Below are 44,189 nucleotides of genomic sequence, written 5' to 3' on the forward strand. Positions count from 1 at the left end.
GCGATTGGAAAGGCTCGCCCACTCCTGGGGCGTGAACAGGGTCTTGGGATCGATGCGGGTCGCCACGGCCATGGCTCATCATGCCATGAAATCCGGCGCCGGGGTAGGATGACGCCGCGTCAGGTTTGCGGGCGCCGGCTAGCCAGGGCGCGCAACGCGGTCTCGCTGGCCGCATCGGCCGGATAGAAGAACTCGATCCGCAAGTCGTCGGCGGCGGTGTCGTGCGGCGCGCCGAACTGGGCGATGGTGGAGACCAGGTCCACGGACAGGGCCGGCGTCCGCACCTGCAGGATCAGGGCTGCGCCCATGGGCTGGACGGCGTGGAGCTGCGCTCCCTCCGGAGTCAGGGCTGACAGGGCCGCGAGGGTGGCGTCCAGCTCGGCGCGCATGGGTCCCGGCGGCGCCCGCCAGGCCTCGGCCTCGGCCAGGGCGACAAAGTGCAGCGCTAGCTGCGGCCAGTTGGCCACGGACGTGCGGAAGGCCTCGCTCGTCGCTGCGGCGCGCATCAGGCTGACGGCCGGGTCCAGCGCCCCATCGCCAATCAGGGCGCCGAACAGGGCGAGCGCCGGCGCATTGCCCGCCAGCGGCCGCCAGGCCCGGTCCACCGCAAAGGCCGGAAAGGGCTCGTGGGCGGCCAGCGCCAGCTCCGTCACCCGCCGGATCATGGCCGCGGCCTCGTCGCCGAAGGCGTGCTCCCCGTGGGCCGGGGCGAAGCCGGCCGCTAGTAACAGGGCGTTCTCGTCCTTCAGGGCCAGGTCGAGGGCGGCGGCCAGCCGCCCGACCATGTCCCGGGAGGGGCGCGTGCGGTTGGTCTCAAGAAAGGAGACGTGCCGCTGAGAGACGTCGGCGGCCAGGGCGAGGCCGAGCTGGGAAAACCCGCGCGCCCGGCGCAGGCGCCCCAGCATGGCCGGGAAGTCGGCCAGCGTCCGGACGGCCGGCGAGGGGGCGGCTGAAGGGGCCATGCTGGGCTCTCCGGCTTTTCAGGTCAGGCCAGCGCTGTGGCGCGGCGCAGGGCGTTGGCCTCGAAGACGGCGAAGACAGCCACAGCCACGCCGACGACAATCACGGCGGCCAGGCCCATGCCTGTCAAGGCGGCCGCGAACATCGGCGCCAGCACCAGGGTCGCGGCGACCCAGGCCATGTCGGCCCAGAGGATGACGCGCAGGGCCGTGCGGGGCGTTTCGCGTCGGGCCGCCACCAGGCCCACCGCGATGGCGAAGACCGTCAGTCCGACGCCCAGGATGCGCAGGGCGAGCACGGCGGCGGGGGTGGACGCCTCCAGGAGGACGGGGGCCAGAAGCTGGGCGTCAAGGACGCAGGCCAGGCCGATCAGGCCTGAGGCGATGGCGTTGATGGTGAGGACCTTGGCGGCGCGCATGGCGGGCTCCCTGGGGCTTTGGATCGCAGCCGGTCGCTGCGAGACAAAGCTTCGGCCGGCCCAGGGTCGCCCTCAACGACCCGGCAGGTAATCATCGCCTCAGAACAGGCCCTGCGGCCCCAACCACGCGCCGGCTGCCAGCGCCAGGAACAGCAGGAGGCCCGCCACGGGGTTCGACTTGAACAGCGCCAGGGCGCCTTCGGGATCTTCCACCCGCACCTTGGCCGCCTGGTTGGAGAGGTGCAGGCCAAAGAGCGCGGCCGGCGGCAGGAAAAGCGGGCCGAGCCCTGCGGCCCAGGCGGTGACCAGGGCCAGGACGAAGGCCGCCACATAGAAGACCAGCACGCCCTTGGGCGTGGACGCGCCCAGCCGGCGGACGGAGGACTTCACGCCCGCCAGGGCGTCGTCCTCCAGGTCCTGGATGGCGTAGATGGTGTCATAGCCCAGCGTCCAGAAGATGCCGACGGCGTAGAGCAGCAGCGCCGGCCACTGCAGGCCCCCGGTCGCTGCGGCGAAGCCCAGGAGGGCGCCCCAGTTGAAGGTCAGGCCAAGCCAGGCCTGCGGCCACCAGGTGATCCGCTTCATGAACGGATAGGCCGCCACCAGGACCAGCGAGCCTCCGCCCAGGGCGATGGCGAAGGGCGGCATGACCAGCAGGATGGCCAGGGAGACGAGGCAGCAGCCGATGACGAAGGCCCAGGCCTGGCGCACCGTGATCTGGCCCGAGGGGATCGGCCGACCCGCGGTGCGCGAAACCTTGGCGTCGAAGTCCCGGTCGACAATGTCGTTATAGGCGCAGCCGGCCGCCCGCATCAGGGCTGCGCCCACGAAGAAGGCGATCAGCCAGCGCCAGTCGGGAAGCTCGCCCTTCATGGCGGCCGCCAGGGTGAGTCCTTGCCAGCCCGGCAGCATCAGCAGCCAGATTCCAGTCGGGCGATCGAAACGGCCGAGCTTGAGCCAGGGCCTCAGGGCGGCGGGCGCGCGGCGGTCGACCCAGTTGGCGGGGGCCGCGTCAGGCAGGGGGGCGATCATGCCCCCGGTCCTACCAGATCGTGTCTTCGGCGCCTCAGTGAAAGCGGTTGGTAAAACGATGTTCAACGCGCGGTTGACTGCGATTCCCGCCCCGCCTAGCTTCCGGCCGTCCACCACCCGCGACCAGACAGGAGGGTTCGCATGACAATGCATCTTGCACCGAACCCCCACCGCTGCGTCGCCGCGACCCGAACCTAGCTCAACCTTCGAGCGGAACTTCCCGGGCCGGCGCCTTTCTTGGCTCCCGCCCTCAGGAAATTCCCCGTGTTCGTCCGCATCCGCCGGGACGTCTGCTTCCGGCTCTCTCCGCATTCCGCCCTGATCCGCGCCCCATTGGCGCGCCTGCGGCCTTGCGCCCTTTCCGCCGGTCCCCGGACCTGCGGTCCAGATTTTTGGCCTCTCCGATGACCAGCGAATTCTTCGACGAAGACGAAGGCGTCACCCGCCCCCGCCCCCTGGGCAATATGCAGGTGATCGGCTTCATGTGGCGCCACTGGATGGTGGACAAGCCGCGGTTCTTCACCGCCGCCTCCCTGTTCCTTGTGGGCACGGCCTGTGACCTGTCCATCCCCTGGGCGGCCGGGGCCCTGGTGGACGCGGTGTCCTCGCCCGACCGGCTGACGCAGGCCGCGTGGACCGCCTGGGCGGTGCTGACCGGGCTCTATGTGGTCTATTACGGCGTCCGCACCACGGGCTTCCGCATCCTGAACGGCTTCTACGCCCGGATCATGGAGCGGATCGTGACCCAGGGCTTCGAGCGGGTGCAGTCCTTCTCGTCGGACTGGCACGGCTCCAACTATGCCGGCGCCACGGTGCGCAAGGTCTCGCGGGCCATGTGGGGCTATGACAGCGCGTCCGACGCCCTGCTGTTGATGCTGATGCCGACCCTGATCGTGCTGGCGGGCCTGGCGGTCTCCATGACCGTGCGCTGGCCCCTGGCAGGCCTGTTCACGGCCACGGTGGTGATCATCTTCGCGGTCTATAACGTCGTGACCGCCACCTACTATGTGCGGCCGGTCAACCTGGTCTCCAACGCCCTGGACTCCCAGATCGGCGCCTCGCTGGCCGACGCCATCGGCGCCAACCCTACGGTCAAGGCCTTCGGCGCCGAGGCCCGCGAGGGCCAGCGGTTCGCCGGCACGGTGGCGGAGTGGCGAGTGGCGGTGATCCGCACCTGGAACCGGTTCAACCTGGTGGGCCTGGGGCAGAACGTCCTGCTGGTCATCCTGCAGGGCGGGCTGACCGGGCTGATTCTGTGGGCCTGGACGCAGGGCCAGGCCACGGCCGGGGACGTGGCCTTCGCCATCACCTCCTTCATGCTGATGGCTGGCTATATGCGGAACTTCAGCGAGATCACCCGCATGCTGCAGAAGGGTCTCGACGATCTGCTGGACGTGGCGGTCTATATGCGCACCGACCCGCAGCTGGCCGACAAGCCCGAGGCTCCGCCCTTCCAGGGTCTGGAGGGCGCGGTCACCTTCGACCGGGTGAGCTTCGGCTACGCCAACCAGGGGGAGCGGCTCTATCAGGACTTCAGCCTGGCCATTGCGCCCGGCGAGCGGATCGCGCTCGTCGGCCCCACGGGTTCGGGCAAGTCGACCTTCGTCAAGCTGCTCCAGCGGCTGCACGACCTGGACGGCGGCCGCATCCTGATCGACGGGCAGGACGTGGCCCACGTGACGCAAGGGTCACTTCGCCGGGCCATCGCCGTGGTGCCGCAGGATCCGTCGCTGTTCCACCGCAGCATCGGCGAGAACATCGCCTATGCGCGGCCGGACGCGACGCCGGACGAGGTGGCCCTGGCCGCCCGCCGCGCCCGGGCGCACGACTTCATCGCCCGCCTGCCCCAGGGCTACGAGACCCTGGTGGGCGAGCGGGGGGTCAAGCTGTCGGGCGGCGAGCGGCAGCGGGTGGCCATCGCCCGGGCCTTCCTGGCCGACGCGCCGATCCTCGTTCTGGACGAGGCCACCTCGTCACTGGACGTGGAGACCGAGCGCGAGGTCCAGGCGGCCACCGAGGAATTGATGGCCGGCCGCACCACCATCGTCATCGCCCACCGGCTGTCGACGATCCGCAGCGCCGACCGGATCCTGGTCTTCGACCGGGGCCGCATCATCGAGGAGGGCCGCCACGGGGAGCTGCTCGCCCGCGGCGGCGCCTATGCCCGCCTGCACGCCGTCTCCGAAGCCGCCGAATGACCGCCAGATCGAGAAGACCATGACCGAACACTATGACGACACCGACGATGTGGCCGAACGGACCCTCTCCAACCGCCAGGTGCTGGGCTTCATCGGCGCCTTCTGGCTGCGGCGGCCGGTCCTGTTCTGGACCTCGGTCGCCCTGACCCTGGTGGCCATCGGCTTCGACCTCGCCCTGCCCTGGGCGGCGGGCCGGCTGATGGACATCGTGGCCGCAGGTCCGGATCAGGCCGACCTCGCCTGGCGGGCCTGGGGGATTTTCATCGGGGTCTTCCTGGCCTTCACCGTGGTGCGCAACATCGCCTTCCGGTTCTGGAATCCGATGGCCGCGGCCAATATGAAGGACATGACCGACGAGGGCTTCCAGCGGGTCCAGTCCTATTCGTCGGACTGGCACGCTAACACCTTCGCCGGCTCCACCGTGCGGCGGCTCAGCCGCGGCATGTGGGGCTATGACATGGTGTCGGACGCCGTGATCCTGTGGCTGGGACCGGCCCTGATCGTGCTGATCGGCCTGTCGGTGATGATGATCGCCCGCTGGCCGATGGTGGGCTTCTTCTCCCTGGCGGTGGTGATCCTCTATCTGGTCTCCAACCTCTGGCTGACCACGGTCTATGTGCGCCCGGCCAACCTGAAGTCGGTGGCCCTGGATTCGCGGATCGGCGGGGCCCTGTCGGACTCCATCGGCTCCAACCCGACGGTGAAGGCCTTTGGCGCCGAAGCGCGGGAAGATGCGCGGATCGGTGGCGTCACAGCCCTATGGCGGCGGGCCACGCTCACCACCTGGACCCGGTTCATCAATGTCTGGCTGTGGCACAACCTGATGCTGGTGGGCTTGCAGGCCGGCCTGACGGGCCTGCTTCTGCGACTATGGTCGCAAGGGCAGGCCAGCGCCGGCGACGTGGTGTTCGCCATCACCGCCTTCATGCTGATGAGCGGCTATCTGCGCAATCTGGGGGAAAACATCCGCATGATGCAGAAGGGCCTCGACGACGTGGAGGACATCGCCCGCTACGCCGTCACCGAGCCCGAGGTGGCTGACGCCCCTGACGCCACGGTCTTCCGCGGCGAGCGAGGGGAGATCGCCTTCGACCGGGTGACCTTCGGCTACAAGGCCGCAGCCGGTCCCCTCTATGAGAACTTCACCCTCATCGTGGCGCCGGGGGAAAAGGTCGCCCTGGTGGGCGCGACGGGGGCGGGCAAGTCCACCTTCGTCAAGCTGCTGCAGCGGCTCTACGACGTGCAGTCGGGGCGGATCCTCATCGATGGGCAGGACATCTCCAAGGTGAGCCAAGCCTCCCTGCGCCGGTCCATCGCGCTCGTGCCCCAGGACCCGGCCCTGTTCCACCGCACCATCGCCGAGAACATCGCCTATGCGCGCCCCGACGCCCGTCCGGAGGAGGTGGCCGCCGCGGCCCGTCGCGCCCGGGCGCATGACTTCATCATGCGTCTGCCCAAGGGCTACGAGACCCTGGTGGGCGAGCGCGGGGTAAAGCTTTCGGGCGGCGAGCGCCAGCGGGTGGCCCTGGCCAGGGCCTTCCTGGCCGACGCCCCCATCCTGGTGCTGGACGAGGCCACATCGTCCCTGGACGTGGAGACCGAGCGGGACGTGCAGGGCGCCATGGAGGAGCTGATGGCCGGGCGGACGACGATCGTCATCGCCCACCGCCTGTCCACCATCCGCGGGGCCGACCGCATCCTGGTCTTCGAAGGCGGCCGTGTGGTGGAGGAGGGTCGGCACGCCGAGCTGGTGGCCAAGGGGGGCGCCTACGCCCGGCTGCATGCCGTCACCGAAGGGGTCGGCTAGGTTGTGCGTGACGGGGCGGGCTGAATAGGCCACCGTCTGTCCGCTCGGGGTGGGGCTCTGGATGATCGGAGCGCCCCTTGAGCTATGCCGACAACGTCGTGCGCTGGTTGCGTGAACGGCTCGACCGGGACCCGCCGCTAGCCCAGCCTCGCGAACTGACCCTGGCCCTGCGCGTCCTGGCCCTGTGGCGCGCCTCGGTGATTGTCGACGCTTTCGTGGCGCATCACGGGCGGGTCGTGCTGCAGGGCCCCTTCGCCGGCATGGCCTATGTGGAGGGCGCGACAGAGGGCGCCCTGGCCCCGCGTCTGCTCGGGACGTACGAGGCCGAACTTCACCCCTACCTGCTCGGCCTGGCCGCCGAGGGCCTCGACCGCGTCATCGATGTGGGCAGCGCCGAGGGCTACTACGCCGTCGGCATGGCGTTGTTGGCCGAGGACGCCCAGGTCTACGCCTTCGACACCGCGCCCAAGGCCCGCGCCGCCTGCGCCCAGATGGCCGCTCTCAACGGGGTCGCCGACCGAGTGGTCATTGGCGAGACCCTCAAGCCTGAGGACCTCGAGGCCTATGGGGGCCCACGAAGCCTGGTCCTGATGGATGTGGAGGGCACCGAGGAGGAGCTGCTGCGCCCCGATCTCTCGCCGGTCCTGGCTCACACCCATATCATCGTCGAGGCGCATGAGGTCTATCGCCCCGGCGTGGCCGCCCGCCTGACCGAGCGCTTCGCCCCGACCCACCATGTGAGACGCTTGGCGCTCGTGGGGCGCACCCTGCCGTTGCCCGACTGGCTGACGGCGTCGAACCATCTCGATCAGCTGCTGGCGGTCTGGGAGTGGCGGGTTGGCCCCACCCCCTGGCTGGTCATGCGCCCGAAGTCGCTCAATCCCTGAACGCGGATTCCAGGGCCGGCGCGAAATCCCCGCGCGGCTCGACCTTCACCTCGGCCAGGCCCAGCCAACCCGCCATCAACCGCAGCTCGGCGGCCAGGCGCCCAGGGGTGTCGAGCGTGGCGTCCGGCTCTGCGTGGGTCGCCATCACCCGCAAGACGCCAGCCTTGCGGTCGGCCTTCAGATCCACCCGGGCGGTGATCGCCTCATCCTCCAGGAAGGGCAGGATATAATAGCCGTGGGTGCGCTTCTCGGCCGGGGTGTAGATTTCCAGCCGGACCCGCACCCCGAACAGCCGCTCCGTCCGTTCACGGAACCAGATCAGGTTATCGAAAGGCGACAGCAGGGCTGCGCCGCCGATCCGCCGGGGCTTGCGGGCGCCCGGATCGAGATAGGCGCCCTGGCCCCAGCCGCGGACGGTGACGGGAACCAGGTCGCCGGCCTCCACCAGTTCGGCGATCCGCGCCCGGGTCTCGGCCGGCGCCATGCGGAAATAGTCGCGCAGGTCCCGTTCGGTGGCCACGCCCTGCGCCCTGGCGGCGATGCGCACCAGCTCCCGCTGGGCGTCCTCGCGGGCGGGGGGCGGCGCCCCATGGAGATCGGCCGGCAAAATCTCATGCGGCAACCCGTAGACCCGCTCGAAAGTCACCCGCCTCGTGGCGGTGGTCAGGCGGCCGGTCCAGAACAGGCATTCGGCCGCCCGCTTGGCCTCGCTCCAGCCCCACCAGCCGCCGGCGCCCTTGACCCCCAACTCCAGCTCAGAGGCCGAAAGCGGGCCGCGCTCGGCCACCGCCGCCAGGGCGCGCTCCATCAGGGCGGGGTGTTCGCGCAGGAACCTGGCGACGCCTTTCCACACCCCCACCCCCTCGCGGGCGTCCTCCATCCGCCATCGCAGCAGGGGCTGGGCGGCCAGGGGCAGGAGCGAGGCCTCATGCGCCCAGTACTCGAAGAAGGCCGGCCGCTTGCCCCAGGCGAGGTTTTCCAGAGCCTCCCGTGGGTAGGGGCCGAGCCGAGAGAAGAAGGGCAGGTAGTGGGTGCGCGACACCACATTGACCGAGTCGATCTGCACCACACCGAGGCGCGCCATGACATCGACCAGATGGCGCCGCCCTGCCGCCTGGGGCCGCGCCCGGCCAAAACCCTGCGCAGCCAGGGCGATGCGGCGGGCCTGGGCGGCGCTCAGCTGTTTTAGGGGCGCAGGGGCTGGGGGCAAGTTCGGTCGGTCAGGTCAGCGCTCGGGCCATTCGGCCCTGAGGTCGCCCTCAGGCCGAGGCGGCGACGCCCCTGTCTCGCAGATCAGGGCCGGGGGTGGGAAGCGCATCCACGCAGTCCAGGCGCCGGTTGCGCCGCCGGCCTGAACAAAGGCGACAGGGTCGCCCGCGTGGCGCACGCGCTCAGTCTCACTGGATAGGGACACGAAGGCGAGGCTCCACGCCAATGGTTTCAGGCGGCAGTCTAGCCGCCTCCCGAAATCCTAATCCAACGAAATCGGCTAGTTGCAGAGCCGGCCGTCGGTGAGCGCAGCGATCTCGAACCGGAAAAGCACCTCCGGATCGGGCGCCTCCACCGTCCTGGCCACCGCGGCCGGCGCGAGCGTATTCACCAGGTGGCGGATGACGTTGAGCCGCGCAGTCTTCTTGTGATCGGCCTTCACGCAGACCCAAGGCGCCAGGGCGGTGTCGGTGCGCCGCAGCATCTCGTCGCGGGCGGTTGTGTAGTCGTCCCAGCGGGGCTGGGCGAAGTCGTCCAGCGGGCTCGACTTCAGCACCTTCAGCGGATCGTCCTTGCGCTCGGCCAGGCGCTGCGCCTGTTCGGCCTTGGTGACATCCATCCAGATCTTCACCAGCCGGATGCCGGACCCGACCAGCATCTCCTCGAACAGGGGAACCTCGCGCAGGAAGTCCTCCTGCTCGGCCGGGGTGGAAAAGCCCATCACCCGCTCGACGCCAGCACGGTTGTACCAGGAGCGGTTGAAGATCACGAACTGGCCGCCGGCCGGCAGGTGGCTGACGAATCGCTGGAAGTACCACTGGCTGTTTTCCACGTCGGAAGGCTTGGACAGGGCGACGACCCGCGTGGCGCGGACCGACATGTGCTCGGTGATCCGCTGGATGGTCCCGTCCTTGCCCGCCGCGTCACGGCCCTCGAAGATGACCAGCACCTTCTCGCCGTTCGCCAGGGCCTGCTGCTGCATCTTGACCAGGGCGAGTTGCAGGCGAGGCAGGGCCGCGTCGTAGGACTCGTTCGATTTGGCGGTCTTGTCGGACTTGCTCATGGCCAACCCTACGCCGGCCGCCCGCGATTGCGCCATGGCCTATGCGGCCCCGGCGATCGCCCGCTAGAAAGCGCATCATGATCCGTCTGTTCGTCACCCACGATCTCGCGCCGGGCGCCAGGCTTGGCCTCAACCCCGACCAGAGCCGCTATGTGGTCGCCGTCATGCGCCGGGCCGCCGGCGATCCCCTGCTGGTATTCAACGGCCGCCACGGGGAATGGCGCGCCGTCGTCGCCGAGAGCGGCAAGCGCGGCGCGGTGCTGGAGGTCCAGGATCAGACAAGGCCGCAGGCCGTTGGTCCCGACCTCGATCTCATCGTCGCCACCGTGAAGCGTGCGCGGCTCGAGACGATCGTCGAAAAGGCCTGCGAACTAGGCGTGCGGCGGGTGCGGCTGGTGATCACCGAGCGGACCAATCCCGATCCCATCCGCTTGCCGCGGCTGAACGCCATCGCCGTCGAGGCCGCCGAACAGACCGGCCGCATCGACCTGCCGGAGATCGACGCGCCCGTGCGGCTGGCCGATCTCCTGGACGCCTGGGAGCCGTCGCGGCGACTGCTTTTCTGCGATGAGGCGGGCGACGCGCCGCCGGCGCTGCAGGCCCTGAAGGACCAGCCCCAAGGCCCCTGGGCGGTGTTGATCGGCCCCGAAGGCGGTTTTTCGCCGGCCGAGCGCGCCCGGCTGCGGGGGCTGGATCAGGCCGTCGCGGCCACGCTTGGCCCCAGAATCCTGAGGGCTGACACCGCGGCGATCAGCGCGTTGACCCTGTGGCAGAGCGTCTGCGGCGACTGGGGTGATTGCGTCACGCCGCGATAGGGGCCATTGCGGATCGCCATCGTTGCGCCCACTTCAGCGAACGGCGTAAAGATCGCCGCCGCTTGGGGCCTGGCCCGTGGCGAGAATATGGTCGGGCTGGGGAGAGAGACATGGCCGACGTCATTTGCGACGAGCGTCCCTTGGTGTTCGAGGATCTGGTCGCCTGGTTCGCCGACGGCTCCAAGGCCAAGGCCGACTGGCGCATAGGCGCCGAGCACGAGAAGTTCCCCTTTTATCTCAAGGACCATTCGCCGGTTCCCTATGAGGGGCCAAACGGCATCCACGCCCTTTTGACCGGCCTGATGCGGTTCGGCTGGCAAGGGGTGTTCGAGGGCGACACCCTGATCGGGCTGGAGCGCAACGGCGCCAATGTCAGCCTGGAGCCCGGCGGGCAGTTCGAACTGTCGGGCGCGCCGCTGCGCGACCTTCACGAGATCTGCGACGAGACCGGCGGCCACCTGTCGGAGGTCAAGACGGTCGCCGATGAGCTTGGCCTGGGCTTCCTGGGTCTCGGCTTCACCCCCACCTGGACGCGGGACCAGATCCCCGTGATGCCCAAGGGCCGCTACAAGATCATGCGCGCCTATATGCCGAAGGTCGGCGGCATGGGCCTGGACATGATGTTCCGCACCTGCACCGTGCAGGTGAACCTGGATTTCGGGTCCGAGGCCGACATGGTCAAGAAGTTCCGGACCAGCCTGGCCCTGCAGCCCGTCGCCACGGCCCTGTTCGCCAATTCGCCCTTCACCGAGGGCAAGCCCAATGGCTTCCTGTCGGCCCGGGCCAATGTGTGGACCGATGTGGACCCCGACCGGACCGGCATGCTGGACTTCGTCTTCAAGGACGGGTTCGGCTTCGAGACCTATGCCAACTATGCGCTGGACGTGCCGATGTACTTCGTGAAGCGCGAGGGCCGTTACATCGACGTGGCCGGGCGCTCCTTCCGCGAGTTCATGGAGGGCCGGCTGCCAGAGCTGCCCGGCGAGCGGCCGACCATCAAGGACTGGGCCGACCACGTCACCACCATCTTCCCCGAGGTGCGGCTCAAATATTATCTGGAGATGCGCGGCGCCGACGCTGGCCCCTGGAGCCGTCTCTGCGCCCTGCCGGCCCTGTGGACCGGCCTCCTCTATGACCAGGCGGCCCTCGATGCGGCCTGGGATGTCTGCAAGGACTGGTCGGTGGCCGACCATGAAGGCCTGCGCAGCCAGTCGGCGAAACTGGGTCTCAAGGCGCAGATCGACGGCCGCATCCTGCAGGACGTGGCCAAGGACGTTCTGGCCATCGCCCGCCAGGGTCTCAAGGCCCGCAATCGCCTGAGCGGCGGCTTGGTCGATGAGACGGGCTATCTGGCCGAGCTCGATGAAATCGCCGACAGCGGCAAGACCCCGGCCGAGCGGATGCTCGACCTCTATCACGGCGCCTGGAAGGGCGACGTCTCGAAGGCCTACGAAACCCTGGCCTTCTGAGGGGAGGCTCCGACCTGGCGGCCATGAACAGCCGCCACCGTCAGACAAGTGACGCATCCGTTCGCTAGAGGTCACCGCCATGACCCAGCCTCGCCGATTCGCCCGATTCGCCCTCCTCGCCGCCTTCGCCGCGGGTTCGGCCCTGGCCCATGAGAGCCCCGACCACCAAGCAACCAGGCTGGTGGCCATGGGCGCGGTCGCCGATGAAGCCGCCGCCGTTGATCCGGCGGCCCGCCACTGGCTGGCCGGCGACCACCATGTTCACAGCCGCTACAGCGTCGGCTGGACGCCCGATCCGGCCGGCGGTCCGCCCCAGCCGGAAATCGCCGGCGACGCCATCTATCCGATCCCGACCAATGCGGCCATGGCCGCCCGCTATGGCCTGTCCTGGATGGTCTCCACGGATCACGGGGGGCCCAACCACTCCAAGGTCAACCGCGACCTCGCCTATCCGGAGCTGGAGCGCGCCCGCGCCGAGGTCCCGGGCCTCATCCAGTTCTACGGCATGGAGTTCGACACCCCCGGGGCCGATCATTCCAGCCTGATCATTCCTCACACCCCTGATGAGCGCGATGTGCTGGAAGGGATCGAAAGCCGCTTCGCCAAGCGGGAGCCCTGGCCGGCCGACCTGTCCTGGGACACCGAGCCGCGGATGCTCGAGGCCCTGCGTCACATGCGCCAGATCGAAGCGCCGCCGGTGGTCATCGCCAACCATCCGTCGCGGTCGGCCACGGGCGTCGGCGAATGGGGACAGGACCGGCCCGGCGAACTGCGTGACTGGAACGACGCCGCGCCCCAGGTGGCCATCGGCATGGAGGGGGCGCCCGGCCACCAGGCCGCCGCCCTGCAGCCGGACGGCGCCATCGATCCGGAGGGCGCGCGCGGCGGCTATCGCAACAGCCCGACCCTGGGCGGCTTCGACCAGATGACCGCGCGTCTGGGCGGGTTCTGGGACTCCATGCTGGGCGAGGGGCGTCGCTGGTGGGTGACCTCAACCTCGGACTCCCACCGTCACTACACTGATGGCGGCAGTGATTTCTGGCCGGGCGAATATTCCAAGACCTATGTGAAAGCCGTCCGCAGCCACGCCGACATCCTGGACGGCCTGCGCCATGGGCGGGTCTTCGTCACCACCGGCGATTTGATCTCGGAACTGGACGTGACGGCCCAGGCGGGTGGCCAGACGGCTGAGATCGGCGAGGCGCTCAGGCTCGCTCCGGGAACCGATGTGGTGGTGACCATCCGGGCGCGCGATCCCGCCGCCGCTAATGCGGCCGGGCGGACGCCGCAGGTGGCGCGCATCGACCTGATCGTCGGGGACGTCACCGGGCCGGTCGCCGATCGTGCGGCGGCGGCCAATCCGACCACCCGCGTCGGGCGACGCTTCACCGCCGCCGACTGGCGCAGGGACGGCGAGGATATCATCGTCACCCACACCCTGAGCGGCCTGACGGGCGACGCCTATATCCGTGTGCGAGGGACCAGCGGGACCGAACTCGAACCGCAGCCGGACCCGGCGGGCGAGGACCCGTGGTCGGACCTCTGGTTCTACGCCAATCCCATCTTCCTGGAGATCGCGCCCGCTACGCCCTGAGACGCCGCGGCGCTCTCAGGAAGAGCGCTCAACTCTTGGGCGTCTCCACGTTCGGCGTCCAATGGTCCTTCTGACTTTGACCGCCGCCGGAGTCGGTATGTTGCACGACGGCGTCCACGTCCCGGTGATGGTCGTGCGGCGCGACCTCGTCGCCCACCGCATAGATCTTCACCCGATCGGCATAGAAGGCCACGCGGCCGTCGATCCGGGTCGCGCCGGGCAGGGGGTCCTCATAGGTCCAGGCGACGTTCTCCAGCACCTCGCCGCCCACCGTCACCGTATAGTAGCCGGCGTCACCCTTGAAAGGGCAGTGGGTGGAGCGGTCGGTCCGGGCGAAATAGCCCATCTCGATGTCGTCTCTGGGGAAATAGGCCACGGGCGCCAACCGGCCTTCGTGCAGGATCAGAACGTCATCGCTGTCGGCGATGATGTGGTCCTCGAACGCCACGCGCATGCGCCCGGCGGCGGGGACAATGTCGATGGTGTGGTTTGATCCGGGATCGCTCATGGGGCCTTCTCCTTTGAACACAGGGGGAACGCATGACCCTGGCGGTTGGCTCCGCCGCGCCGATACGTGGTGATGTTGGACGAGGCTTGCTTGTCTTGGCGCAGGCTGCGTGATCTTCTCCCCGTTTTCCGGGCTCCCCCGGGTCAAATGAACCTCGGCGCAGGCCTGCGGGCCGGCTCAACGCAGAATTAAGCGGAAGTCGATTCATGAACATCGTCGTCGTGCTCGGCGTGCTGATCACGCTGCTCACCGGTGTCCCGGTCTTGCTGCAGTTGATGCGCAACCATCCGCGGGGCCTGATCGTCCTGTTCTTCGCCGAGATGTGGGAGCGGTTCTCCTACTACGGCATGCGGGCCATCCTGATCTTCTACCTGACTCAGCACCTGTTGTTCGACGATGACGTCGCCAACGCCCAGTACGGCTCCTACACCTCGCTGGTCTATCTGCTGCCTCTGATCGGCGGCATCCTGGCCGACCGCTATCTGGGCACTCGCAAGGCTGTGGCCTTCGGCGCCCTGCTGCTGGTCGCCGGCCACCTGGCCATGGCTGTGGAGGGCGAACCGACCCGCGAGGTTCTGACCTATGCAGGCCAGACCTATGAGGTCGCCGCTGAGGGCCGGATGGACGGCCGCCAGGTCCGCCTGGTGGTGGAGGGCGAGCCCTACGCCTTCGGCCCCGCCCAAGGCGGCGGCCTGCAGATCATCGACCTGCCCGCGACCGCGCCGCTGCCGGCGGTGCTGCCGGCCGGCAGCTATGAGATGACCCAGACCGCCGATCCCGTGGGGGTCAACATCTTCTATCTGGCGGTCTCGCTGATCATCCTTGGAGTGGGCTTCCTAAAGCCCAACATCTCCACCATCGTGGGTCAGCTCTATCCGCAAGGGGATCCGCGCCGGGATTCCGGCTTCACCCTCTACTATTACGGCATCAATCTCGGCGCCTTCTGGGCCTCGGTGCTCTGCGGCCTGCTCGGCCAGCACTTCGGCTGGGGCTATGGCTTCGGCCTGGCCGGCGTCGGCATGGCCCTGGGCTGGGTGGTCTTCGTGCTCGGCAAGCCGCTGCTCGAAGGCCATGGGGAGCCGCCGGAGCCGGAGAAGCTCAAGGCGCCCATCTTCGGCCCGCTGAATCGCGAATGGCTGATCTATCTGGCGACCATTCCCTGCATCGGCGTGGTCTGGTGGCTGGTGCAGCGCAACGCTGTGGTGGGCTGGGTGCTCAGCGTGGCCATCATCGCCTCGCTGGTCATCATCGCCTATGTGATCCTGCGAATCTGCCAGACCAGAGAAGAGCGCCAGCGGATGATGCTGGCCACCGTGCTGATCTTCGGCGCCGTGGTCTTCTGGACCCTCTTCGAACAGGCCGGCACCTCGCTCAACCTGTTCGCCGCGCGAAACGTAGACCTCGCCATCACCAGTCAGGCCACGACCTTCCTGGGCATGCCCATGGGGACGCCCGAACAGCTGGCCGCCGCCGGCGTGGACACCGGCGGGTGGTGGGGCTGGATCAATTCCGGCATCGCCGCGGCCCAGGTGCAGTCGTTCAACGCCGGCTTCATCCTGATCTTCGCGCCGATCTTCGCTGCGCTGTGGGCCTTCCTCGGCCGCCGCGGCATGGACCCCGACCCGACCATGAAATTCGGCCTGGGCCTGCTGCAGGCGGGGCTTGGCTTCATGGTGGTGGTGTGGAGCGCAGGGCTCGCCGACGCCAGCTTCCGGGTGCCGCTGATGGTGCTGGGCCTGCTCTACCTGCTGCACACTACCGGCGAGCTCTTCCTCTCGCCCGTCGGCCTTTCGGAGATCACCAAGCTCTCCCTGACCTCGGTGGTGTCGTTCATGATGGCGGTCTGGTTCCTGTCCAGCGCCATCGCCCAGTATGTGGGCGGCTGGATCGCCGGCCTCGCCGGGACCGAGACCGTCGGCGGCCAGGTGCTGGACCCGGCGCAGGCTCTGCAGAGTTCGGTCGAGGTGTTCCGAATGCTGGGCTATTGGGGCCTGGGCGCAGGCCTGGTCTTCATAGTCCTCAGCTTCTTCATCAAGGGCTGGGCCCACGGAGTCAGCGCCGGCCACGGTCCGTCGCCCGAGCCGATCGCCCCGACCCTGGATGGCGAGCGCCAGGCGGTGAACCCGCAGACCCTGCGCGACGATCGGAATGCCTGACGGTTTGGAAGCGGCGGCCTGACAGCCGCCGCTTCCTTATCCGCCCAGCGTCTTGCTGATGCGGAAGCGGTACATGCGGCCGAAGTCGATGTCCCGGTCGTCCACATAGGCGATGTCGGCGCTGTCGCGGGGCCCGGCATAGACGGTGCGGGTGCGGCGCACGCCCCGCTCGGTTACATTGGGAATCTCAAAGCGCAGGACGATGTCCGGCCGGGGCTTCCACTCGACGAACGGCACGACGAAGGGGCGCAGCTTGGTCGTCGAGACCTCGTCATAGCGGTAATAGGTTTCCCGCCAGCCGCCGAATACGTCCACCCCCCAGGTCGAGGATATCGACGGCAGGTCCTGGCTGAAATGGGCCTCCCACTCCACGGGCCGCAGGCCGGAAATCTCCCGGGATTCGCCCGTGGTGGGATCATCGACCGCCGACCGGCGCCAGGTTCCTTCGCCCCGTAGCTGGGCGCCCTTCAATCCCACCCGATCGAAGGGCAGGGTCAGGGTCAGGGCCAATTCCTCGCGCACCCCTGAGCCGATATTGGCCGGGGCGTCATAGATTTTCCCGCCGTCCAGACGCACCGGCGCGCGATCGACCACGTCGGTGATCTCGGCGCGGCGCAGGGTGACCACTAGGGCGCCCCCGGTCCAGAAGCGCCGCTCGACGGCGGCCTCGACGATCCATTCCTGAGCCGGGTCGAGATCGGGATTGCCGGCGAGAAGCACGCCGGTGTTGAGGGAGGACGAGGCGACGAAGTCGTCGAAATCCAGCTGGCCCACCGTCCGCTCGACCCTGAACCGTAGCTGGGTGTGCTCATCCTGGGCCCAGGTCAGGCTGAGCTGCGGCTTGGCGAACTGCAGCGACTTTTCCAGCTCGACATCCCCCTCCGACGAGATGTCCGAGGCTTCGAAGCGAAGGCCGCTATCCAGGGTCAGCCGCGGGCTGGCCCGCCAGGCCAGCTTGGCGAAGGCCTCGCCGCGGCGCTCTTCCACCTTCACATTGGCGGCGGGCAGGACCACGGGAAGCCCGTTCTCGGCGAAGGCGGTGGCGCTATCGAGGGTGTTGATGGCCCCCTCCGCGCCGACCTCCCAGGACAGGGCCTCGGTCTGGCGCCAGCGCAGGACGCCGCGGGCGATGGTTTCGGTGGTCTCGCTCTCCAGGTCGAAGCGGCCGCGATAGGTGGGATCGTCGAACTGCGACTCGATGGTCTCATCGGCGGTCTGGCGCAGGCCGATCAGTTCCAGGCTGGTGCGTGGTCCCAGGGGTCGGGTGAAACTGGCTCCCAGCTCGGTCTCGGTCAGGTCGAAGACCTCGCGGCTGACCTCGCGGGTGGCCGGTCCGAAATTGAGTTCGTCATAGGTGAAGTGGTCCACGAAGAGCCGGCCGTTGGCGCGCAGCTGACCTCCGCCCAGGGGCCGCTCGACCGCCCCGGTCAGGGCCCCGTTCGTCCCCGTGCCCTCGCTGTCCACGAAGCTGACGATCAGGGGAACGCCGGTCCTGTCGGTCCGGACGCGAGGGCCATCGCCCGCCCCGTCATCGGGCCCCTGGCCGCCGACGAAGCCCGCCTCCCAGGCCGTCTGGCCCAGGCGGCCCGAGCCTTCGAGGCGCAGACCCAGCAAGTCGCGGCCGTCATAGACATGGCGGTAGGCGAGGGCGACCAGTCCCTGGACGGAGCTCGTCTCTGTACGGATCAGATTGGCCAGCACCGACTTGCCCTGCATGTCGATGCCGGGCGCGCCGCCGCGGATCAGGTCGATGCGGGCGACCTGCGACGCCGGAATGCGGCGGAGGATCTCTTCCAGGTCGTCAGACTTCGAGGCGGGCCTGCGGCCGTCGATCAGCACATTGCCGGCCGCCCCTTCGAACCCGCGGACATTGTCGCCGCCGTCGAGGACGAAGCCTGGCAGCCGCTCGATCATCTCAAGCGCCGTGGTGGGCTGGGCCGCGGCGAAAAAGGATGGCGGATAGCTGATGGCGCCGCTGCCCTCGGCGGCCGCAGGGGCGGCCTCCGCCGCGGGTTCGGGCGCCTGGGCCAGGGCCTGGGCCGGCAGGGCCAGCGGGCAGGCCGCGGCGAACGCAGCGAGGGCGCGGGTGATCATCTGGTCTCTCCTCCGGCGGCCAGATGATCCAGGCTCGGCTATCAGGGCCAGTTAAATCCCTGACAGGTTCGGAAATCGCCGTTCGGGCTCAGAGGCTCGTGCCGCCCACCGTCAGGCCGGTGATCTTCAGGGACGGCTGGCCCACGCCGACCGGCACGCTCTGGCCCGACTTGCCGCAGACCCCGACGCCGGGGTCGAAGCCGAAGTCGTCGCCGATCATGGTCACGCGCGTCAGGGCGGACGGGCCGTCGCCGATCAGGGTCGCGCCCTTGACGGGCGAGGTGATCCTGCCGTCCTCGATCAGATAGGCCTCGGTGCACTGAAAGACGAACTTGCCGTTGGTGATGTCCACCTGACCGCCGCCGAAATTGGCGCAGTAGAGGCCGCGCTTGGTCGAGGTGATCATCTCCTCGCGCGGGGTGGAGCCGCCTTCCATGGCCGTGTTGGTCATCCGAGGCATGGGCAGATGGGCGTAGGACTGGCGCCGGCCATTGCCCGTGGCGGCGTGGCCCATCAGCCGGGCGCTCATCCGATCGTGCATATAGCCGACCAGGATGCCGTCCTCGATCAGCACGGTACGCTCTGTGGGGGTGCCTTCGTCGTCCACGGTCAGCGAGCCACGGCGACCGGCCAGGGCGCCGTCGTCGAACACGGTCACGCCGGGCGCGGCCACCCGCTGGCCGATCTTGCCGGAGAAGGCCGAGGTGCCCTTGCGGTTGAAGTCACCCTCCAGCCCGTGGCCGACGGCCTCGTGCAGCAGCACGCCGTTCCAGCCGGGGCCCAGCACCACGTCCATCTCGCCGGCCGGGCAGGCGACGGCCTCCAGATTGACCAGGGCCTGGCGCAACGCCTCCTCGCCCTGCTCATGCCAGGCGTTGGGACCGATCCAGTTTTCGAAGCCGGCGCGACCGCCGGCGCCGGAAAAGCCGACCTCGCGGCGGCCGTCCTTCTCGACGGTCACCTGGATATTGATGCGCGACAGGGGGCGGACATCGCGGATCAGCCGGCCGTCGGCCCGCAGGATCTCCACGATCCGCCGCTCGCCGCTCAGGCTGGCCATCACCTGCACCACACGCGGGTCGCGGGCGCGGGCCCAGGCGTCGATCTCCTGAAGCAGGGCGACCTTGGCGGCGAAGTCCGGCGAGGCGAGCGGATCGTCTTCGCCATAGAGGCGGGTATTGGTCGAGCGCGGGCCTTCGGCGGCCACGCCTTGATAACCGCGTTTGGCCAAGGCCGCCGACTGGCCGGCCCGCCGCAGGGCGGCCTCCGAGATTTCGCTGGAATGGGCGTAGCCGGCGGTCTCTCCCGCCACGACCCGCAGGCCAAAGCCCTCGGTCGAATCATAGGCCGCCGATTTCAGGCGACCGTCGTCGAAGAGGAACGACTCGCTCTCCGAGCGCTCGGCGAAAATCTCGCCGTCATCGGCGCCCGCCAGGGCCTCGCCCAGGATTTCGCGGGCGCGTTCGGGGGCGACGCCGCAGGAGTCCAGGATGGAAGGCGCAGGCGTATGGGCGTTCATAAGTGACCTCGAAAACGAGCAGGCTCCAAGACATAGGGGCTCTGGGGCTCCGCGTCACGGCCAGGCGCCCGCAGCGATGCAAACTTGGACTCCGGGCGATGCGTCATATGGCCTCGTTCACGTTCGCCTCAGACAATCGCAACCGACCGCCTTGCGCCTTGGCAAGCTAGGGGAGAGCGCGTATGCACGCCCGCTGAGGGCCTAGCGGCGATGTCTTCGCTGCGTAAGCCTCGTTTCAGTCGGGGGGCGGCGACCACGCATTCGGCGGGAGGTCCGCCCGGCCAAAGAGACCGAGGGGACATGAAGTCGAGCTTGCAGGGGATGCGGACGTGGGCGGCAGGCGCCGTCGCGGTCGCCATGACGGCGTTCTGGGGTGTCCAGGCGCTGGCCCAGGACCTTATGGGTCAGCCTACGCCTAAGGGGATTGCGCTACAGCCGGCCGCCGCGCCGCTGAAGCATGACGCGGTCTTCTTCCATGACGCCATTCTGATGCCGATCATCACGATCATCACCCTGTTCGTGGCCGGTCTGCTGATCTGGGTGATCGTGCGCTACAACGCCCGTTCCAACCCGGTGCCGGCGAAGTTCAGCCACAACACCACCATCGAGGTCGTCTGGACCCTGGTGCCGGTGCTGATCCTGGTCTTCATCGCCATCTTCTCGTTCCGGCTGCTGTTCAACTACAATGACATGCCTCGCCCGGACCTGACGGTGAAGGCCGTCGGCTATCAGTGGTACTGGGGCTATGAATATCCCGACCACGAGGTGGGCGAGTTCATCTCCAATATCCTGCCGGAAGAAGAGGCCGACGCCGCGGGCGTGCCGTACCTGCTGGCCGCCAACGAGCCCATGGTGGTTCCGGTGGGCAAGACGGTGCGGGTGCTGGTCACCGCCGCTGACGTCATCCATTCCTTCGCGCTTCCGGCCTTTGGTCTGAAGACCGACGCCATTCCAGGCCGCGTGAACGAGACCTGGTTCACCGCCGAGAAGGAAGGCGTCTATTACGGCCAGTGCTCGGAGCTGTGCGGCGTGGATCATGCCTTCATGCCCATCGAGATCCGGGTCGTGAGCCAGGCGGACTTCGAAGCCTGGGTCGCCAGCAAGGGCGGCAATCCCTCGGGCCAGGCCGCCACCACCGAGGCCGAGGCCTCTGCGCCCACCATCGACGAGGCCGGCGTCGACGCCGCGGCCGTCGAGGGTGAAACCACCGATGAGGCGGCCGATGCGCCGCAAGAGACCGCTGCGCCTGCTGCCGCAGCGGTCGCGAACTGACCCAGGGGTAGAGTAAGATGGCTCACGCCGCCGCACACGGTCACGACGACCACGATCACAAGCCGGGCTTCTTCACCCGCTGGTTCCTGTCCACCAACCACAAGGACATCGGCACCCTGTACCTGCTGTTCGCCATCATGGCGGGCATCGTGGGCGGGGCTCTGTCGGGCCTGATCCGCTGGGAGCTGGCTGAGCCCGGCATCCAGGTGTTCGTCCAGGGCTCCTGGCTCGACCAGCTTGGCTGGATCGACGCCAGCCACCATGGCTACAACGTCGTGGTCACCGCCCACGCCCTGGTCATGATCTTCTTCATGGTCATGCCGGCGATGATCGGCGGGTTCGGCAACTGGTTCGTTCCGATCATGATCGGGGCGCCGGACATGGCCTTCCCGCGGATGAACAACATCTCGTTCTGGCTGCTGGTGGCCGCCTGGGTCCTGTTGCTGCTGTCCATGTTCGTCGACGGCGGCCCGGGCCGCGGCTTCGGCGGCGGCTGGACGATCTATCCGCCGCTCTCGACGCTCGGCCATACCGGCCCGTCCATGGACCTGGCCATCCTGTCGCTGCACGTGGCCGGCGCCAGCTCGATCCTCGGCGCGATCAACTTCATCACCACCATCTTCAACATGCGCGCGCCGGGCATGACCCTGCACCGGATGCCGCTGTTCGCCTGGTCGGTGCTGATCACCGCCTTCCTGCTGCTGCTGTCCCTGCCGGTCCTGGCGGGCGCCATCACCATGCTGCTGACCGACCGCAACTTCGGCACCAGCTTCTTCAACGCCGCCGGCGGCGGCGACCCGGTGATGTTCCAGCACCTGTTCTGGTTCTTCGGTCACCCCGAGGTCTACATCCTGATCCTGCCTGGCTTCGGCATCATCAGCCACATCGTGTCGACCTTCTCGCGCAAGCCGGTGTTCGGTTACCTGGCCATGGCCTACGCCATGGTGGCCATCGGCTTCGTCGGCTTCGTCGTGTGGGCGCACCACATGTACACCGTCGGCATGAACATCAATCTGCGCGCCTACTTCGTGGCCGCGACCATGGTCATCGCCGTTCCGACCGGGGTGAAGATCTTCTCCTGGATCGCCACCATGTGGGGCGGGTCGATCAGCTTCAAGACGCCCATGCTGTGGGCCATCGGCTTCATCTTCCTGTTCACCGTGGGCGGCGTCACCGGCGTGGTCCTGGCCAATGCCGGCATCGATTACAGCCTGCACGACACCTATTACGTCGTGGCCCACTTCCACTACGTGCTCAGCCTGGGCGCGGTGTTCGCCATCTTCGCCGGCTTCTACTACTGGTTCGAGAAAATCTTCGGCGTGAAGTACCGCGAGTGGGCCGGCGTGCTGCACTTCTGGATCACCTTCATCGGCGTGAACCTGATCTTCTTCCCGCAGCACTTCCTCGGCCTGCAGGGCATGCCCCGCCGCTATGTGGATTATCCGGAGGCCTACACCTACTGGAACCACGTCTCGTCGGTGGGCTACGCCATTACCGCGGTCGGTGTGGTGGTCTTCCTGCTGATCCTGCTGGAAGCCGCCGTCGTGCGCCGCAAGGCCGAGGCCAATCCGTGGGGTGAAGGCGCCACGACCCTGGAATGGACGCTGCCTTCGCCGCCGCCGTTCCACCAGTTCAACGAACCGCCGGTCATCAAGGGCGACAGCCACCACTGACCGGACGGCCCGGACGAGACAGGGGCGCGGATCGGTCACAGCCGAACCGCGCCCCTTCGCCGTTGTGCCGGGTCTGATTAGGAGTATGTCTTGGCGACCATGACGCCCGCCATTCCAGTGACCGCCCAGCCTGCCCGTTGGCAGGACTATATGCAGCTGCTCAAGCCGCGGGTGATGTCTCTGGTGGTCTTCACCGGCGCCACGGGTCTGATCTGCGCCGATGCGCCGATCCACCCGCTGCTGGGCGCGGTCGCCATCCTCTGCATCGCCATCGGGGCTGGCGCCTCGGCCGCCCTCAACATGTGGTACGACGCCGATATCGACGCCCTCATGCGCCGCACCCGCGGGCGGCCGGTGCCGGCCGGGCGGGTCCAGGGGGCCGAGGCCCTCTCCATGGGCGTCGTGCTGTCGCTGCTGTCGGTGATGTTCATGGGCGTGGCGGTCAACTGGCTCGCCGCGGGCCTGCTGGCCTTCACCATCTTCTTCTACGCCGTCGTCTATTCGATGTGGCTCAAGCGCTCGACGGCCCAGAACATCGTCATCGGCGGCCTGGCCGGCGCGCTGCCCCCGGTGATCGGCTGGGCTGCGGCGGCGGGCGAAACGCCCCTGAACGCCTGGCTGCTCTGCGCCATCATCTTCATGTGGACGCCGCCCCACTTCTGGGCCCTGGCCCTCTACACCAGCGAGGACTACGAGAAGGCCGGCGTGCCGATGATGCCGGTGGTCGCAGGCCCGGCCTCCACCCGCCGACAGATCTTCATCTACAGCCTGCTGTTCACGCCGCTCTGCCTGGTCCCGGCCTTCACGGGCCTGGGCGGAACCGCCTACCTGGCGGTGGCGGGCCTCGGCGGCGCGGTGTTCCTGATCCTCGCCTGGCGGGTGCTGCGCAGCGCGGCGGGCGACAGCGCCGATCCGCGCGTGGACGGGCGTCTCTATGATGTGCGCGCCGGCGCCAAGGACGCGCGTAACCTGTTCGCCTTCTCGATCCTCTATCTCAGCCTGTTGTTCGCGACCCTGCTCATCGAGGGGCTGCTTGGCGCGCCGAGCTTCATGAACCTGATCCCCGGAGCGGCATGATGAGCGATGCGAAGGATCCCCCGTCGGCTCAAGACGCCGCCAGCGGTTCGGAACAGGGTGCAGGTCCCGATCCCATGAAGGCCAAGCGGGGCCGCAATATCGCCCTGGCCCTGGGTCTGGTGGGCTTTGCTGTGCTCGTCTTCCTCGTCACCGTCGTTCGCCTGGGAGCCAATATCCTTGACCGCCCCCTCTGAACCGAATGCGCCCCCGCCCGTCGACCGCAGCCGCCGCAACGTCCGGCTGGGACTGATCTGCGTCGGCGTGTTCGCCGGCATGGTCGGCATGGCCTATGCCTCGGTGCCGCTTTATCGCGCCTTCTGCCAGGTGACCGGCTTTGACGGCACGGTCAGCCGGGCCGAGGCGGCCCCGAGCCAGGTCATCGACAAGACCCTGAACATCCGGTTCGACACCAATGTGCGCAACCTGCCCTGGACCTTCCGCTCCGAGCAGGTGTCGCAAAGCCTGAAAATTGGCGAGACGGGCCTGGCCTTCTTCGACGTCACCAACAACGGCGATGCGCCGATCACCGGCCGGGCGGTCTATAACGTCGTGCCCGAGGCCGCCGGCGCCTATTTCCGCAAGCTGGAGTGCTTCTGCTTTTCGGACCAGACGATCGCCCCGGGCGAGACCATCAAATTCCCCATGGTCTACTTCGTCGATCCCGAATACGCCGAGGACTTCGAGACCCGGAACAAGGCCGAGATCACCCTGTCCTACACCTTCTTTCCGTCCAGCGAGGACGCCCAGGCGCAGGCGCGTACCCACGCCCCGACAGACCTGGCCGCTTCGGCTCTTGGCGGATCGCAAGGGGCGGGGCTATAGCACCATTCAGACCACCCGTCGGCGGAGAGAGCAGCCGGGCCGGCGGTACGAGATTATGAGGGGTTAGGACCGAGATGGCCCAAGCAGGCGTCAAGCACGACTATCACCTGGTGAATCCCAGCCCGTGGCCCCTGTTGGCCTCGCTGGGCGCCACCATCATGGCCGTCGGCCTGGTGACCTGGTGGAAGGGCCTCTTTGGCCTTCCTGCGGGCACCTGGTGGCTGTTCGCCGCCGGCTTCGCCCTGATCATGCTGGTGGCGACCGCCTGGTGGATCGACGTCACCAAGGAAGCCAACGCCGGCGATCACACCCCTGTGGTCTCCATCGGTCTGCGATACGGCATGATCCTGTTCATCGCCTCCGAAGTGATGTTCTTCGTGGCCTGGTTCTGGGTCTTCTTCGAGATGGCGCTCTTCCATGAGCACCGCACGCTTTCGAGCATCGAGGAAGTCCGTCAGGCCTGGGCCACCTGGCCGCCCGCCGGCATCGAGACCGTGCCCGCCTGGAACCTGCCCCTGGTCAACACCTTGACCCTGCTGCTCTCGGGCACCACCGTGACCTGGGCCCACCATGCGCTGCAGCAGGGCGACCGCAAGGGCGCCAAGCTGGCTCTTATCCTGACCGTGATCCTGGGCGCGCTCTTCAGCCTCATCCAGGCCTACGAGTATCATCACATCCTCTCGCACGAATACTTCTTCTCCGAGAACGCGATGAACTCAGGGCTCTATGGCTCGTCCTTCTTCATGGCCACGGGCTTCCACGGCTTCCACGTCCTGGTCGGCACCATCTTCCTGCTGATCTGCCTGATGCGCCTGATGCGCGGCGGCTTCACCCCGGAGAGGCACTTCGGCTTCGAGGCGGCCGCCTGGTACTGGCACTTCGTCGACGTGGTCTGGCTCTTCCTCTTCGCCTTCATCTATGTGGTGTTTGGCGGGGCTGGCGGGCACTAGCCGATGACGCGGCCCAATCCGCTCCTTTCGGGTCTCGCCGGTCGGTGCCCGAACTGCGGAGAGGGCCACCTCTTCGACGGCTTCCTGAAGGTCGCGCCCCAGTGCGAGGCCTGCGGTTATGATCTGGCGAAGGCCGATTCCGGCGATGGTCCGGCGGTCTTCGTCATTCTCATCGCCGGTTTCGTCGTCGCCTTCGCCGCGCTCTATGTGGAGCTGGCCTTCACGCCGCCCATCTGGCTGCACCTTCTGCTCTGGCTGCCGCTGACCGTCATGGTCTCCCTGGGGCTCCTGCGCCCGATGAAGGGGGTCATGCTTGCCGCCCAGATCGCCAACCGGGCGTCCCAAGCCCGAACCGATGATTGACACCGTCGCCACCCGCCGCCTCCCCATCGGCCTGACCCTGGTGGTCCTGATCGCCCTGGGCATCCTCATCGCTCTGGGCGTCTGGCAGCTTCAGCGGCTGGGCTGGAAGACCGAACTCCTGGCCCAGATCGAGGCCCGCTCCACCGCCGAGCCTGTCGCGGCGGGCGAGATTCTGGCCCGCGCAGGGCAGGGGGAGGATGTGGGCTTCTACCGGGTGCGCCTGACCTGTCCGGGCCTCGACACCGCCCCCTTCCTGCAGCTCTACGGCCTCAAGAACGGCCAGGCCGGCCAGAGGCTGTTCTCCGCCTGCCCGGTGGAGGGCGGCGCCTATCGCAGCATCCTGGTGGATCGCGGCTTCGTCCCCGACACGGTCGAGGCCCGCCCGCCGGTGGCCAGCGAGCGCGGCGCAACGCCGGTCGAGGTGGTCGGTCTGCTGCGCGAGCCCGACGCCCCCAACTTCGTCACCCCGGAAAACCAGCCGGCCCAGAACCTCTGGTACGGCAGCGACGTGCCGGCCATGGCCGAGGCCCTGGGCGCCCCGGCCCCGGCGCCGGTCTTCCTGCTGGCCGAAACCTCAAGCAATCCCGATTTCGCCGCCCTGGACCCCACGCCTCTTCCCGGCGAGATCGCCAACCGGCATCTGGAATACGCGCTGACCTGGTTCGGCCTTGCGGGCGCCCTGATCGCCGTCTATGCCGCCATGCTCTGGCGCAGATGGAAGAGTTGATGCGGTATGTCTCCACCCGGGGCCAGGCCCCGGCGGTCGGCTTCGTAGACGCGGTCCTGGCCGGCCTCGCCCCCGACGGCGGGCTCTATGTGCCCGAGACCTGGCCGACCTTCACGCCGGAAGAGATCGCCGCCTTCCGCGGCAAGCCCTACGCCCATGTGGCCGCCGAGGTCCTGGCGCGCTTCGCGGGCGAAGAGATCCCGCGCGAGGCGGTCAACGCCATGTGCGAAGAGGCCTACGCCACCTTCGCCCACGCCGCCGTCGTGCCGCTGGTGCAGCTCGCCCCCGACGCCTTCCTGGCCGAGCTGTTCCATGGGCCGAGCCTGGCGTTCAAGGACGTGGCCATGCAGCTGCTGGCCCGCCTCTATGACCACGTCCTGGCCGGCCAGGACCGGGTCCAGACCATCCTCTGCGCGACCTCGGGCGACACCGGCGGCGCCGCCGTCGAGGCCTTCCGCGGCCGGGCTCATGTGCGGGTCTGCGCCCTCTTCCCGGAGGGCCGGATCTCCGAGGTCCAGCGCCGGTTCATGACCACCGCGACCGAGGACAATGTCCGCTGCGTCGCGGTCCAGGGCACCTTCGACGACTGCCAGGCCATCGTGAAGGCCGCCTTCCAGGACCAGAGCCTGCGCCAGGCCGTGGACCTCACCGGGGTCAACTCGATCAATTTCGCCCGGATCGTGGCCCAGAGCGTCTACTACTTCACCACAGCCGTCGCCGTGGGCGCGCCGGAACGGGCCATCTCCTACTGCGTGCCCTCGGGCAATTTCGGAGACGCCTTCGCCGGCTTCGTCGCCCGCCAGATGGGCCTGCCCATCGAGCGGATCGTGGTGGCGACCAATTCCAACGACATTCTAGCGCGCGCCTTCACCGACGGCCGCTATGCCCGCGGCGAGGTGATGGCCACCCAGAGCCCGGCCATGGACATCCAGTCGGCCTCCAACTTCGAGCGGCTCTATTTCGAGGCCGTGCGCCGGGAGGCCGTCGAGACCGCGCGGGCCTTCACCGCCTTTGGCGAGGCCGGCCATATCGACATCCCGCCCGCCGCCCAGGCCTTCATGGGCGAGCTGTTCACCGGCGTGGCGGTGAGCGAGGACGAGACCGCCCGCACCATGCTGGCGACCCTGAACGAGACCGGCGAGCTCATCGACCCGCACACCGCCGTGGGCGTGGCGGCCCTGCGCCAGGCCCGGGACCTGCCCGGTCCGATCATCGTGCTGTCCACCGCCCATCCGGCCAAGTTCCCCGAGGCGGTCGCCGCAGCCACGTCGGTGACGCCGGGCCTGCCGCGTTGGACCCAGAGCCTGGCGGCGCGTCCCGAACGGTTCGACCGGCTGCCGGCCGACGCCGAGGCCATCAAGGCCTGCGTCCGCGCCTTCGCCGAGAGCTAGGGTTTGGCTTCGGTTCACCGCCTGACCAATGGCGTCCGGGTCGTCTGCGACCCGATCCCCGGCCTTGAGACAACCGCCCTGTGCGTCGTGGCGGGCCGCGGCGCGCGGTATGAGGACGCCGCACGGTCGGGCTGGTCGCACCTGCTCGAACACATGGTCTTCAAGGGCGCCGGCGACCGCTCGGCCATGGAGATCGTCGAGGCCATCGAGGCCCAGGGCGGGCAGATCAACGCCGCCACCGGCTATGAGCGCACCAGCTTCCAGGTGCGCTGCCTGGCTGGCGGCCTCGACCTGGGCTCGGCCGTGCTGGCCGATCTGGTCCTGGCGCCGCGCATGGACGCAGACGACCTCGCCCGGGAAAAGCAGGTGGTCGGCCAGGAGATCGCCGAGGCCGCCGACACCCCTGACGACCTGGTGTTCGAGATGGCCCAGGCCGCCGCCTATGGCGACCAGCCCCTGGGACGCTCGATCCTCGGCACCACTGGCTCGATCGCAGGCGCCGACCCGGCCAGCCTGTCGGACTGGCGGGCCTGCCTCTATGACCCGCAGTCCCTGGTGGTCAGCGCCGCAGGCGCTGTGGACGAAGCCGCCCTGCTGGCCCTGGCCGAGCGGGATTTTGGCGCCGCCAAATCTCCTGCTACGGGCGCGCCCACTGCGCCGCCGGCCTTCTTCACCGGCGGCGAGGCGGTGAGCGTCAAGGCGCTGGAGCAGGCCAATCTGGTCTTCCTGCTGCCCAGCGTCGGGGTCAGCGATCCGGACTATTTCGCCCTGCGTCTGTTCGCCGAGATCCTCGGCGGCGGCATGGCTTCGCGCCTGTTCCAGGAGGCCCGGGAAAAGCGCGGCTTGGCCTATGCGGTCGACGCCTATAGCGAGACCTATGCCGACCAGGGCGTGCTGGGGGTCTTCGCCGGTTGTGCGGCCAAGGACGCGGTCGAGTTGGCCAAGGTGGCGGCCGGCGAGATCGCGGGCCTGGGCGAGAGCGTCGGCGAGGCCGAACTGGCCCGCGCCAAGGCCCAGCTGAAGGGCGCCATGTTCATGATGCGGGAATCGCCCCTGGCCCGGGCCGAACAGACCGCAGCCCAGCTCCTGCTGTTCGACCGGCCCCTGCCGCCGGCCGAGATCGCCGCGGGCATTGAAGCGGTGAGGCCGGCCGACCTCGCCCGCCTGGGCGCGGCCATGTGCGCCAGCGGCCGGGCTGCGGTTTCGGTGCTGGGACCTCGTCAGGCCGGCCCCGCGGCGCAGGCCTTCACGCGGGCCCTGTTCGCGCGCGCCTGAGCGTATCGGGCGCCATCTTCGCCAGCCACGCTTGACGTCGCGCCTTTTCAAGGCCGCAATTCCCCCATGGCATTGTTGGACTGGATCGCCTCGGAAGGCGGATTGCGGGTGGTTGGGGACGGCGTGCTGCTGCGCCCGCCAAGGCCTGCCGACTATGCGGAATGGCGCGACCTGCGGGCGGCCTCGCGAGCCTTTCTCCAGCCCTGGGAGCCGACCTGGCCCGCCGACGATCTGACCCGCGTGGCCTTTCGCCGCCGCCTGTCGGCCTATGCCCGCGACCGGGAGGCCGGCGTCGCCTTCAGTTTCTTCGTTTTTCAGGAATCCGATGGCGCGCTCAGCGGCGGCATCACCCTGTCCAACATCCGCCGGGGCGTCGCGCAGATGGGTACGGTCGGCTACTGGTGTGGCCAGGGGTTTACCCGCCGGGGCCTGACCCTGGCCGCAGCCCGGGCGCTCAACGGCTTCGCCTTCGACACCCTCGGGCTCCACCGGCTGGAGGCGGCGTGCCTGCCGCACAATGACGCATCACGCCGATTGCTCGCCAAGGCGGGCTTCCAGGAGGAAGGCTTTGCTAAGGCTTATCTGAAAATTAACGGCGTTTGGCGAGATCATGTCCTGTTCGGACAGGTCTCTCCCCGCGGCGGAAGCGACCGGTCGGCGGACGCTGTTTCAGTTTAGCCGGCACGCGCCGGCCTCGAGAGGCCATGCCGAGCGACCGTTGGATCTGGGACGCCACCACCACGCTGGAAGCGCTAGGCGCTGCCGATGTGGCCCTGTGGCATTGGGAGCCGGAGCGCGATCAGCTCCGCTTCACCGGGGCCTCGCGCGTCCTGGGCCTGGGTCCCCTGGCCCCCGAATGCTCCTCGGCCGCCATGCGGGCCCTGGCCCTGCCCCAGGACCGCGCCCGCGCGGACGACGTGCTGAGGGTGCAGGAGCCCGGATCCGAGGTCGCGGTGCGCCTGCGCATGCGCGGCGGAGGGGTGTGCATCTGGCGGGGAATCTGGCTTGAGGAAGGCGTGCGCGCCGCCGGCGTCGTCGCCGCCGAGACCAAGTTCGCCGCCTCCGATCTCGACAATCTCACAGGCCTGCTGGACCGCAAGAGCTTCATCCTGCGCGCCCGCGAGCATCTGCAGCACCCAGGCGACTACGAGTTGGTCGTCGCCGACCTCGACCGTCTGCGCCGGCTGAACGAAGCCCTGGGGCATGAGCGCGCCGACCTGGTCCTGGCGGCGCTGGGGTCAAGGCTGGCCGCCGCCTTCCGGCCAGGCGTGCTGTTGTCCCGCGTCGGCGAAGACGAATTCGGCGTGCTGGCGCCGGTGAGCGACACGCCGACCAGCGAGGTCCTGCGCCACGCTCTGGAGCGGCCCCTTCGTGTGGCGGGCTTCGACATCCATCCAACCCTCTCGGTGGGCGCGGTGCGGGCCAAGGGCGGCGACGAGGCGCCGGAGGCCGCCGAGCTGTTGCGTCGGGCCGAGCTTGCCGTAGAGGCGGCCAAGACCGGCGGCCGGGGCGGGGCGGCGGCCTATGGCCGAAGCCTGGAAAGCGACGGCCTTTCGCGTCTGGCCCTGGAGAGCGATCTGCGCGGCGCCATCGGCCGGGGCGAGCTGATGCCCTACTACCAGCCGATCGTGCGCCTCTCCACCGGCGCGCTGTCGGGCTTCGAGGCCCTGGTCCGCTGGCGTCATCCCAGGCGTGGCCTGCTGGCGCCCGACCAGTTCCTGCCGCTCTGCGAAGAGATGGGCCTGATGAGCGCGCTCGGCGCCCACATGATGCGCGAGGCCGCCGGCCAGCTCGCCATCTGGCGCGACACCCACAGGGCGTCCGGTGAGCTGACCGTGGCGGTGAACCTGTCCACCGGCGAGATCGACCGCCCGGACCTCATTCCCGACGTCATCCAGATCCTGCGCGACACCGGCCTGCCGCCGGGCGCCCTCAAGCTGGAAGTGACCGAGAGCGACGTCATGCGCGATCCCGACCGGGCCGCGGTGATCCTGCGCAACCTGCGCCAGGCTGGCGCGGCCCTGGCGCTGGACGACTTCGGCACCGGCTTCTCGTCGCTCTCCTATCTGACGAGGCTGCCCTTCGACACCCTGAAGATCGACCGCTATTTCGTCCGCACCATGGCCACCGACGCCGGCTCGGCCAAGATCGTCTCCTCCGTGGTCAAGCTTGGCCAGGACCTTGATCTGGAGGTGGTCGCCGAAGGGGTGGAGAACGCCGGCATGGCCCGGCAACTGCTGGCCCTGGGCTGCGACTACGGCCAGGGCTTCGGCTATGCGCCGGCCCTGTCGGCCCAGGAGGCCGAGGTCTATCTCAACGAGAGCTATGTGGACGGCGCCGCGCCGGTGAAGGCCCGGGGCTAGGCCTGACCGGCGGCGGCTGACAACAGTCCAGGATCCACCCCCAGCTTGGCCAGGGCCTGGGACCACTTGTGGTCGTGGTCGTCGCCGAACAGCAGGATTTCGTCGGCCGAGCAGGTCAGCCAGACATTGTCGCGCAGTTCCTGCTCCAGCTGGCCCGCGCCCCAGCCGGCATAGCCCAGCGCCATGACGCTGCGGCGCGGCCCCTGACCGTGAGCCAGCATTTCCAGCACCTCCCGGGTGGCGGTCAGGGCCAGGCCCTCGCCGACGGGCAGGCTGCTTTCGCTGCGATAGTCCGAGGTGTGCAGGACAAATCCCCGCTCGCGCTCCACCGGACCGCCGATCAGGATCGGCTCATCAAGGCCTGGCGCAGATTCCGAGGTGGCTTCGATCTCCAGCCGCTCCAGCAGATCGACCAGCATCAGCCCGTCCACCGGGCGGTTGACGGTCAGACCCATGGCGTGTTCCTCGTCGTGGGCGCAGATCAGCACCAGGGCGCGCTCAAACCTCGGATCGCCGATGCCGGGCATGGCGATCAGCAGCTGTCCGGAAAGATAGCCGCCGTTCGGGCCGGCGTCGGGATCGATATGGGCCATGTTCTATAGTTTGAGGCCTAACGCGGCGCTTTCAAGACACATCGGTCGGACTGAGGTTGAAGGGATCGGCCAAAGCGTTATGTGCTGGGCCAACGCCCATTCCGGCGATCCTTCAGGAGCACGGCCATGACCATTGAAGTCGGCGACACGCTGCCCGCAGTCACCCTCACCCAAGCCACCCTGGATGGCCCCAAACCGGTGTCCACAGACGATGTGTTCAAGGGCAAGAAGGTCGCCCTGTTCGCCGTGCCCGGCGCCTTCACCCCCACCTGCTCGGCCCGCCACCTGCCGGGCTATGTGGACAAGGCCGAAACCCTGAAGGGCCAGGGCGTAGATCTGATCGCCTGTCTCTCGGTCAACGACGCCTTCGTCATGAAGGCCTGGGGCGAATCCCAGGCGGTCGGCGACGACATCATGATGCTGGCCGACGGCAGCGGCGACTTCACCCGCGCTGTGGGCCTGACCATGGACGCCACCAAGTTCGGCATGGGCGAACGTTCGCAGCGCTACTCGATGATCGTCGAGGACGGCGTGGTGAAGTCCCTGAACATCGAGGAACCCGGCGAATTCCGTGTGTCCTCGGCGGAGTACCTGGTGGACCAACTGGGCGGCTAAGGCGGCGAGGGCGGCGGAACGTCAGTCCGGGCCCGGCCGTTTGGCCTGGACCGAAACGGGAGCCGCCGCCCATGGCCATCTATGACGACCTGTCCGCTCTGTTCATCAATTGCAGCCTGAAGCCCTCTCGGGAGCCGTCGAATACGGAGGCCCTGATGAAGGTGAGCCAGGGCGTGATGAGCGCCAATGGGGTCAGCGTCGAGACAATCCGCGCCGCCGATCTCGAGATCGCGCCAGGCGTCCAACCGGACATGCGCGAGCATGGCTTCGACCGCGACGACTGGCCAGATGTGCAGGCCAAGGTGATGGCAGCCGACATCCTGGTGATCGGCACGCCGATCTGGCTGGGGGACAAGTCGTCGATCTGCACCCGTGTGGTCGAACGGCTCTACGGCTATTCCGGCAAGCTGAACGACAAGGGCCAGTCGGTCTATTATGGCCGGGCGGGCGGTTGCGTGATCACCGGCAATGAGGACGGCGCCAAGCACTGCGCCATGAACCTGCTCTATTCCCTGCAGCATCTGGGTTACGTGGTTCCGCCCCAGGCCGACGCCGGCTGGGTGGGCGAGGCGGGGCCGGGTCCCTCCTATGCGGATGAGGGCTCGGGCGGGCCGCAGAACGACTTCACCCAGCGCAACACCACCTTCGCCGCCTGGAACCTGATGCACATGGCCCGTATGCTCAAGGACGCAGGCGGCCTGCCGGCCTATGGCAATCTTCCTGAGGCGTGGGAGGCCGGCGCGCGTTTTGACCATCCCAATCCGGAATACCGCTGACGACAAGCCCAAGGAGACCGCATGCCCGGCGTGAGATTCGACTTCGAGAACACGGCCGGGCGACGTCTTTCCGGGGTGCTGGAAACGGGCGCATCGCCGCCCCGGGCCTATGTCGTCTTCGCCCACTGCTTTACCTGCGACAAGCGCTCGCACGCCGCGGTGCGGGTCAGCCGCGCCCTGGCCGACAAGGGCTTCGGCGTGCTGCGGTTCGACTTCACCGGCCTGGGCGAGAGCGAGGGCGAGTTCGGCGCTGGCCTGTCCAGCGACGTCACCGATGTGGTCAGCGCCGTCGAAGCGATGAACGCGGCGGGCCATGAGGTGCAGGTGCTGGTGGGGCACAGCTTCGGCGGGGCCGCCGTACTGGCCGCCGCGGGTGAATGCCCCACCGTGCGGGCGGTGGCGGTGGTCAACGCCCCGGCCTCGGCTGAACATGTGCTGCGCCATATCGAGGGCGCAGAGGCGTCAGGCGCCGGGCCGGTTCCGGTGGAGATCGCCGGCCGCCAGTTCGAGCTCGGCGCCGGCTTCATCGCCGACCTGGCCCAGCAGAACCAGGCCCAGCGGATCGCCCATCTGAAGCGCGCCCTGCTGATCCTTCACGCGCCGCGCGACGAGGTGGTGGGCATCGACAACGCCACCGAGATCTTCCTCGCGGCCCGCCATCCCAAGAGCTTCGTGTCCCTGGACGACGCCGATCATCTGCTGAGCGACAAGGCCGATTCCGACTATGCCGCCGCCGTCATCTCCGCCTGGGCCGCCCGCTATTTGACCACGCCGCGGGCTATCGAGACGGTCTCCCGCGAAGCGGTCCGGGTGGAGGAAACCGGGGAGGGCAAGTTCCAGGTGGTCATCCAGGCTGGTCCTGCCCGGTTCCTCGCCGACGAGCCGGTGGATGTGGGCGGGATGGATTCCGGACCAAGCCCCTATGATCTGCTGGGCGCCGCCCTGGGCGCCTGCACGGCGATGACCTGCCGCCTCTATGCCGACCGCAAGGGCTGGCCCCTGGACAAGGTCAGCGTCGAGGTCACCCACGAGGCGCGCACGGCGACGGCCAAGGACCGGTTCGTCCGCGAGGTGGGGCTGGAGGGCGACCTCAACGCCGACCAAAGGGCGCGCATCATTGAGATCGCTGAGAAATGCCCGATCCACCGGACCCTCACCGAGGGCGCCGAGGTCGTCACCAATGCTCGGCCAGAGCCTGCGCCGGCCCTGGAGGCCACCGATCGCGGCGACCACTATGTCCGCATGGAAGAGGCCTGCGCCGACGATGATCCGGCGAGCCCCTGTCCGGAACAGGCTTGACCTGACCCAGGGTGAATTCCCTCATCTTGTCGCCAATGAGAGCCAAGGGAGACGCCGCCATGAAGTTCTACAATTCCGTCGGACCCAATCCGCACGTGGTGCGCATGTTCATGGCCGAGAAGGGCCTGGATATCCCCCAGCAGCAGGTGGACCTGATGAAGGGCGAGAACCGCCAGCCGCCCTACGCGCACAAGGTCAATGTGGCCGGCCAGATGCCGGCGCTGGAGCTGGATGACGGAACCGTCGTCTGCGAGATCACCGCCATCTGCGAATATCTGGAGGAGATCGCCCCGCAGCCGGTGCTGGTCGGCGCGACCGCGGAGCAACGGGCGGAGACCCGCATGTGGACCCGCCGGATCGACCTGAACATCGTCGAGCCCCTCACCAGCGGCTTCCGCGCCGCGGAGGGCCGGCCGCTGTTCGAATCCCGCTTTCGTCTGGTGCGGGCCGAGGCGGCCGAAGACCTCAAGGCCATCGCCAGGGACAAGATCCTCTGGCTCGATGGGCTGATGGACGGCGACTTCGTCTGTGGCGACCGCTTCAGCCTGGCTGATATCCTGCTGTTCTGCTTCCTGGCCTTCGGGACCCAGGTCGGCCAGCCCCTGCCGTCCGAGGCCAAATGGCTGCCGGACTGGTTCGAGCGTGTGAAGAGCCGGCCGAGCGCGGCGGCCTGAGCAGGCCTAGCTGTCGATCGGCACGATCTCGCTGAGCGTCGGGCCGATCTCGTCATGGACGACGAGGTCGGCCGCCTCATCATGGTCGGTGGGCTCGCGATTGACGATGGCCAGGGCGGCGCCGCGGCGCTTGGCCAGCAGGGGGAACTCCGCGGCCGGATAGACCACCAGGGACGAGCCCAGCACCAGGAAGAGGTCGCAGGACAGGGTCGCGGCCGTGGCCCGCTTCATCGGCGTCTCGGGCATGGCCTGGCCAAACGAGATGGTGGCGGTCTTCACCAGCTCGCCACACTCGCGGCAGGTGGGAATGTCGCCGGTGGTTTCGAAATCATGCTTCAGCTGGGGCAGTTCGTGGCGGAGGCCGCAGGCCAGGCAGGCGGCGTAGCTGGCATTGCCGTGCAGCTCGATGATCCGGTCGCTTGGCACGCCCGAGGCCTGGTGCAGGTTATCGACATTCTGGGTGATGACGGCGCTGACCTGGCCCTTGGCCACCAGGCGGGCCACGGCGTGGTGGCCGGCGTTGGGCTCGCGGCCCGTCCAGCCGGCGCGACCGGTGAAGGCGCGGGTCCAGGCTTCGCGGCGCGTCGCCTCGCTGGCCACGAACTCCTGGAAGTAGATGGGTTTCATCTTGCTCCACACACCGCCGGGGCTGCGGAAGTCGGGGATGCCTGACTCCGTAGAGATGCCGGCGCCGGTAAAGACGACGATGTTCCGTGCGCCCTCGATCAGGCGGGCGAGCTCCTGGCGTGGGTTCATACCGGGGTTTCCTCGGGCTTGGCCGTCGGGACGCTGGCGGGGGGCGCCTTGGACGGCGTCTTGCGGTCCAGACCCAGCCGCTTGGCCAGCAGGCCGATGGTCGGTCCCTGGATCACGCTGGACGCCAGCACGACGAAGAAGACGATGTTGAACATCGACTGGGCGTCCTCCACGCCGGCGACGATGCCGAAGGTGGCCAGGACGATGGGCACGGCGCCGCGCAGGCCGGCCCAGGACACGAACAGCTTGGTCCGCCAGTCGAACTGGCGGAACGGGGCGAGGCTGATGAAGACGCTGGCGGGCCGCGCCACCAGCATCAGCACCGCTGTGATCGCCAGACCGTCCAGGGCGACGCCGGGCAACTGGTGGGGGAAGACCACCAGACCAAGCGTAAGGAACATCACCACCTGGGCCAGCCAGGCCAGGCCATCCTGGAACTGCGACACCGCCCGGCGGCCGGGATACTCCCGATTACCGGCCAGCACGCCGGCCACATAGGCGGCCAGGAATCCGCTCCCGGTCAGCACGCCGGCCAGGCCGAAGGCCAGCAGGGCGGCGGCCACCGAAACCACCAGGAAGAGGCCGCCCTGGCGAAGCTTGGCCCGGGTCAGGATGACCGTGAAACCGTAGCCGATGGTCAGGCCTATGGCGGCGCCCAGGACCATCTGCAGCAGGAAGTCGGGCACGAAGCTCAACAACGGCGTGGACGGGAGGGCGATCAGGGCCAGGGCCACGCCCACCAGGAAGATGGCCATAGGGTCGTTGGAGCCGCTCTCCAGCTCGATCAGGGCCAGGACATCCTCGCGGATCTTGGTCTCCTGGTTGCGCAGGACGGCGAAGACTGCGGCGGCGTCGGTGGAGGCCACCACGCTCCCCAGCAGGAAGCCCTGCAGGAGGTTGAATTCGAGCAGCAGGATCGCGGTCAGGCTGACGATGCCGGCGCTGATCACCACGCCCACCGTGGCCAGGACCAGGGCTGGCGTCAGGACCGGCCGCACCGCCTTCCAGGGGGTGTCGAGCCCCCCGGAGAAGAGGATGAAGATCAGGCAGGCCACGCCGATCGTCTGGGCCACCTGGTAGTCGGCGAAGCCGATCCCGCCTGGCCCGTCCGAGCCGGCCAGCATGCCGAGCGCCAGGAAACCGATCAGGGCTGGCACCCCGAACCGGCTGGACAGGGTGCCCGCCAGGACGGTGGTCAGCAAAAGCACGCCCGTGACGAGCAGGAAGAGTTCAGGCGTGAGCGAAAGCATGACTGTCTAGTTCGTCCATGCTCCGCCCAGCCGCAAGCCCTGAGGCTTGCAAAGCCTCATTCGACGGGCTTGGCGCGGTAAGACTCCTCGTCCAGCTCGCCTTCCCACTTGGCGACCGTGACGGCCACGGCCAGGTCGGAGGTGTTGTTGGCCACGGTGCGGGTCATGTCGAGCAGCCGGTCGAAGGGCAGGACGAAGCCCACCACCAGGGCGGTCTGCTCGGGCGAGACGCCCATGGTGGTCAGCACGGCGGCTAGCATGAACAGCGAGGCTGACGGGATGGGCGCTGTGCCCACCGACACCAGGATCGTGGTCAGGCCGGCCAGCAGGTACTGGGTCAGGGTCAGCTCGATGCCGAAGGCCTGGGCGGTGAACATGGCCAGCAGGCCGATATAGAGCGCCGTGCCGTCCATCGAGACGGTGGTGCCCAGCGGCAGGGCGGTGGAGGCCACGGTGTGGCTGACGCCCAGGTTCTTCTCGGCCACACGCATGGACACCGGCAGGGTCGCGGCGCTGGACGAGGTGGAGAAGGCGACCATCACCGCGTCGGGAATGTCGCGGAAGAAGGGCCAGATCGGCAGGCCGGCCAGCAGGCGCAGCATGCCGCCGTGCACCACCAGGATATGGAGGATGCAGCCCAGCAGCAGGGCCGCGGCCAGCAAGAAGATGTTGTAGAAGACGCTCAGGCCCGCCGTGCCCATGACCCAGGCCATCAGGGCGAAGACGCCGAAGGGCGCCACCTCCATCACCAGGCGGGTGATGTAGAGAACGATGTCCACCCCGGAATCGAACAGCTTGCGCACCGGATCGGCCTTCTCGCCGACCGCCAGGATGGCCGCGCCCACCAGGAAGGAGAAGAAGATCACCGCCAGGATGTCGCCGCGGGCCAGGGCCTCGATGGGGTTCAGCGGCACGATGCCGAGCAGCTGCTCGCTGACCGGCGGGGCCGTGCCGACCGCCTCGGGCGTGACGCCTTCAAAGGTGACGCCCTTGCCCGGACCAAACAGGGTGCCCATGACCATGCCGACGCCGACGGCGATGGCGGTGGTCAGCAGGTAGAGGAAGATGGTCTTGGCGCCGATGGAGCCCAGTCGCCGAGGATCGCCCATGCCGGCCACGCCGGCGACGATGGAGACGAAGACGAGGGGCACGACGATCATGCGGATCAGCCGCACGAACAGGTCGCCGATCCATTTGATGGCGTTCGCCTGCTCACCCAGTAGCAGGCCGGCGATCACGCCAAGGACCAGGGCCAGCAGAATCCGCTTCCACAGGACGACATCGAACCACCAGCGCTGAAGCAGGGTGCGTTTGGCGGGCGCCTCGACAGCGGGGCTCGGCGGCGGCGAATCGGTCATGCGACTCTCTTGATACTAGGGCCGCATTACGGCGGCGGTTCGGCGCAGGTTAGGGAGGTTATCGGCTTGCGCCAATCACTCTCGCCCGACTGTCTGCGCAAGACGCGTCACACAAGGCGCGCCTCAGGGGTCCGGGGCCCGATGGCGAGCCACCGGAGCAGGCGCCCGCGCTCTAGGCGCCGAATCTCACCGGGCGCCCAAGTCACAGGCGGGCTCTGGACCGACGGCCCAATCGGTATTACGAAAATTGACGAACGTAATACCGGAGCCAAGATCACCCCATGACCGTGGAACCGATTTCCCAACTCGCGCGCCTTAGCGTCAGCCTGCCGGCCGAACTCCTGGCCCAGCTCGACGCCATGGTGGCCGAGCGCGACCTGCCCAGTCGTTCGCAGATGATCGCCGAACTGATTCGCCATGAACTGGCCGAACACAGCGAGGGCCGCGACGGGGCGATCCTGGCCGGCACCATCACGCTGATCTACCGCGCCGAAAGCGGCCGGGTCCGGCAGGCCCTGGCCCAGGCGCAAGGGGCGTTCCTGAAGGAAGTCATCTCCTCGCAGCACGTTTTCCTGGAGGACGACCAGTCCCTGGAGGTGCTGCTCGTCCAGGGTCCCTCGGAGCGCCTGCATCTGCTCTGCGACGAACTGCGCCGGATTCGCGGCGTGCATCAGATCCGCCTGGTCACCACCCGCGCCCTGCTGCCGCCGCTGCACGCCCATGGCCGCGGGGGCAAGGCCGCCGCTGGAGGCGCGGCATGAGCGCCTCGTCCACCGCCGATCCCAAGAGCGCCCAGGCCCATGCCCGCGCCCAAGGCGCCACCCGGGTCGAGGCTATGCCGACCCTGCCGCCCAGCGAGGCCCGCGACCGGCCGGCCGGCGTGGCGGCCGAGGACATGCTCTGGGAGGAGACGATCGGGGCTGGCGGCTACGCCGCCAAGCGCCTGAACCGCGGCGCGCGGCTGCGTCTCGTCGACCTCGCCGGCGACGCCTGCGCCTCCATGCTGGTGTTCAACGCCGAAACACCGGTGGAGCGGTTGAACGTGGCCGACACCGTCAAGGTGCAGTGGAACGCCTATCTGGGCCAAGGCCGCCTGCTGCTCTCGGACATGGGTCGGGTGATGATGAGCCTGCTGGAGGACGGCGCCGAAACCCACGACGCCTTCTGCGGCGCGTCCAACGCCGCCTCCAACGCCCGCCAGTATGGGACCGGCGACAACTGGGGGCCGCACCCCAACGCCCGCGACCGCTTCTCCCTGGCTCTGGCCAAGTTCGGCCTGGGCCGCAGGGACATCCATCCCTGCATCAACTGGTTCAAGGGCGTGAAGATCGACCCGGACGGCGAGGTCGAGACGCAGGTCGGACCCTATGCCCCCGGCCGCACCCTGACCCTGCGGGCGGAGATGGACCTGATCGTGGTGCTGGCCAACTGTCCCCATGTCCGCGATCCCCGCCCTGACTACAGCGTCACGCCGTTGCGGGTCAGCGCCTGGCGCGGGCCGGTGACGCCCATGGACGATCCCATCCGCAATGCGACGCCGGAGGGCCTGCGGGCCTTTCTCAACGTCGAAGACTATTTCCGTCGCTAGAGGGGACGCCGCCATGACCGACACCGCCCTGGCCGGACTGCCCGGCCCCGTCCTGCACGACGAGATCGTGCCCGCCCTGGCGCCCTGGGATCACGTGGTGCGCAAGGGCGAGGTGCTGCGCATCATCGACCTGGAGGGCAACCAGGCGGTCGACTTCCTGATGTATGCGCTGGCCGACGACGCCGAGCGCTACAGCGCCCAGGACACCATCGCCGCGCAGGGCAATATCTTCCTGCGCACCGGTTCGGTGCTGCTGTCCAACGAGGGAAACCCGATGGCCACGGTGCTGGGCACCTCGGTGGCCTATCACGACACCATCGGCGGGGCCTGCTCCTGCGAGAGCAACACCCTGCGCTATGGTCACCACACCAAGGGCCAGCACGCCTGCGTCGAGAACTTCCTGCAGGCCAACGCCCGCCACGGTCGCGGCAAGCGCGACATGGTCTCCAACATCAACTGGTTCATGAATGTCCCCGTTGAGGCCGACGGGGCGCTGGGCATCGTGGACGGCATTTCGGCGCCTGGCCTCTATGTGGACATTCGCGCCGAGATGGATCTGGTGGCGGTGGTCTCCAACTGCCCGCAGATCAACAATCCCTGCAACGGCTTCAATCCGACGCCGGTGCGCATGATCATCGCCGCCTGAGCAGGGCCAGTTCAGTGTTCACCAAGGTTCTCGTCGCCAATCGCGGCGCCATCGCCTGCCGCATCCTGCGCACGCTCAAGGACATGGGCGTGGCCTCGGTGGCCGTGTTCTCCGACGCCGACGCCGGCTCCCTGCATGTCAGCCAGGCCGACGAGGCGGTGCGGATCGGGCCGGCGCCCGCCGCCCAGTCCTATCTGGATGTCGAGGCCATCCTGGCCGCCGCCCGGGCGACGGGGGCCCAGGCCATCCATCCCGGCTATGGCTTCCTGAGCGAGAACGTGGCCTTCGCCGAGGCCTGCGAGGCGGCCGGGATCGCCTTTATTGGTCCGATGACGGACAATATCCGCGCCTTCGGCCTCAAACATACGGCGAGAGACCTGGCCCAGGCCCAGGGCGTGCCTCTGGCCCCAGGCACCGACCTCCTCACCGACGCCGAGGCGGCGCTGGCCGCGGCCGGCACGATCGGCTTTCCGGTGATCCTAAAGGCCACCGCCGGGGGTGGGGGCATCGGCATGCGGGTCTGCGAGGATGCGGCCGCCGTGGCCGAGGCCTTCGCCGCGGTCACCCGCCTGGCCGGCAGCAACTTCTCCGACGGCGGGGTCTTCCTGGAGCGCTATGTGCGCCAGGCCCGGCATATCGAGGTGCAGGTCTTCGGTGACGGCCAGGGCCATGTGGTCGCGCTCGGCGAGCGGGACTGCTCCCTCCAGCGGCGCAACCAGAAGGTCATCGAGGAGACGCCGGCCCCGCACCTGCCGGCCGCCACCCGGCAGGCTCTGATCGAGGCCGCCGTGCGCCTGACCTCGGCGGCCCGCTACCGGTCGGCCGGCACGGTGGAGTTCCTCTATGACGCCGAGCGGGACGACTTCTTCTTCCTGGAGGTGAACACCCGCCTGCAGGTGGAGCACGGGGTGACCGAGCAGGTCACCGGCGTCGACCTGGTGGCCTGGATGATCCGCGGCGCGGCCGGGGACTATGGCTTCCTGGCGGGCTTCGAAGCCGCCCCCCGCGGCGCTTCGATCCAGGCGAGGCTCTATGCCGAAGACCCGGGCCAGGACTACCGGCCCAGCTCCGGGGTTTTGACAGAGGTCCGCTTCCCCGATGGCGTGCGCGCCGATTCCTGGGTGGTGGACGGGACCGAGGTCAGCGCCTTCTACGACCCCCTGCTGGCCAAGCTGATCGTCACCGCGCCGGATCGCGAGCAGGCGGTGGCGGCCCTGCAGCAGGCCCTGGACGATACGCGGCTGGCGGGGTTGGAGACCAATCTGGAATGGCTGCGCCAGGTGGCCCGCAGCGAGGCCTTCGTCTCAGGCCAGGTCTCCACCCGGGCGCTCGCCGACATCGCCTTCCAGCCTCAGACCATCCGTGTGCTGAGCGGCGGCCCGGCGACCACCGTGCAGGACTATCCCGGCCGCCAGGGCTATTGGGATGTGGGCGTGCCGCCGTCGGGGCCCATGGACGCGCTGGCGTTCCGGCTGGGCAACCGCCTGCTGGGCAATATGGAGACCGCCGCGGGGCTGGAGATCACCGCCCTTGGCCCCACCCTGCTGTTCAACCGCACCGCCTCGGTCTGCCTGGCCGGCGCGGCGCTGGAGGCGAGCCTGGATGGCGCGCCGATCTCCCCTTACGTCCCCTTCCAGATCGCCGCCGGCAAGACCCTGAAGCTCGGACGAGTGAAGGGGGCGGGCTTGCGCGCCTATCTCCTGGTCCGCGGCGGGATCGATGTGCCCGCCTATCTGGGCAGCCGGTCGAGCTTTACCCTGGGCGGCTTCGGCGGTCATGCCGGCCGCACCCTGGCCGCCGGTGACGTGCTGCGGGTCGGCGATGGCCTGGTCGGTCCGCCGCGCGAGGCGTTGGCGCGGGACCAGCAGCCGTCGCTCTCAAAGACCTGGACCCTGCGCGTGCTGGCCGGTCCCCATGGGGCCCCGGACTTCTTCACCGAGGACGACGTGGCGATGATCGCCAGCGCCCAGTGGAAGGTCCACTACAACTCCAACCGCACCGGCGTGCGCCTGATCGGGCCAAAGCCGCAGTGGGCCCGGCGCGACGGGGGCGAGGCGGGGCTGCATCCCTCCAACATCCACGACAACGCCTACGCCATCGGCGCGGTCGACTTCACCGGCGACATGCCGATCATCCTGGGGCCGGACGGCCCGTCGCTCGGGGGCTTTGTCTGCCCTTTCGTGATTATCCAGGCCGATCTCTGGGAGGCCGGCCAACTCGCGCCCGGTGATACGGTGAGCTTCCAGGTGGTCAGCGACGAGGCGGCCGTGGCCGCGGAGAAGGCGCAGGACGCGCTGATCGCCGGCGCCGCGCCGCCGGCCACGCCTCAGACGCCTGCGCCGGCCGTGCTCTCCAGCGACAGCCCGATCCTCGGCGTCATAGAAGCCACCGGGCATCGGCCCCGGGTCGTCTATCGTCGCCAGGGGGACCGCCACCTGCTGGTGGAATACGGACCCATCGTCCTGGATCTCGAGCTGCGCCTGCGCATCCACGCCCTGATGCTCGAGCTTAGGACCATGGCGCTGCCCGGCGTCATCGACATCACCCCGGGCATCCGTTCGCTGCAGGTCCACTATGACAGCCGGGTGCTGTCGCAGGCCGAACTGCTGCGCGCCCTGACCGACGCCGAGGATCGGCTGGGCGGCCTCGACGACTTCGAGATCCCGTCGCGGGTGGTTCACCTGCCGCTCTCGTGGAAGGACCCGGCCATCTACGAGACCATCGACAAGTATATGGCCTCGGTCCGCGACGACGCCCCCTGGTGCCCGGACAACATCGAGTTCATCCGGCGGATCAACGGCCTGGCCAGCGAGGACGACGTCCACCGCATCGTCTTCGACGCGCGCTATCTGGTGATGGGTCTGGGCGACGTCTATCTGGGCGCGCCGGTGGCCACCCCCATCGACCCGCGCCACCGGCTGGTGACCACCAAGTACAACCCCGCCCGCACCTGGACGCCGCCCAACGTCGTCGGCATCGGCGGGGCCTATAT

The 44,189-nt window shown here is 68.6% G+C and carries 39 protein-coding genes; 27 read left to right on the forward strand and 12 right to left on the reverse strand.

Annotation, left to right across the window (positions count from 1 at the left end; all coding sequences use genetic code 11):
- Positions 1-119 precede the first annotated feature (119 nt).
- The 3 genes from V7702_RS05600 to ubiA all read right to left on the reverse strand — a co-directional run bounded on the left by V7702_RS05600 (position 120) and on the right by ubiA (position 2,410).
- Entirely contained in the window at positions 120-962 is an 843-nt protein-coding gene (locus V7702_RS05600) for a helix-turn-helix domain-containing protein (RefSeq protein WP_335649154.1), read from the reverse strand.
- A 23-nt stretch (positions 963-985) separates the two neighbouring features.
- Entirely contained in the window at positions 986-1,378 is a 393-nt protein-coding gene (locus tag V7702_RS05605; RefSeq protein WP_335649155.1) for a hypothetical protein, read from the reverse strand.
- Between the two features lie 99 nt (positions 1,379-1,477).
- Positions 1,478-2,410, reverse strand: coding sequence for a 4-hydroxybenzoate octaprenyltransferase (gene ubiA, locus V7702_RS05610; RefSeq protein ID WP_335649156.1), 933 nt, complete (start codon positions 2,408-2,410; stop codon positions 1,478-1,480).
- 404 nt (positions 2,411-2,814) lie between these two features.
- Between ubiA and V7702_RS05615 the strand changes: the two genes are divergently transcribed.
- From V7702_RS05615 to V7702_RS05625, 3 genes are all read left to right on the forward strand, one after another.
- The gene (locus tag V7702_RS05615) at positions 2,815-4,608 is read left to right on the forward strand and encodes an ABC transporter ATP-binding protein (RefSeq protein WP_335649157.1); all 1,794 of its coding nucleotides are present in this window, start codon (positions 2,815-2,817) and stop codon (positions 4,606-4,608) included.
- A gap of 19 nt (positions 4,609-4,627) precedes the next feature.
- Positions 4,628-6,415 (forward strand): ABC transporter ATP-binding protein, encoded by a 1,788-nt coding sequence (locus V7702_RS05620; protein WP_335649158.1) that lies wholly within the window; start codon positions 4,628-4,630, stop codon positions 6,413-6,415.
- A gap of 77 nt (positions 6,416-6,492) precedes the next feature.
- Positions 6,493-7,302: a hypothetical protein gene (locus tag V7702_RS05625; RefSeq protein WP_335649159.1), complete on the forward strand. Its 810-nt coding sequence runs from the start codon at positions 6,493-6,495 to the stop codon at positions 7,300-7,302.
- Here V7702_RS05625 and V7702_RS05630 read toward each other — a convergent pair.
- Complete coding sequence (locus V7702_RS05630) at positions 7,292-8,512, reverse strand: winged helix-turn-helix domain-containing protein (RefSeq protein ID WP_335649160.1); 1,221 nt, start codon at positions 8,510-8,512, stop codon at positions 7,292-7,294. The two genes, V7702_RS05625 and V7702_RS05630, sit on opposite strands and share 11 nt — an antisense overlap.
- 279 nt (positions 8,513-8,791) lie before the next feature.
- Positions 8,792-9,574 carry a polyphosphate kinase 2 gene (gene ppk2, locus V7702_RS05635; protein WP_335649161.1) on the reverse strand — a complete coding sequence of 261 codons (783 nt, stop codon included), beginning with the start codon at positions 9,572-9,574 and terminating at the stop codon, positions 8,792-8,794.
- A 77-nt stretch (positions 9,575-9,651) separates the two neighbouring features.
- Between ppk2 and V7702_RS05640 the strand changes: the two genes are divergently transcribed.
- From V7702_RS05640 to V7702_RS05650, 3 genes are all read left to right on the forward strand, one after another.
- Positions 9,652-10,389 carry a 16S rRNA (uracil(1498)-N(3))-methyltransferase gene (locus tag V7702_RS05640; RefSeq protein WP_335649162.1) on the forward strand — a complete coding sequence of 246 codons (738 nt, stop codon included), beginning with the start codon at positions 9,652-9,654 and terminating at the stop codon, positions 10,387-10,389.
- Positions 10,390-10,499: 110 nt separating this feature from the next.
- Positions 10,500-11,858, forward strand: a complete 1,359-nt coding sequence (locus tag V7702_RS05645; protein ID WP_335649163.1) for a glutamate--cysteine ligase — start codon at positions 10,500-10,502, stop codon at positions 11,856-11,858.
- Between the two features lie 79 nt (positions 11,859-11,937).
- The gene (locus V7702_RS05650) at positions 11,938-13,452 is read left to right on the forward strand and encodes a phosphoesterase (RefSeq protein WP_335649164.1); all 1,515 of its coding nucleotides are present in this window, start codon (positions 11,938-11,940) and stop codon (positions 13,450-13,452) included.
- A gap of 28 nt (positions 13,453-13,480) precedes the next feature.
- Here the strand turns inward: V7702_RS05650 and V7702_RS05655 are convergent, their stop codons facing one another.
- Positions 13,481-13,960, reverse strand: a complete 480-nt coding sequence (locus V7702_RS05655; protein WP_335649165.1) for a DUF427 domain-containing protein — start codon at positions 13,958-13,960, stop codon at positions 13,481-13,483.
- Between the two features lie 206 nt (positions 13,961-14,166).
- Between V7702_RS05655 and V7702_RS05660 the strand changes: the two genes are divergently transcribed.
- Positions 14,167-16,116, forward strand: a complete 1,950-nt coding sequence (locus V7702_RS05660) for a peptide MFS transporter (protein ID WP_335649166.1) — start codon at positions 14,167-14,169, stop codon at positions 16,114-16,116.
- Positions 16,117-16,152: 36 nt separating this feature from the next.
- Here V7702_RS05660 and V7702_RS05665 read toward each other — a convergent pair whose 3' ends face one another.
- Both V7702_RS05665 and tldD read right to left on the reverse strand, forming a co-directional pair.
- Positions 16,153-18,210, reverse strand: a complete 2,058-nt coding sequence (locus V7702_RS05665; protein ID WP_335649167.1) for a TonB-dependent receptor plug domain-containing protein — start codon at positions 18,208-18,210, stop codon at positions 16,153-16,155.
- Between the two features lie 88 nt (positions 18,211-18,298).
- Complete coding sequence (gene tldD / locus V7702_RS05670; RefSeq protein WP_335649168.1) at positions 18,299-19,729, reverse strand: metalloprotease TldD; 1,431 nt, start codon at positions 19,727-19,729, stop codon at positions 18,299-18,301.
- A gap of 300 nt (positions 19,730-20,029) precedes the next feature.
- Here tldD and coxB point away from each other — a divergent pair, with 300 nt between their 5' ends.
- The 12 genes from coxB (at position 20,030) to V7702_RS05730 (ending at position 31,642) form a co-directional block, all read left to right on the forward strand.
- Positions 20,030-21,001: a cytochrome c oxidase subunit II gene (gene coxB, locus V7702_RS05675; protein WP_335649169.1), complete on the forward strand. Its 972-nt coding sequence runs from the start codon at positions 20,030-20,032 to the stop codon at positions 20,999-21,001.
- A 17-nt stretch (positions 21,002-21,018) separates the two neighbouring features.
- Complete coding sequence (ctaD, locus tag V7702_RS05680; protein ID WP_335649170.1) at positions 21,019-22,674, forward strand: cytochrome c oxidase subunit I; 1,656 nt, start codon at positions 21,019-21,021, stop codon at positions 22,672-22,674.
- Positions 22,675-22,773: 99 nt separating this feature from the next.
- On the forward strand, positions 22,774-23,751 hold the full coding sequence (cyoE, locus tag V7702_RS05685) for a heme o synthase (RefSeq protein WP_335649191.1): 978 nt from the start codon (positions 22,774-22,776) through the stop codon (positions 23,749-23,751).
- Positions 23,751-23,945 carry a hypothetical protein gene (locus tag V7702_RS05690; RefSeq protein ID WP_335649171.1) on the forward strand — a complete coding sequence of 65 codons (195 nt, stop codon included), beginning with the start codon at positions 23,751-23,753 and terminating at the stop codon, positions 23,943-23,945. Before cyoE ends, V7702_RS05690 begins: the two co-directional genes overlap by 1 nt.
- Positions 23,929-24,573 (forward strand): cytochrome c oxidase assembly protein, encoded by a 645-nt coding sequence (locus V7702_RS05695; RefSeq protein ID WP_335649172.1) that lies wholly within the window; start codon positions 23,929-23,931, stop codon positions 24,571-24,573. The genes V7702_RS05690 and V7702_RS05695 overlap by 17 nt, the downstream gene beginning before the upstream one ends.
- A gap of 74 nt (positions 24,574-24,647) precedes the next feature.
- Positions 24,648-25,523, forward strand: a complete 876-nt coding sequence (locus V7702_RS05700; protein WP_335649173.1) for a cytochrome c oxidase subunit 3 — start codon at positions 24,648-24,650, stop codon at positions 25,521-25,523.
- 3 nt (positions 25,524-25,526) lie between these two features.
- A complete protein-coding gene (locus V7702_RS05705; RefSeq protein WP_335649174.1) occupies positions 25,527-25,886 on the forward strand; it encodes a DUF983 domain-containing protein in 360 nt (119 codons plus the stop codon).
- A complete protein-coding gene (locus V7702_RS05710) occupies positions 25,879-26,613 on the forward strand; it encodes an SURF1 family protein (RefSeq protein WP_335649175.1) in 735 nt (244 codons plus the stop codon). Before V7702_RS05705 ends, V7702_RS05710 begins: the two co-directional genes overlap by 8 nt.
- On the forward strand, positions 26,613-28,004 hold the full coding sequence (thrC, locus tag V7702_RS05715) for a threonine synthase (RefSeq protein ID WP_335649176.1): 1,392 nt from the start codon (positions 26,613-26,615) through the stop codon (positions 28,002-28,004). Before V7702_RS05710 ends, thrC begins: the two co-directional genes overlap by 1 nt.
- Positions 28,005-28,007: 3 nt before the next feature.
- On the forward strand, positions 28,008-29,279 hold the full coding sequence (locus tag V7702_RS05720; RefSeq protein ID WP_335649177.1) for a M16 family metallopeptidase: 1,272 nt from the start codon (positions 28,008-28,010) through the stop codon (positions 29,277-29,279).
- Between the two features lie 66 nt (positions 29,280-29,345).
- A complete protein-coding gene (locus tag V7702_RS05725; protein WP_335649178.1) occupies positions 29,346-29,957 on the forward strand; it encodes a GNAT family N-acetyltransferase in 612 nt (203 codons plus the stop codon).
- Between the two features lie 26 nt (positions 29,958-29,983).
- Entirely contained in the window at positions 29,984-31,642 is a 1,659-nt protein-coding gene (locus V7702_RS05730; RefSeq protein ID WP_335649179.1) for a putative bifunctional diguanylate cyclase/phosphodiesterase, read from the forward strand.
- Here the strand turns inward: V7702_RS05730 and V7702_RS05735 are convergent.
- On the reverse strand, positions 31,639-32,235 hold the full coding sequence (locus tag V7702_RS05735) for a YqgE/AlgH family protein (RefSeq protein ID WP_335649180.1): 597 nt from the start codon (positions 32,233-32,235) through the stop codon (positions 31,639-31,641). The genes V7702_RS05730 and V7702_RS05735 overlap by 4 nt on opposite strands.
- Positions 32,236-32,361: 126 nt before the next feature.
- Between V7702_RS05735 and V7702_RS05740 the strand changes: the two genes are divergently transcribed.
- From V7702_RS05740 to V7702_RS05755, 4 genes are all read left to right on the forward strand, one after another.
- Entirely contained in the window at positions 32,362-32,850 is a 489-nt protein-coding gene (locus tag V7702_RS05740; protein WP_335649181.1) for a peroxiredoxin, read from the forward strand.
- Positions 32,851-32,921: 71 nt separating this feature from the next.
- Positions 32,922-33,626 (forward strand): flavodoxin family protein, encoded by a 705-nt coding sequence (locus tag V7702_RS05745; protein ID WP_335649182.1) that lies wholly within the window; start codon positions 32,922-32,924, stop codon positions 33,624-33,626.
- A gap of 21 nt (positions 33,627-33,647) precedes the next feature.
- Complete coding sequence (locus V7702_RS05750; RefSeq protein WP_335649183.1) at positions 33,648-34,925, forward strand: bifunctional alpha/beta hydrolase/OsmC family protein; 1,278 nt, start codon at positions 33,648-33,650, stop codon at positions 34,923-34,925.
- A gap of 59 nt (positions 34,926-34,984) precedes the next feature.
- Positions 34,985-35,599, forward strand: coding sequence for a glutathione S-transferase family protein (locus V7702_RS05755; RefSeq protein ID WP_335649184.1), 615 nt, complete (start codon positions 34,985-34,987; stop codon positions 35,597-35,599).
- Positions 35,600-35,605: 6 nt separating this feature from the next.
- Here the strand turns inward: V7702_RS05755 and V7702_RS05760 are convergent, their stop codons facing one another.
- The 3 genes from V7702_RS05760 to V7702_RS05770 are packed head-to-tail and all read right to left on the reverse strand — an operon-like array spanning position 35,606 to position 38,963.
- Complete coding sequence (locus tag V7702_RS05760) at positions 35,606-36,355, reverse strand: SIR2 family NAD-dependent protein deacylase (RefSeq protein WP_335649185.1); 750 nt, start codon at positions 36,353-36,355, stop codon at positions 35,606-35,608.
- Positions 36,352-37,605, reverse strand: a complete 1,254-nt coding sequence (locus V7702_RS05765) for a potassium/proton antiporter (RefSeq protein WP_335649186.1) — start codon at positions 37,603-37,605, stop codon at positions 36,352-36,354. The genes V7702_RS05760 and V7702_RS05765 overlap by 4 nt, the downstream gene beginning before the upstream one ends.
- A gap of 56 nt (positions 37,606-37,661) precedes the next feature.
- Positions 37,662-38,963, reverse strand: coding sequence for a dicarboxylate/amino acid:cation symporter (locus tag V7702_RS05770; RefSeq protein WP_335649187.1), 1,302 nt, complete (start codon positions 38,961-38,963; stop codon positions 37,662-37,664).
- 281 nt (positions 38,964-39,244) lie between these two features.
- Between V7702_RS05770 and V7702_RS05775 the strand changes: the two genes are divergently transcribed.
- The 4 genes from V7702_RS05775 to uca form a co-directional block, all read left to right on the forward strand.
- A complete protein-coding gene (locus V7702_RS05775; protein WP_335649188.1) occupies positions 39,245-39,724 on the forward strand; it encodes a CopG family ribbon-helix-helix protein in 480 nt (159 codons plus the stop codon).
- Complete coding sequence (locus V7702_RS05780; protein WP_335649189.1) at positions 39,721-40,551, forward strand: urea amidolyase associated protein UAAP1; 831 nt, start codon at positions 39,721-39,723, stop codon at positions 40,549-40,551. The genes V7702_RS05775 and V7702_RS05780 overlap by 4 nt, the downstream gene beginning before the upstream one ends.
- A 13-nt stretch (positions 40,552-40,564) precedes the next feature.
- Entirely contained in the window at positions 40,565-41,197 is a 633-nt protein-coding gene (locus tag V7702_RS05785) for an urea amidolyase associated protein UAAP2 (protein ID WP_304756840.1), read from the forward strand.
- A 14-nt stretch (positions 41,198-41,211) separates the two neighbouring features.
- The coding region (gene uca, locus V7702_RS05790) for an urea carboxylase (RefSeq protein ID WP_335649190.1) at positions 41,212-44,189 on the forward strand (2,978 nt) is incomplete at its 3' end.

It is taken from the genome of Phenylobacterium sp., from assembly GCF_036963605.1.
In the GTDB taxonomy this organism is placed as follows: domain Bacteria; phylum Pseudomonadota; class Alphaproteobacteria; order Caulobacterales; family Caulobacteraceae; genus Phenylobacterium.

Coding starts and splice junctions, on each gene's coding strand:
- V7702_RS05600 (WP_335649154.1), bottom strand. CDS start 962: ATGGCCCCTTCAGCCGCCCCCTCGCCGGCCGTCCGGACGCTGGCCGAC.
- V7702_RS05605 (WP_335649155.1), bottom strand. CDS start 1,378: ATGCGCGCCGCCAAGGTCCTCACCATCAACGCCATCGCCTCAGGCCTG.
- ubiA (WP_335649156.1), bottom strand. CDS start 2,410: ATGATCGCCCCCCTGCCTGACGCGGCCCCCGCCAACTGGGTCGACCGC.
- V7702_RS05615 (WP_335649157.1), top strand. CDS start 2,815: ATGACCAGCGAATTCTTCGACGAAGACGAAGGCGTCACCCGCCCCCGC.
- V7702_RS05620 (WP_335649158.1), top strand. CDS start 4,628: ATGACCGAACACTATGACGACACCGACGATGTGGCCGAACGGACCCTC.
- ppk2 (WP_335649161.1), bottom strand. CDS start 9,574: ATGAGCAAGTCCGACAAGACCGCCAAATCGAACGAGTCCTACGACGCG.
- V7702_RS05640 (WP_335649162.1), top strand. CDS start 9,652: ATGATCCGTCTGTTCGTCACCCACGATCTCGCGCCGGGCGCCAGGCTT.
- V7702_RS05645 (WP_335649163.1), top strand. CDS start 10,500: ATGGCCGACGTCATTTGCGACGAGCGTCCCTTGGTGTTCGAGGATCTG.
- V7702_RS05650 (WP_335649164.1), top strand. CDS start 11,938: ATGACCCAGCCTCGCCGATTCGCCCGATTCGCCCTCCTCGCCGCCTTC.
- V7702_RS05655 (WP_335649165.1), bottom strand. CDS start 13,960: ATGAGCGATCCCGGATCAAACCACACCATCGACATTGTCCCCGCCGCC.
- V7702_RS05660 (WP_335649166.1), top strand. CDS start 14,167: ATGAACATCGTCGTCGTGCTCGGCGTGCTGATCACGCTGCTCACCGGT.
- V7702_RS05665 (WP_335649167.1), bottom strand. CDS start 18,210: ATGATCACCCGCGCCCTCGCTGCGTTCGCCGCGGCCTGCCCGCTGGCC.
- tldD (WP_335649168.1), bottom strand. CDS start 19,729: ATGAACGCCCATACGCCTGCGCCTTCCATCCTGGACTCCTGCGGCGTC.
- coxB (WP_335649169.1), top strand. CDS start 20,030: ATGAAGTCGAGCTTGCAGGGGATGCGGACGTGGGCGGCAGGCGCCGTC.
- ctaD (WP_335649170.1), top strand. CDS start 21,019: ATGGCTCACGCCGCCGCACACGGTCACGACGACCACGATCACAAGCCG.
- cyoE (WP_335649191.1), top strand. CDS start 22,774: ATGACGCCCGCCATTCCAGTGACCGCCCAGCCTGCCCGTTGGCAGGAC.
- V7702_RS05690 (WP_335649171.1), top strand. CDS start 23,751: ATGAGCGATGCGAAGGATCCCCCGTCGGCTCAAGACGCCGCCAGCGGT.
- V7702_RS05700 (WP_335649173.1), top strand. CDS start 24,648: ATGGCCCAAGCAGGCGTCAAGCACGACTATCACCTGGTGAATCCCAGC.
- V7702_RS05705 (WP_335649174.1), top strand. CDS start 25,527: ATGACGCGGCCCAATCCGCTCCTTTCGGGTCTCGCCGGTCGGTGCCCG.
- V7702_RS05710 (WP_335649175.1), top strand. CDS start 25,879: ATGATTGACACCGTCGCCACCCGCCGCCTCCCCATCGGCCTGACCCTG.
- thrC (WP_335649176.1), top strand. CDS start 26,613: ATGCGGTATGTCTCCACCCGGGGCCAGGCCCCGGCGGTCGGCTTCGTA.
- V7702_RS05725 (WP_335649178.1), top strand. CDS start 29,346: ATGGCATTGTTGGACTGGATCGCCTCGGAAGGCGGATTGCGGGTGGTT.
- V7702_RS05730 (WP_335649179.1), top strand. CDS start 29,984: ATGCCGAGCGACCGTTGGATCTGGGACGCCACCACCACGCTGGAAGCG.
- V7702_RS05735 (WP_335649180.1), bottom strand. CDS start 32,235: ATGGCCCATATCGATCCCGACGCCGGCCCGAACGGCGGCTATCTTTCC.
- V7702_RS05740 (WP_335649181.1), top strand. CDS start 32,362: ATGACCATTGAAGTCGGCGACACGCTGCCCGCAGTCACCCTCACCCAA.
- V7702_RS05745 (WP_335649182.1), top strand. CDS start 32,922: ATGGCCATCTATGACGACCTGTCCGCTCTGTTCATCAATTGCAGCCTG.
- V7702_RS05750 (WP_335649183.1), top strand. CDS start 33,648: ATGCCCGGCGTGAGATTCGACTTCGAGAACACGGCCGGGCGACGTCTT.
- V7702_RS05755 (WP_335649184.1), top strand. CDS start 34,985: ATGAAGTTCTACAATTCCGTCGGACCCAATCCGCACGTGGTGCGCATG.
- V7702_RS05760 (WP_335649185.1), bottom strand. CDS start 36,355: ATGAACCCACGCCAGGAGCTCGCCCGCCTGATCGAGGGCGCACGGAAC.
- V7702_RS05765 (WP_335649186.1), bottom strand. CDS start 37,605: ATGCTTTCGCTCACGCCTGAACTCTTCCTGCTCGTCACGGGCGTGCTT.
- V7702_RS05770 (WP_335649187.1), bottom strand. CDS start 38,963: ATGACCGATTCGCCGCCGCCGAGCCCCGCTGTCGAGGCGCCCGCCAAA.
- V7702_RS05775 (WP_335649188.1), top strand. CDS start 39,245: ATGACCGTGGAACCGATTTCCCAACTCGCGCGCCTTAGCGTCAGCCTG.
- V7702_RS05780 (WP_335649189.1), top strand. CDS start 39,721: ATGAGCGCCTCGTCCACCGCCGATCCCAAGAGCGCCCAGGCCCATGCC.
- V7702_RS05785 (WP_304756840.1), top strand. CDS start 40,565: ATGACCGACACCGCCCTGGCCGGACTGCCCGGCCCCGTCCTGCACGAC.